The sequence below is a fragment of the Rhodococcus sp. OAS809 genome (assembly GCF_040546695.1).
Lineage (GTDB): Bacteria > Actinomycetota > Actinomycetes > Mycobacteriales > Mycobacteriaceae > Rhodococcus_F > Rhodococcus_F qingshengii.
Window position 1 is genome coordinate 2,413,650 of the sequence record NZ_JBEPOI010000002.1, and the last position, 56,124, is coordinate 2,469,773.

General features: G+C 63.1%; 60 protein-coding genes and 3 riboswitches (1 of these 63 cut by a window edge). Of the genes, 20 read left to right on the forward strand and 40 right to left on the reverse strand.

Going from position 1 to position 56,124, the window contains the following annotated elements; all coding sequences use genetic code 11:
* A protein-coding gene (locus tag ABIE52_RS14220) for a LytR C-terminal domain-containing protein (RefSeq protein ID WP_003945058.1) crosses the window boundary here: on the reverse strand, window positions 1-226 show its 5' end (the start). 371 nt of this gene lie to the left of the window's left edge; 226 of the gene's 597 nt are visible here — the first part of the coding sequence; its start codon is at window positions 224-226; the stop codon falls past the left edge of the window.
* A 53-nt stretch (window positions 227-279) separates the two neighbouring features.
* Entirely contained in the window at window positions 280-630 is a 351-nt protein-coding gene (napA, locus tag ABIE52_RS14225) for a nucleoid-associated protein NapA (RefSeq protein WP_007730120.1), read from the reverse strand.
* Window positions 631-874: 244 nt separating this feature from the next.
* On the opposite strand from napA, the gene ABIE52_RS14230 reads away from it, so the two are divergent.
* Genes ABIE52_RS14230 through ABIE52_RS14240 form a run of 3 tightly spaced genes read left to right on the forward strand, consistent with a single transcriptional unit; the run spans window position 875 to window position 3,243 of the window.
* The gene (locus ABIE52_RS14230; protein ID WP_003945053.1) at window positions 875-1,474 is read left to right on the forward strand and encodes a peptide deformylase; all 600 of its coding nucleotides are present in this window, start codon (window positions 875-877) and stop codon (window positions 1,472-1,474) included.
* Between the two features lie 10 nt (window positions 1,475-1,484).
* Window positions 1,485-2,426, forward strand: coding sequence for an N-acetylglutamate synthase, CG3035 family (locus ABIE52_RS14235; RefSeq protein WP_202426378.1), 942 nt, complete (start codon window positions 1,485-1,487; stop codon window positions 2,424-2,426).
* A gap of 16 nt (window positions 2,427-2,442) precedes the next feature.
* Window positions 2,443-3,243, forward strand: coding sequence for an exodeoxyribonuclease III (locus ABIE52_RS14240; protein WP_042452111.1), 801 nt, complete (start codon window positions 2,443-2,445; stop codon window positions 3,241-3,243).
* Between the two features lie 44 nt (window positions 3,244-3,287).
* Here the strand turns inward: ABIE52_RS14240 and ABIE52_RS14245 are convergent, their stop codons facing one another.
* Window positions 3,288-3,638 carry a GNAT family N-acetyltransferase gene (locus ABIE52_RS14245; protein ID WP_003945052.1) on the reverse strand — a complete coding sequence of 117 codons (351 nt, stop codon included), beginning with the start codon at window positions 3,636-3,638 and terminating at the stop codon, window positions 3,288-3,290.
* Window positions 3,639-3,875: 237 nt separating this feature from the next.
* Between ABIE52_RS14245 and thiD the strand changes: the two genes are divergently transcribed.
* Window positions 3,876-4,718, forward strand: coding sequence for a bifunctional hydroxymethylpyrimidine kinase/phosphomethylpyrimidine kinase (gene thiD / locus ABIE52_RS14250; protein ID WP_003945044.1), 843 nt, complete (start codon window positions 3,876-3,878; stop codon window positions 4,716-4,718).
* An 18-nt stretch (window positions 4,719-4,736) separates the two neighbouring features.
* Here the strand turns inward: thiD and ABIE52_RS14255 are convergent, their stop codons facing one another.
* From ABIE52_RS14255 to thiO, 7 genes are all read right to left on the reverse strand, one after another.
* Window positions 4,737-5,588 (reverse strand): adenylate/guanylate cyclase domain-containing protein, encoded by an 852-nt coding sequence (locus ABIE52_RS14255; protein WP_047268851.1) that lies wholly within the window; start codon window positions 5,586-5,588, stop codon window positions 4,737-4,739.
* 113 nt (window positions 5,589-5,701) lie between these two features.
* Complete coding sequence (locus ABIE52_RS14260) at window positions 5,702-7,153, reverse strand: M20/M25/M40 family metallo-hydrolase (protein ID WP_192712084.1); 1,452 nt, start codon at window positions 7,151-7,153, stop codon at window positions 5,702-5,704.
* Between the two features lie 132 nt (window positions 7,154-7,285).
* Window positions 7,286-8,056 (reverse strand): ABC transporter permease, encoded by a 771-nt coding sequence (locus ABIE52_RS14265; RefSeq protein WP_047268852.1) that lies wholly within the window; start codon window positions 8,054-8,056, stop codon window positions 7,286-7,288.
* A complete protein-coding gene (locus tag ABIE52_RS14270) occupies window positions 8,056-9,045 on the reverse strand; it encodes an ABC transporter ATP-binding protein (RefSeq protein ID WP_058038516.1) in 990 nt (329 codons plus the stop codon). The genes ABIE52_RS14265 and ABIE52_RS14270 overlap by 1 nt, the downstream gene beginning before the upstream one ends.
* Window positions 9,046-9,174: 129 nt before the next feature.
* Window positions 9,175-9,927 (reverse strand): thiazole synthase, encoded by a 753-nt coding sequence (locus tag ABIE52_RS14275; protein WP_007726857.1) that lies wholly within the window; start codon window positions 9,925-9,927, stop codon window positions 9,175-9,177.
* Entirely contained in the window at window positions 9,920-10,135 is a 216-nt protein-coding gene (gene thiS, locus ABIE52_RS14280; RefSeq protein WP_003944402.1) for a sulfur carrier protein ThiS, read from the reverse strand. Before thiS ends, ABIE52_RS14275 begins: the two co-directional genes overlap by 8 nt.
* Window positions 10,132-11,211 (reverse strand): glycine oxidase ThiO, encoded by a 1,080-nt coding sequence (gene thiO, locus ABIE52_RS14285; protein WP_192712083.1) that lies wholly within the window; start codon window positions 11,209-11,211, stop codon window positions 10,132-10,134. The genes thiS and thiO overlap by 4 nt, the downstream gene beginning before the upstream one ends.
* A riboswitch (TPP riboswitch) is annotated at window positions 11,211-11,357 on the reverse strand. Its footprint overlaps the gene before it by 1 nt.
* Before the next feature lie 26 nt (window positions 11,358-11,383).
* Between thiO and thiE the strand changes: the two genes are divergently transcribed.
* Window positions 11,384-12,079, forward strand: coding sequence for a thiamine phosphate synthase (thiE, locus tag ABIE52_RS14290; RefSeq protein ID WP_192712082.1), 696 nt, complete (start codon window positions 11,384-11,386; stop codon window positions 12,077-12,079).
* 248 nt (window positions 12,080-12,327) lie between these two features.
* Window positions 12,328-12,459, forward strand: a complete 132-nt coding sequence (locus tag ABIE52_RS14295) for a hypothetical protein (RefSeq protein WP_003944354.1) — start codon at window positions 12,328-12,330, stop codon at window positions 12,457-12,459.
* 92 nt (window positions 12,460-12,551) lie between these two features.
* On the opposite strand, the gene ABIE52_RS14300 is transcribed toward ABIE52_RS14295, so the two are convergent.
* The gene (locus tag ABIE52_RS14300; RefSeq protein WP_042925897.1) at window positions 12,552-13,151 is read right to left on the reverse strand and encodes an NUDIX hydrolase; all 600 of its coding nucleotides are present in this window, start codon (window positions 13,149-13,151) and stop codon (window positions 12,552-12,554) included.
* A 158-nt stretch (window positions 13,152-13,309) separates the two neighbouring features.
* Here ABIE52_RS14300 and ABIE52_RS14305 point away from each other — a divergent pair, with 158 nt between their 5' ends.
* From ABIE52_RS14305 to ABIE52_RS14315, 3 genes are read left to right on the forward strand one after another with little or no spacing between them, the layout of a single operon-like run.
* Window positions 13,310-14,671 carry a GlnX family signal transduction membrane protein gene (locus ABIE52_RS14305; RefSeq protein ID WP_042452116.1) on the forward strand — a complete coding sequence of 454 codons (1,362 nt, stop codon included), beginning with the start codon at window positions 13,310-13,312 and terminating at the stop codon, window positions 14,669-14,671.
* Between the two features lie 14 nt (window positions 14,672-14,685).
* A complete protein-coding gene (locus tag ABIE52_RS14310; RefSeq protein ID WP_003944406.1) occupies window positions 14,686-15,672 on the forward strand; it encodes a glutamate ABC transporter substrate-binding protein in 987 nt (328 codons plus the stop codon).
* 7 nt (window positions 15,673-15,679) lie between these two features.
* A complete protein-coding gene (locus tag ABIE52_RS14315; RefSeq protein WP_192712081.1) occupies window positions 15,680-18,007 on the forward strand; it encodes a serine/threonine-protein kinase in 2,328 nt (775 codons plus the stop codon).
* A 33-nt stretch (window positions 18,008-18,040) separates the two neighbouring features.
* On the opposite strand, the gene ABIE52_RS14320 is transcribed toward ABIE52_RS14315, so the two are convergent.
* The 6 genes from ABIE52_RS14320 to ABIE52_RS14345 all read right to left on the reverse strand — a co-directional run bounded on the left by ABIE52_RS14320 (window position 18,041) and on the right by ABIE52_RS14345 (window position 24,128).
* A complete protein-coding gene (locus ABIE52_RS14320) occupies window positions 18,041-19,240 on the reverse strand; it encodes an acetate kinase (RefSeq protein ID WP_064114311.1) in 1,200 nt (399 codons plus the stop codon).
* Entirely contained in the window at window positions 19,237-21,321 is a 2,085-nt protein-coding gene (gene pta / locus ABIE52_RS14325) for a phosphate acetyltransferase (protein WP_042452123.1), read from the reverse strand. Before pta ends, ABIE52_RS14320 begins: the two co-directional genes overlap by 4 nt.
* Before the next feature lie 146 nt (window positions 21,322-21,467).
* Window positions 21,468-22,481, reverse strand: a complete 1,014-nt coding sequence (gene fgd / locus ABIE52_RS14330; RefSeq protein ID WP_003944371.1) for a glucose-6-phosphate dehydrogenase (coenzyme-F420) — start codon at window positions 22,479-22,481, stop codon at window positions 21,468-21,470.
* Window positions 22,482-22,576: 95 nt separating this feature from the next.
* Window positions 22,577-22,924 carry a YidH family protein gene (locus tag ABIE52_RS14335; RefSeq protein WP_003944317.1) on the reverse strand — a complete coding sequence of 116 codons (348 nt, stop codon included), beginning with the start codon at window positions 22,922-22,924 and terminating at the stop codon, window positions 22,577-22,579.
* Window positions 22,921-23,394 carry an RDD family protein gene (locus ABIE52_RS14340; RefSeq protein WP_003944375.1) on the reverse strand — a complete coding sequence of 158 codons (474 nt, stop codon included), beginning with the start codon at window positions 23,392-23,394 and terminating at the stop codon, window positions 22,921-22,923. The genes ABIE52_RS14335 and ABIE52_RS14340 overlap by 4 nt, the downstream gene beginning before the upstream one ends.
* Window positions 23,394-24,128 carry a hypothetical protein gene (locus ABIE52_RS14345; protein ID WP_162114462.1) on the reverse strand — a complete coding sequence of 245 codons (735 nt, stop codon included), beginning with the start codon at window positions 24,126-24,128 and terminating at the stop codon, window positions 23,394-23,396. The genes ABIE52_RS14340 and ABIE52_RS14345 overlap by 1 nt, the downstream gene beginning before the upstream one ends.
* Before the next feature lie 115 nt (window positions 24,129-24,243).
* Here ABIE52_RS14345 and ABIE52_RS14350 point away from each other — a divergent pair, with 115 nt between their 5' ends.
* Window positions 24,244-25,185: an alpha/beta hydrolase gene (locus ABIE52_RS14350; RefSeq protein ID WP_003944347.1), complete on the forward strand. Its 942-nt coding sequence runs from the start codon at window positions 24,244-24,246 to the stop codon at window positions 25,183-25,185.
* A gap of 30 nt (window positions 25,186-25,215) precedes the next feature.
* Here the strand turns inward: ABIE52_RS14350 and ABIE52_RS14355 are convergent, their stop codons facing one another.
* The 16 genes from ABIE52_RS14355 to ABIE52_RS14430 form a co-directional block, all read right to left on the reverse strand.
* Window positions 25,216-25,713: a nucleoside deaminase gene (locus tag ABIE52_RS14355; protein WP_192712080.1), complete on the reverse strand. Its 498-nt coding sequence runs from the start codon at window positions 25,711-25,713 to the stop codon at window positions 25,216-25,218.
* Between the two features lie 28 nt (window positions 25,714-25,741).
* Window positions 25,742-26,884 carry an LLM class flavin-dependent oxidoreductase gene (locus ABIE52_RS14360; RefSeq protein ID WP_162114464.1) on the reverse strand — a complete coding sequence of 381 codons (1,143 nt, stop codon included), beginning with the start codon at window positions 26,882-26,884 and terminating at the stop codon, window positions 25,742-25,744.
* A complete protein-coding gene (locus ABIE52_RS14365; protein WP_162114465.1) occupies window positions 26,881-27,705 on the reverse strand; it encodes a DUF1684 domain-containing protein in 825 nt (274 codons plus the stop codon). Before ABIE52_RS14365 ends, ABIE52_RS14360 begins: the two co-directional genes overlap by 4 nt.
* Window positions 27,702-29,072, reverse strand: a complete 1,371-nt coding sequence (locus tag ABIE52_RS14370; RefSeq protein WP_192712079.1) for an NtaA/DmoA family FMN-dependent monooxygenase — start codon at window positions 29,070-29,072, stop codon at window positions 27,702-27,704. The genes ABIE52_RS14365 and ABIE52_RS14370 overlap by 4 nt, the downstream gene beginning before the upstream one ends.
* A gap of 24 nt (window positions 29,073-29,096) precedes the next feature.
* Complete coding sequence (locus tag ABIE52_RS14375) at window positions 29,097-30,215, reverse strand: LLM class flavin-dependent oxidoreductase (RefSeq protein ID WP_192712078.1); 1,119 nt, start codon at window positions 30,213-30,215, stop codon at window positions 29,097-29,099.
* On the reverse strand, window positions 30,202-31,824 hold the full coding sequence (locus ABIE52_RS14380) for a dipeptide ABC transporter ATP-binding protein (RefSeq protein ID WP_007726839.1): 1,623 nt from the start codon (window positions 31,822-31,824) through the stop codon (window positions 30,202-30,204). The genes ABIE52_RS14375 and ABIE52_RS14380 overlap by 14 nt, the downstream gene beginning before the upstream one ends.
* On the reverse strand, window positions 31,821-32,711 hold the full coding sequence (locus ABIE52_RS14385) for an ABC transporter permease (RefSeq protein WP_007726838.1): 891 nt from the start codon (window positions 32,709-32,711) through the stop codon (window positions 31,821-31,823). The genes ABIE52_RS14380 and ABIE52_RS14385 overlap by 4 nt, the downstream gene beginning before the upstream one ends.
* Window positions 32,704-33,702, reverse strand: a complete 999-nt coding sequence (locus ABIE52_RS14390) for an ABC transporter permease (protein WP_003944382.1) — start codon at window positions 33,700-33,702, stop codon at window positions 32,704-32,706. The genes ABIE52_RS14385 and ABIE52_RS14390 overlap by 8 nt, the downstream gene beginning before the upstream one ends.
* Window positions 33,703-33,704: 2 nt before the next feature.
* The gene (locus ABIE52_RS14395) at window positions 33,705-35,342 is read right to left on the reverse strand and encodes an ABC transporter substrate-binding protein (RefSeq protein ID WP_003944291.1); all 1,638 of its coding nucleotides are present in this window, start codon (window positions 35,340-35,342) and stop codon (window positions 33,705-33,707) included.
* A 137-nt stretch (window positions 35,343-35,479) separates the two neighbouring features.
* On the reverse strand, window positions 35,480-35,584 hold the full coding sequence (locus ABIE52_RS14400) for a putative leader peptide (RefSeq protein WP_019749498.1): 105 nt from the start codon (window positions 35,582-35,584) through the stop codon (window positions 35,480-35,482).
* A riboswitch (SAM riboswitch) is annotated at window positions 35,578-35,672 on the reverse strand. Its footprint overlaps the gene before it by 7 nt.
* Window positions 35,673-35,689: 17 nt before the next feature.
* Window positions 35,690-36,280 carry a GNAT family N-acetyltransferase gene (locus tag ABIE52_RS14405; protein ID WP_039972708.1) on the reverse strand — a complete coding sequence of 197 codons (591 nt, stop codon included), beginning with the start codon at window positions 36,278-36,280 and terminating at the stop codon, window positions 35,690-35,692.
* An 8-nt stretch (window positions 36,281-36,288) separates the two neighbouring features.
* Window positions 36,289-37,398, reverse strand: a complete 1,110-nt coding sequence (locus tag ABIE52_RS14410; RefSeq protein WP_125050451.1) for an FAD-dependent oxidoreductase — start codon at window positions 37,396-37,398, stop codon at window positions 36,289-36,291.
* A 10-nt stretch (window positions 37,399-37,408) separates the two neighbouring features.
* On the reverse strand, window positions 37,409-38,380 hold the full coding sequence (locus ABIE52_RS14415) for an ABC transporter substrate-binding protein (protein WP_007726832.1): 972 nt from the start codon (window positions 38,378-38,380) through the stop codon (window positions 37,409-37,411).
* 34 nt (window positions 38,381-38,414) lie between these two features.
* Entirely contained in the window at window positions 38,415-39,200 is a 786-nt protein-coding gene (locus ABIE52_RS14420; protein ID WP_192712077.1) for an amino acid ABC transporter ATP-binding protein, read from the reverse strand.
* Complete coding sequence (locus ABIE52_RS14425; protein ID WP_003944440.1) at window positions 39,197-40,171, reverse strand: amino acid ABC transporter permease; 975 nt, start codon at window positions 40,169-40,171, stop codon at window positions 39,197-39,199. Before ABIE52_RS14425 ends, ABIE52_RS14420 begins: the two co-directional genes overlap by 4 nt.
* A 110-nt stretch (window positions 40,172-40,281) precedes the next feature.
* Window positions 40,282-40,359 (reverse strand): putative leader peptide, encoded by a 78-nt coding sequence (locus tag ABIE52_RS14430; RefSeq protein WP_350318888.1) that lies wholly within the window; start codon window positions 40,357-40,359, stop codon window positions 40,282-40,284.
* Window positions 40,360-40,366: 7 nt separating this feature from the next.
* A riboswitch (SAM riboswitch) is annotated at window positions 40,367-40,461 on the reverse strand.
* A gap of 199 nt (window positions 40,462-40,660) precedes the next feature.
* Between ABIE52_RS14430 and ABIE52_RS14435 the strand changes: the two genes are divergently transcribed.
* The 8 genes from ABIE52_RS14435 (at window position 40,661) to ABIE52_RS14470 (ending at window position 47,154) form a co-directional block, all read left to right on the forward strand.
* Window positions 40,661-41,428, forward strand: a complete 768-nt coding sequence (locus ABIE52_RS14435) for a sulfite exporter TauE/SafE family protein (RefSeq protein ID WP_003944404.1) — start codon at window positions 40,661-40,663, stop codon at window positions 41,426-41,428.
* A gap of 37 nt (window positions 41,429-41,465) precedes the next feature.
* Window positions 41,466-42,281 carry an HAD-IIA family hydrolase gene (locus ABIE52_RS14440; protein WP_003944345.1) on the forward strand — a complete coding sequence of 272 codons (816 nt, stop codon included), beginning with the start codon at window positions 41,466-41,468 and terminating at the stop codon, window positions 42,279-42,281.
* A gap of 290 nt (window positions 42,282-42,571) precedes the next feature.
* On the forward strand, window positions 42,572-43,129 hold the full coding sequence (locus tag ABIE52_RS14445) for an alternate-type signal peptide domain-containing protein (protein ID WP_047269467.1): 558 nt from the start codon (window positions 42,572-42,574) through the stop codon (window positions 43,127-43,129).
* A gap of 4 nt (window positions 43,130-43,133) precedes the next feature.
* Window positions 43,134-43,700 (forward strand): hypothetical protein, encoded by a 567-nt coding sequence (locus ABIE52_RS14450; protein ID WP_192712076.1) that lies wholly within the window; start codon window positions 43,134-43,136, stop codon window positions 43,698-43,700.
* Entirely contained in the window at window positions 43,697-44,341 is a 645-nt protein-coding gene (locus tag ABIE52_RS14455; protein WP_063314823.1) for a signal peptidase I, read from the forward strand. The genes ABIE52_RS14450 and ABIE52_RS14455 overlap by 4 nt, the downstream gene beginning before the upstream one ends.
* Window positions 44,325-44,927 carry a SipW-dependent-type signal peptide-containing protein gene (locus ABIE52_RS14460; protein WP_052959797.1) on the forward strand — a complete coding sequence of 201 codons (603 nt, stop codon included), beginning with the start codon at window positions 44,325-44,327 and terminating at the stop codon, window positions 44,925-44,927. The genes ABIE52_RS14455 and ABIE52_RS14460 overlap by 17 nt, the downstream gene beginning before the upstream one ends.
* Window positions 44,928-44,932: 5 nt before the next feature.
* On the forward strand, window positions 44,933-46,558 hold the full coding sequence (locus ABIE52_RS14465) for a signal peptidase I (protein WP_192712075.1): 1,626 nt from the start codon (window positions 44,933-44,935) through the stop codon (window positions 46,556-46,558).
* Entirely contained in the window at window positions 46,558-47,154 is a 597-nt protein-coding gene (locus ABIE52_RS14470; protein ID WP_047269470.1) for an alternate-type signal peptide domain-containing protein, read from the forward strand. Before ABIE52_RS14465 ends, ABIE52_RS14470 begins: the two co-directional genes overlap by 1 nt.
* A 43-nt stretch (window positions 47,155-47,197) precedes the next feature.
* On the opposite strand, the gene ABIE52_RS14475 is transcribed toward ABIE52_RS14470, so the two are convergent.
* Genes ABIE52_RS14475 through ABIE52_RS14485 form a run of 3 tightly spaced genes read right to left on the reverse strand, consistent with a single transcriptional unit; the run spans window position 47,198 to window position 49,318 of the window.
* The gene (locus tag ABIE52_RS14475; protein ID WP_172403504.1) at window positions 47,198-48,421 is read right to left on the reverse strand and encodes an O-succinylhomoserine sulfhydrylase; all 1,224 of its coding nucleotides are present in this window, start codon (window positions 48,419-48,421) and stop codon (window positions 47,198-47,200) included.
* Window positions 48,418-48,846 carry a rhodanese-like domain-containing protein gene (locus ABIE52_RS14480; RefSeq protein ID WP_007726822.1) on the reverse strand — a complete coding sequence of 143 codons (429 nt, stop codon included), beginning with the start codon at window positions 48,844-48,846 and terminating at the stop codon, window positions 48,418-48,420. Before ABIE52_RS14480 ends, ABIE52_RS14475 begins: the two co-directional genes overlap by 4 nt.
* A gap of 46 nt (window positions 48,847-48,892) precedes the next feature.
* Window positions 48,893-49,318, reverse strand: coding sequence for an Rv0361 family membrane protein (locus ABIE52_RS14485; RefSeq protein ID WP_007726820.1), 426 nt, complete (start codon window positions 49,316-49,318; stop codon window positions 48,893-48,895).
* 230 nt (window positions 49,319-49,548) lie between these two features.
* On the opposite strand from ABIE52_RS14485, the gene ABIE52_RS14490 reads away from it, so the two are divergent.
* Together ABIE52_RS14490 and ABIE52_RS14495 are read left to right on the forward strand one after the other, a co-directional pair.
* Window positions 49,549-50,946 (forward strand): FAD-dependent oxidoreductase, encoded by a 1,398-nt coding sequence (locus ABIE52_RS14490; protein WP_003944405.1) that lies wholly within the window; start codon window positions 49,549-49,551, stop codon window positions 50,944-50,946.
* Window positions 50,947-51,055: 109 nt separating this feature from the next.
* A complete protein-coding gene (locus ABIE52_RS14495; RefSeq protein WP_223304639.1) occupies window positions 51,056-51,895 on the forward strand; it encodes an amidohydrolase family protein in 840 nt (279 codons plus the stop codon).
* On the opposite strand, the gene ABIE52_RS14500 is transcribed toward ABIE52_RS14495, so the two are convergent.
* The 4 genes from ABIE52_RS14500 to ABIE52_RS14515 form a co-directional block, all read right to left on the reverse strand.
* Complete coding sequence (locus ABIE52_RS14500; protein WP_042924222.1) at window positions 51,799-52,281, reverse strand: DUF456 domain-containing protein; 483 nt, start codon at window positions 52,279-52,281, stop codon at window positions 51,799-51,801. The two genes, ABIE52_RS14495 and ABIE52_RS14500, sit on opposite strands and share 97 nt — an antisense overlap.
* A complete protein-coding gene (purT, locus tag ABIE52_RS14505) occupies window positions 52,278-53,513 on the reverse strand; it encodes a formate-dependent phosphoribosylglycinamide formyltransferase (RefSeq protein ID WP_003944342.1) in 1,236 nt (411 codons plus the stop codon). Before purT ends, ABIE52_RS14500 begins: the two co-directional genes overlap by 4 nt.
* 40 nt (window positions 53,514-53,553) lie before the next feature.
* Window positions 53,554-55,059, reverse strand: a complete 1,506-nt coding sequence (locus tag ABIE52_RS14510; RefSeq protein ID WP_231783042.1) for a GGDEF domain-containing protein — start codon at window positions 55,057-55,059, stop codon at window positions 53,554-53,556.
* Between the two features lie 240 nt (window positions 55,060-55,299).
* Window positions 55,300-55,446, reverse strand: a complete 147-nt coding sequence (locus ABIE52_RS14515) for a hypothetical protein (RefSeq protein ID WP_007726811.1) — start codon at window positions 55,444-55,446, stop codon at window positions 55,300-55,302.
* Window positions 55,447-56,124: the final 678 nt, after the last annotated feature.

The following is a 56,124-nucleotide window of genomic DNA, read 5'->3' on the forward strand; positions in this document are numbered from 1 at the left end:
TCGCTGCCGGCTTGGAAGTGGCAGGTGCCGGCGCGGGGGCGCTCGTCGTGGCAGGCGCCGAGGATTCGGTCTGCTCTGCTGCGGTGTTCTCGTCGCCCGATCCACCGTCGCTCGATCCACCCAGTGAGGCTGCTCCGAGACCGATGAACACGATCGCCAACGCGATCAACACCATGGCGATTGCGCGAAGCGGAGGTCCGGACGGCTGCTCTTTCGGGGTACTCACGATGTCGACCTTATCGCCAGTGCGTGGACAGCCCGATCATATGTACGCGTGATTCAGGTGACCTCGAAGCCGAGGCGGCGGGCGGCCCTGGCCTTCTGACGGCTGGCACGCAGACGACGCAGGCGCTTGACCAGCATGGGATCAGCCGCCAAGGATTCGGGGCGATCGACCAAGGCGTTGAGAACCTGGTAGTAGCGGGTTGCCGACATGTCGAACAACTCCTTGATGGCTTCTTCCTTCGCACCGGCGTACTTCCACCACTGACGCTCGAAGGAGAGGATGTCGTGCTCCCGGCGGGTGAGGCCGTCTTCGCCCACCTCGTGCATGCCTGCTGTATCTACTACCGAATCGTCGGCGCCAGTGCCTTCGGACTGGTTCCGACTACGCGCGGTTGCGCCGTCCATGTCACTCCTCGACTGCTGTGCTCGGCGTCAGCGAGACTCGTATGCCCGGTGTTCTTTTTCCGACCGAATTCTCGCGGCCGTGAGTTTCCCGGTCCCCTGGCCCGAAGGTAACTCACAATTTCCCCCGCGGCCCACGTTCCGACCGAGCAACGAATTACATCGCTGTTCTTCAGCAACCATTGAACCATGATCGAGTGTGCGGGCCGTGATAACTACGCGGGCGCGCCGCACTATCCTTGTCCGCATGGCTATCCTCCCCATCCGAATCGTCGGCGACCCGGTACTGCACAAGGCGACAGAGCCGGTCACTCAGTCCCCGGCCGAGATCGCCGAACTGATCGCAGACATGTACGAGACGATGGACGCTGCCAACGGCGTCGGTCTGGCGGCCAATCAGGTCGGTGTTCCACTGCGAGTCTTCGTCTACGACTGCCCCGGCGACGACCGCAGCAGCGAGCGTCGACGCGGCGTCGTCGTGAACCCGGTACTCGAGACGTCCGAAATCCCCCAGACGATGCCCGACCCGGACGAAGACTTCGAGGGTTGCCTGTCCGTTCCCGGCGAGCAGTTCCCGACGGGTCGCGCCGATTGGGCGAAGGTCACCGGCACCGACGCCGACGGCAACCCGATCGAGGTCGAGGGCACCGGATTCTTCGCACGGATGCTCCAGCACGAGACCGGGCATCTCGACGGTTTCCTCTACACGGACGTACTCATCGGCCGCAACGCGCGCGCTGCCAAGAAGATCATCAAGCGTTCCGGTTGGGGCAAGCCCGGTCTGACCTGGACGCCGGGGACCGTCGACGATCCGTTCGGTCACGACGACGACGATTACGAAGACTGAGAATTCTGCTCTGAACGGCAACATTTCGATCGGTAGCCGGGTGGTTTTGCGATACAAGCTCCCACCCGGCTATTCGCATCCCATGACCGACGTCATCGGCATCCTCGAGGGCGCCGATCCCATCGCCGTTCGCGCCGGCGACGGTCGGCTGGTCCAGGTCTCCGCCGATCAGGTGATCGCGCTCAAGAGTCTCTCGGCCCGCCCGATTCGCATCGGCGAGATTCGAAACCTCGAAACGGCTGCTGCGGCGGCGTGGCCGGGGGTCGAGCAGGCGTGGATCGACGGTTGGTTGCTGCGCGCCGGTCACGGTGTCACCGGTCGCGCCAATTCCGCTTTGCCGCTCGGCGGTGCGGGGGCGGTTGCCGGCTTCGACGCGAGCACCATCGAGCGGATACGCCAGTGGTTCGGTGACCGCGGACTGCCGACCCTGCTGCTCCTCCCCGATCGACTCGGCACCGCTCCGGACGGGTGGAGCAGCGAGAAGGAAACCATCGTGATGGCCGCCGATCTGGGCAATGTCACGCTGCCGCTCGGTCCTCCGGTCACCTCGTTCGCCGACCGCCCCGACCACAACTGGCTGTCGATGTACGACGCCCACGGCGATCCGGCGTACGTCGAGGCGGTGCTCACGGCTGTCGTGGGCACTGCAACTTTCGGCGCGATCGGAAACACCGACACGACGCTTGCCATCGGGCGCGCTGCGCTCACCGAGGCACCCGACCACAAACGCTGGGTAGGACTGACCGGCATTCACGTCGCCCCTGAACACCGTCGTCACGGAATCGGGTCGCTGATCTGCGGAGATCTACTCTCCTGGGGTCGTGAGAACGGTGCGACGCACGCGTACCTCCAGGTTTCGGCGGACAACTTCGCGGCGATCGCGCTCTACGAGCAACTCGGATTCGTCGAACACCACCGCTACCGATACGCCACCGATCCTGTCGGCGGCTGACGCTAGGCTTGCCCTCGTGCGCATCGCTACCTGGAACGTCAACTCCGTCCGTGCCCGTACCGACAGGATCATCGACTGGCTCGGTCGATCCGACGTCGACGTCCTGGCAATGCAGGAAACCAAGTGCAAGGACGAGCAGTTTCCGTACGAACGCTTCAAGGAAATCGGCTACGAGGTCGCCCACGTCGGGTTGAGCCAGTGGAACGGTGTCGCCATCGCTTCCCGCATCGGCTTGGACGACGTGCAGATCGGATTCGAGGATCAGCCCGGGTTCGACAAGGATCCCGAGGCAGACCCGGTCCGCGAGGCACGTGCGATCGGTGCCACCTGTGGCGGTGTGCGGGTGTGGAGCCTGTACGTCCCCAACGGCCGTGAGCTGGAAGACCCGCATTACGCCTACAAGCTGGATTGGCTGGCCAAGCTGCGCGACGACGCGGAGGGCTGGCTCAAGCAGGATCCCGACGCGCAGATCGCCCTGGTCGGCGACTGGAACGTCGCTCCCACGGACGACGACGTGTGGGATCCCGCTTTCTTCGAGGGCAAGACCCACACGTCGGAGCCGGAACGAGCTGCGTTCACCGCCTTCACCGAGTCCGGGTTCGCGGACGTAGTTCGCCCGTACACACCCGGTCCCGGCGTGTACACGTACTGGGATTACACGCAGCTTCGCTTCCCGAAGAAGCAGGGTATGCGAATCGACTTCATCCTCGGCTCACCGGCATTCGCAGCACGCGTCGAGGCGGCCGAGATCGATCGAAACGAGCGAAAAGGCAAGGGCGCCAGCGATCACGCTCCGGTGATCGTGAATCTCGGGTGATCGTGAATCTCGGAGCCTGATCGTCTGTTTGCACCCTCGGGCTTCTAGTCCTCGACGAGCAGTTCCAGATACTCGGGGTGCTCGCCGAGGTACCGCTGAACATAGGTACACACGGGCCGTACCGACCATTCACGTTCACGGGCGCAGTCCATTGCGAACTGCACGAGTACGGCTGCCAGTCCCTGCCCGCCGTACTCCTCTTTGACGACGGTATGCATGTACGCAACCACGTCGCCCGCTTCGGCTCCGCTCCCCGAAATCTCGTCTTCGTCGCGGTATCCGAGGATGCCGACCAACTCGTCGTCGGAGAGCAGTTCGAATCGTTCGTGCGACGGATTGTCCACGAGCGTGACTTCCGGTGAGGTTCCGGTTTTCGAATTTTCGATGTCGTTCATTGCGGCGACCTCCACGGCACGATGTGCACCTGCGCGATCGGCGACAGCTGCGTTCGCACGCTCTCCATAACTGTGATCCATGCCACTCATAGAATCAGCTACCGACGACGCTGTCCCGGGTTCGACCAATTTTTGCACCGGGAACGACCGGATCGCAATCGCAGTTTGCGCCGTCGTTCCCGCGAGAGGTGGGACCGAACTGCCGTTTCCCCAGGTCCGATCGGTAGGCTCGTCGTCGTGAAGCTGCTGCCCCTGACCCCCGCCGGACAGACCCCGATTCGGGCATTGACCATCGCCGGAACCGACTCCGGTGGCGGAGCCGGCATTCAAGCCGATTCCCGCACGATGGCGATGTGCGGAGTGCACGCCTGCGTGGCCGTCGCCGCGGTGACGGTCCAGAATTCGGTGGGAGTCAGCGGATTCCACGAGATTCCGCCGGAGATCGTCGCCGACCAGGTGCGGGTCGTGGTCTCGGACATCGGCGTCGGTGCGGCGAAGACGGGAATGCTCGCGTCGACGACGATCATCGAAGCGGTGGCCGCGGTTGCCGCCGAGGTTGGGATCGGCCGCGACCGTCCGATTCCGCTCGTGGTCGACCCGGTGTGCGCGTCGATGCACGGCGATCCGCTGTTGCACGAAGAAGCTCTCGACGCGGTCCGCAACACCTTGATTCCGGCAGCCACGGTGGTCACTCCGAACCTCGACGAGGTTCGGTTGATCACCGGTATCGAGGTCGTCGACGACAAGAGCGCCCGCCAAGCGGCAGAAGCGCTGCATGCGCTCGGCGCTCAATGGTCCATCGTCAAGGGTGGCCACCTTCGTACTTCGGAGTTGTCCACCGACCTGTTGTTCGACGGCGACCGTTTCCTCGAATTCAGCAGTGCCCGGATCGACACCGGCAACGATCACGGCGGCGGAGACACGCTGGCTGCTGCGATCACTTGCGCTCTCGCACACGGCTATTCCGTTCCGGACGCGGTGGCGTTCGGCAAGGAGTGGGTGACCAAGTGCCTCGAGGCGTCGTACGACCTCGGCGCGGGACACGGTCCGGTGTCCCCGCTCTGGCGGCTCCAGGTCTAGCGCTCGAGGTCCAGGGCGCTAGTTCCGGCGTACGCGCCAGATTCCCAGGTCGACGGGAACCCCGTTGGGCGTCGTGGCGAAAAACCCTCGTCGCCATGGCCGGATCGTGAGATCGAGATCCTCCAGGGTGCCGGCTTCGAGTTCCTCGAGAGTGGTCGCCGACATCATGACGTTTCCGTCGCCGCCCAAGCCCATCATCCGGGCGGCGATGGTCACGTCGACGCCGAGCCAGTCGTCACCGATCTGACGCGGGGTACCCGTGTGTAGGCCGACGCGCATGCGCGGGGTGTATCCGTCGAGATCGACTTCCGCGAGCGCGTCCTGCGCGGTGAACACCGCCTTCAAAGCCGCATCCGGGCGAATGAACACTGCCATCAGACCGTCGCCCATCCGTTTGACGACGTGTCCGCCGTTGTCGGTGATCGGAGTTTCCACGGCCTGCGCCACCGCACGCAGAAGGGTCAGCGTCGCGCCGTCACCGGCTGCGAGCGACCAGGTGGAGAAGCCCACCAGATCGGTGAAGACGATGGTCAGTTCTTGATCCCCGCGGCCGCGGCCCATCTTTTCCAGCGCTGCCTGCCAGACCTGCAGTGCTCCGAGGCTCACTTCGCGAGTGGCTGCCGGTTTCTGATCGAGCAATCTGTCAGCGACGCGGGCCACGGCGCGGGCACCGCCGGGGCCGGCGAGCGAGAGCGGGTCCCCGAACCCGGGATCGCCGGGTAATGCCCGCCTGAGCCGCCGTAGCGCATCGATGAGCTGCTGTCGACGGTTCAGTTCTGCCGCAGAATTCAAGACGACGTCGACGACGCCTCGAACCGAGGAGGAAGAAGCACCTGTCGTGTCGGTGTTCTCCGGGGACAGATCAGCCATAACTCAAGCGTAACTCAGAGTTACAGACAGTGTGCTGCCGCGGTTCTCGCACAGTGGCCTCCTGGTCGCTCGCGCAGTCGATCATTCGGTCAGTCGATCATTCGGTCAGTCGATCATTCGGTTCTGGCCTGTGTCCGGGCATCGCCGACGGGAACTCCGTTCGGCCCGCTCAAATCCTGGGCATACGTCGCAACTCCGAAGGCTACTGCAGAAGCGTTGGCAGCGAGCGCTTCGCGATCGATGTTCGCGAGGTTGTCCTGGGCACTGTGGTAGTTCGGGTCGAAGGTCTCCTCCGCTTCTCCGCCCCACTTCTCGGCCTGTGCCGGCGTCTTGCGCTCGTCCGCGCCGCTGAACACTCCGCCCGCCGGGATTCCGATCTCGATGAACGGGCCGTAGTCGGAACGCCCGTCGAAGTCCGTTCCGTCCGCCGCAATCCCCCGATCGGCAAGGAAGTCGACGAAGGTGCGCTCGATGCCCGCCGACCCCTCGGGCCCGGGCCCCTCCCCCACGGCGTCCGAGTTGTCGCCGTCGTAAGCCAGGTATCCGGCGTTGGGCGAACCGAGCATGTCGAAATTCAGGTACAGGGCGATGTCGGCCCGTTCCTGATCGCTCAGACCCTCGACGTAGCGGGTGGAGCCGACCAATCCCACTTCTTCCGCTCCCCAGAAAGCGAAACGCACGGCATTTTCGATGCTCGGTGAGCTTCCCATCTGCAGCGCGGTTTCCAGTACGGCTGCGGTACCGCTTCCGTTGTCGTTGATTCCGGGACCTTCCGGCACGCTGTCGAGGTGGGCGCCCACGACAACCACGTTGTCGGTCGCGCCGGTCTTGGTCTGTGCAATCACGTTGCGCGACTTCGTCGTTTCCGTCGACGTGTCGAGAATCAGCGTGAGGTCTCCGGGCGCTGCGGCAAGAGCCTCGCCCGACGCCTTGCTCACCCCGCCGGTCGGGATGCGGGCGTCTTCGGGTTCACCCAAGGTTGCCCCGCCCAGCATCGCGTCCTCGTTGTTGGCAACCAACAACGCTGCCGCGCCGCGGTCAGCGGCGATCTTCTGCTTGTCGCCGAACGGGCACACTCCGCGGGTGACCAGCACGATTGCACCGTTCACGTCGCGGCCGTCGTAGTCGGTGGCCTCGCAACCGGGGGTCTCGTCGGCGGGAATCGCCACCAGACGCGCCGTGATTCCGGTCGGTCCCGTGGAGGTGGAATATGTCAGCGCCCGCACCGGAACATCGGAGCCGTCAGCGGCTTTCAGGGATTCGGTGCCGGGATCGAAGGAGCTGAAGTCGAATTCCGGGGTGCTGACCTCGAAACCCTTGTCTTCGAGCAGGTTTGCCACGTAGTCGACACTGGCGTCATAGCCGGGGGTACCGGCCGATCGATTGCCCTCGTTGTTGGCGGCGATCTTCTCGAGTTGCTCCAGATGCCCGGTCACGGCGTCGACCGTGACGGTCTCGGAGAATGCAACCGGGTCTGTCGGGACGGCCGCTTCACTTCCCGACGAGCATCCACTCACCACGAGTGCTCCAGCCATTGCGACCACAACCACACCGAAGAGTCTCATCTTCGGAGGATATCGGCCGAAGCACAGGAAAGGGACCCAGTACGAATGGTTTTTCGTACTGGGTCCCTACTCTGCTGTCACTCCTGGTTCTCGGTAGGTCTCCCGACAACACCTACCGAGGGAGCGACAAGATCAGGCGTCGCGACGATTCACGATGACGATACTTGCTCCGAAAATCACCAGAACGAAGGCCGCGAAGTAGATCAGGCTGCCCCAGGGTCCCCAGTGGAAGTCGACGCCACCGCTGCTCGCACTGAGGAAGTGGTTTGCATTCGCGAACGGCAGGAACGGGGTGATCTTCTCGCCGAAGCTGCCGAACAGTCCGAACAGGCTCTCGATGAGCAGCGGCCAGAGCAGGAGCAACGCAATTGCGCCGGCCGACTGGCGAATGATCGATCCGACGCCGACAGCGAGAATCACGCACAGGAAGGCGTAGATCGGGATGCCGTAGATCGCGCGCCAGTCACTGCCGCTCGACAGGGTCAATCCGGCACTCGCCTCGGTACCGGCGATGGCCTTGGCCATGGCGTACGCGCCGAAGGCGAGAACAAATGTCAGTACAGCACCGAAAGCACCGATGAGGCCGGCTTTGGCGATCAGAACCGAGGCACGGTTCGGAACGGCCTGGAAGGTGGTGCGGATGGTCCCGAAGCGGTACTCACTGGTGACCGCGAGGGCCGCCATGATCATGAGAACCATGATTCCGAAACCCGAGATGCCGGCCGTGGCAACGGCGGTGTCGAGGTCCGGTGCTCCCTGGACGTCGGAGGACGTCAGAGCCGACTTGGCAACCGCGCCCATGATGGCCGCGAAGCCGAGCGCGAGCACGACGATGATGACCGAGCACCACAGCGGCGACTTGGTCGTGGTGATCTTGATACGTTCAGCACTGAGAACAGCCATTACAGTGCACCTCCCATAGCCTGCTGCGTGTTTGCCTGCTGTGTATTTGCGTGGTGTGCACCGACACCCGGATCGATACCGGATGCGTGGTACTGGACATCGTCCCCGGTCAACTTCATGAACGCATCCTCGAGCGACCCCTGCTGAGAAGCCAACTCGTACAACACGATCCCCTGCGAACCAGCCAAACCACCGATCACATCGGTGGTCGAATCCACGACCACCAATGCCGGGGCAACACCGGAACCGTCTTCACGCACCGTCAGCCCCTGCGAGAGCAACACACTGCGCAACGCATCGAGCTGAGGGCTGCGCACCCGCACCGTCGACTCCGACGAACGATCCACGAACTCCGCGACCGTCGAATCCGAAATCAACCGACCCCGACCGATCACCACCAACTGCTCCGCCGTGAGCGCCATCTCCGACAGGAGGTGACTCGACACCAACACCGTGCGGCCCTCGGCCGCCAACCGCTGCATGAACTTACGAATCCAGACGATGCCCTCCGGATCGAGACCGTTGACCGGCTCGTCGAACAACAACACCTTCGGATCCCCCAACAACGCACCCGCCAACCCCAGACGCTGCGACATACCGAGCGAGAACCCGCCTGCCTTCTTGCCCGCCACCTCGGACAATCCGACCAACCCGAGCACCTCGTCGACGCGGGACTTCGGGATCCCGTTCGAAGCAGCCATCCACTGCAGATGCGCCCGCGCACTGCGATTGGGGTGCACCCACTTCGCATCCAACAACGCACCGACAGTCCGCAATGGCGTCTTGAGCTCGCGGTACGGCTTGCCCTCGATCAACGCCGCACCCGACGTCGGCTGATCCAAACCCAGGATCATCCGCATCGTCGTCGACTTACCGGCACCGTTCGGGCCCAGGAAGCCCGTCACGATGCCCGGCTTGACCGTGAACGACAAATCGTCCACCGCTTTCGTCGGTCCGTAAACCTTGGTCAATCCCCTCAGTTCAATCATGAGGAGAACTGTGCCCTACCGGCAATGACCAGCACATCGGCCACAGGTCTAGTTCCGAGTGGTACTCAGGTAGGACACGAAGCCGGACAATCCGGGCATAACCCTGAGAAAACACCCGGAAATGGTCCGTCAGGACGATGCTTGGGCCCAGAACCGCTTGGGAATCCGGCCGGCGTGACGCGCTTCGAAACCTGCTACCACTGCGTGCCGCATCGCCGACGCCATCAACGCGGGATTCTTGGCCCGCGTCACCGCTGTCGCAAGTAGGACGGCGTCGCAGCCCAACTCCATGGCAAGGGTGGCGTCGCTGGCCGTTCCGATTCCGGCGTCGAGGATGACGGGCACGCCGGCGCGCTCGACGATCATCTCGATATTGTGCGGATTCGCGATACCCAGCCCTGTCCCGATGGGTGAACCGAGCGGCATGACTGCCGCGCAGCCGACCTCTTCGAGGCGAAGCGCCAGCACCGGATCGTCCGTCGTGTACGGCAGGACGGTGAATCCGTCGTCCACCAATTGTTCTGCGGCGGAGACGAGTTCGATTGCGTCGGGCAGCAGAGTCCGCTCGTCGGCGATGACTTCGAGTTTGACCCAGTTCGTCTCGAGCGCTTCGCGTGCCAACTGCGCCGTCAGGACCGCTTCGGCGGCGCCCCGACACCCGGCGGTGTTCGGCAACGGTTCGATTCCGAGGCGACGAAGCAGGTCCAGAACGCCGGTGCCGCCTGCCGCGTCGACTCGCCGCATCGCGACGGTGGTCAGTTCGGTACCGGAGGCGACAAGCGCTTCCTCGAGGACCGCAAGGTTGGCGGCGCCGCCTGTCCCCGTGATGAGCCGGGAACCGAAACTGCGGCCCGCGATAGTGAGAAGGTCCTGCTCAGCCACCCTGCACCGCCGTGAGGATCTCGATTTCCCAACCACGTCCGACGGATTCGTCCCAACGCCCGCGAGGAAAGAGCGCACCGTCGACGGCGACGGCGATGCCTTTGCTCGGCAACTCGAGGTGCGTCAGAAGTTCGGTCACCGTGACTGCTCGATCGAACTCGAGATCTTCGCCGTTGACGGTGATCCCGATCGGGACCTGCTCACTCATGAATTTTCCTTAGCTACTGCGAACCGCTCGGGTTCGGTTCCTTTTACCTCGACCAAAGATGTGCCGTTCAGCAACGCGACCGTCGCATCGGCGGTGACGGGCGTCAGCAGGACCCCGTTGCGGCCGTGCCCGGTGGAGACGACAACACGATCGGACACGCGCCCGATCAACGGCAGGTTGTCCGGCGTCATCGGACGCAGACCTGCCGCGCACTCGTACAGTTCGTATTCGCCGATCGCCGGCATCAGGGCCTCGGCGTCGTTGATCAGGTCCCGTACGCCGGCCATCGTGACCTGTGTATCCTCGCCGGACTCGTATTGTGTTGCGCCGACGACGATTCCGTCACCGCGCGGGACGAGGTAGGCGGGCCTGCCGTGGACGCTGCCACGGATGGTACGGCTGGGCGCCGGGGTGACTCCAGGCCTACTGCGCAAGCGAAGGATTTCGCCCTTGACCGGGCGTACCGGTAGCCCGGGCCACAGCTTGGGTGACGCGATACCGGCGGTGAGCACTATCTGATCGGTATCGAGTTCGGCGAGGTTGTCGACGGCCCGCGCAATCAATTCGACGCCGGATTCCGCACAGGCCTTCTGCAACGCCGCCAGCAGAAGTCTGTTGTCGACGGCGGACTCACCGACAGCCATCAACCCCGACCGGATGCCCCGGCCCAGCATCGGTTCGAGTTCACGGATGCGCGCGCGACCGAGAACTTCGAGTTCGTGCCCCTGCGAGCTCACCCACTCGGCGATGGTCTGCAGGTCCTGCGCGTCGGCAGCATCGAGTGCAACCGTCAGCGAGCTGTCCGCGGTGAAGACCGATTGCCCGAATTTTCCGAGCTCCTCACCGAACGTCGGCCACCGTTCCAGGGACGCTGCACCGATTGTCAACGCGGTTTCTTCACCCGGCCAGCCTTCGGAAAGCGGGGCAAGCATTCCGCCCGCCACCCACGAAGCACCTGATCCAATGGACGGGTCGTACAACCGAACGGCCCACCCGTCGCGGGCTGCTCGCCACGCGATAGCGAGACCGATGACACCGCCGCCGACAACCGACACCGTACGAGCGTGTGTACTCACGAAACTCCACCTCCACTTCCTGCGCCGGCATGATCCGGGTCAGGTCTGACGGTCGGGATCTGGTCGCGATCCCCTCTCAGCCCTACGAACCTCGCAGTCACGACAAAAAGTGACGACGACGTTTCAGGACTCCCGTGTCGAACCTTGCTCCCTAGAGGCTACCGTTTGCTCCGTGCACCCCACACATCCCAGTAACGACATCGACCGGCGCGAGCGCCTGGCAGCAGCACGGCTGTACCTGTGCACCGACGCGCGCCGCGAGAAAGGCGACCTCGCGCAGTTCGCCGAGGCAGCATTGTCCGGCGGAGTCGACATCATCCAATTGCGTGACAAAGGCTCTTCCGGTGAGCGCGAGTTCGGCCCGCTCGAGGCCAAGGACGAACTGGTGGCGCTGGGCATTCTCGCGGCCGCAGCGCGACGCCACGGCGCATTGTTGGCCGTCAACGATCGCGCGGATCTCGCGATGGCTTCCGGCGCCGACATCCTCCACCTCGGCCAGAACGACATTCCCGTCCCCTACGCGCGAACCGTTGTCGGTGAAGACGTAGTCATCGGCCGTTCGACGAGCAGTCGCGCGCAGGCGAGTCTGGCCGCCATCGAAGAGGGCGTCGACTACTTCTGTACCGGGCCGGTCTGGGCGACACCGACCAAACCGAATCGAAGTGCGTCCGGTTTGGAACTGGTTCGATCGACCGCCGACGCCGCACCGCCGCGGCCCTGGTTCGCGATCGGCGGCATCGACGAAGAACGTCTGCCAGAGCTGCTCGATGCCGGCGCCACGCGCATCGTCGTCGTGCGTGCAATCACGCAAGCATCGGATCCCCAGGCGGCCGCGCAACGCCTCGCCGCAGCCGTCGCTGGGCGCTGAAAGCCGGTAACTGGCGTTCGTCAAGTGTTTGCCGGGCGATTTCCGCACAGTTACGGGTCAGCACGCCTGACTCGAATTGTGAACGGAAGTTGTCCGATCAGACAACAAACTCCCAGTTCCTAGGTGCGATTGGATGTCCGAAAAGTCGGATTAAGTGATCTTGCTCACAGTTGCTTCGATTGCGTGTCACATCCCATTCGGTTTGTTGTAGTTTACCTCCAGTTACTAACTGAACCTAGGAGCACTAAATGGGATCCCTCGACACCGGCTCGCTCAGCACCGAATCGCTCGAAGACCTGAACCTCGGCAAGATCAGCGAGCTGCTCAAGCTCGGTATCACCGCGGTCAGCTTCATCACGGCGCTGAACTCGCTCAGCTGAGCCTCGTTTCGGTCGACGACCGAAACACCGAAGGGCCGGACTCCCGCGGAGTCCGGCCCTTCTGCTGTGTATGAACTGTGAAGACTCGAGTGCTACGACTGCGTACTCGACGCCTCGGACAGGTTCTGGTCACTGCCTGACTGCTCACTGCCTTGGTGGGAACTACCCGACAACCATCCGAATCCGCCGTCCTCGAGCACGACTGTGTGCGGATCGCCGTCCACGGCCACAACAGGCTCGGTCCGGAGGTCGGGCCATGAGGAACCGAAGCCCGGATGCAGCGGCAGTGAGTCGACGTCGGCTTCGCGTACCCACCGCAACTCGGTGCTCTCACCATTGGCAACCGTCGACAGTGGATGCGCCGCGTCAGCCACGACGGTGGTGTAAGTCCACCCGCTCTCGGCGCGCATCGTCACTACTTCCCCGCGGACACGGACGGCGTCCTCGGCGATACCTGCTTCTTCGTGTGCTTCCCGGACGGCAGCGTGCGTCGTGCTCTCGTGTGAGTCCCGCGCACCGCCGGGCAGTGCCCACGTTCCGCCCTGATGGCTCCACGCCGCACGATGCTGCAGCAAGACCATGGGTGATCCGTCCGAATCGGGGGCACGCAGAAGCAGTCCTGCGGCTCCGTGTTTACCCCAATGCCGAGTACCGTCCGATCCGATGGACCAACCGTCACCGTCACCACGCATCGACTACCTCGCTCCGCCTGCTCTCGCCGTTGTCCCACACTAACCGTTTCAAACTGCTCCAGGTGTAGGTGATGCTTATATGCTCGCGAAGATGCCCTGAATCATTTCTCGGCGGCATCATTTCTCGGTAGCCCGCCTACAGCGAAGTGAGGTGCTCGATGGTCGACCGTGTCGTCCCGTCCATCGAACCCCGGTCGCTGCCGCCCTCCGAGGCCACATCAGTGTCGGCGGAGGACGAGCAGGCACTTCTGCGGCGCGAACTGCAGGCCTTCATGTCCTCGACGCCTGGCCGGTTGACCGTCGTCGGACTGATCCTGATCGCGATCACTTTGATCGCCGGACTCCTCGCCACCGCAGCGATCGAGAACCGCCAGGCGAACCTCGACCTCCTCCTCGTCGAAACCGAGCCTCTCGCCAACTCGGCCCAGAATCTCTACAGTGCGTTGTCCTTGGCAGACGCCGCCGCGGCCACCGCCTTCATCTCCGGCGGCCTCGAACCCGCCGAAGTCCGCGACCGATACACGCAGTCGATCGGTGAGGCCTCTGCGGAGATCGTCCAGGCGTCGGCCGGTCTCGACTCGACCGATCTTGCCGGTCACAGCGCGTTGACCACCATCTCGACCGACCTCTCGGTCTACACCGGGCTGGTCGAAACTGCACGGGCGAACAATCGCGTCGGAAACCCGGTCGGGGCAGCATATTTGAGCGAGGCCTCGCAGTTGATGCAGACCTCGCTGCTGCCGATGGCCCAGCAACTGCACGCCTCGCAGGAGACGCTGGTCTCCCAAGTACAGCGCGATTTCGAGACTCCACCGTGGTGGCCGATCGTGGCGTTCGTCTTCGTGCTGTGCGCGCTGGTGGCGACACAGATGTACTTCTCCCGCAAGAGTCGCCGACGCTTCAATCTCGGGTTGATCCTTGCCTCGCTCGCGGTCGCTGCAGCTCTGCTGTGGCTGCTCACGGTCGGACTGGTCTCCGCGCTGGCCACCGGGCGCGCGCTCGACGCCGGGGCCGAGCCACTGCACGAACTGACCGAGGCACGAATCATGGCGCAGCAAGCACGCACCGTGGAAACCCTCACGCTGGCGAGGCGGGATTCGACCGCCGAGGACAACGTGACGTTCACCCGCAAGGTCGATGCTCTGCGGGACATCCTCGAGGGCCTGCAAAGCGACGAACGCGCCCGAGTGAACAGCGAAGTGCTGACCGCCGCACTCGACTCGCGCCAGCAGTGGGTGGCTGCGCACACGCGCATGTACGACCGTCTCGGAAACGGCGACTTCACGTCCGCCGCAGCCATCACCATCGGCGCCGGAGAACAGGATTCGGCCGCGGAGTACGGAAAGCTCGATCACGAACTCTGGCAGGGAATCGTGGATTCGCGCACGAATCTTCGGTCCGACGTCTCGTACGCCTCCCGGGTGTTGGCTGCCTCTGCACCGGGCATGTCTGTATTGGCAGTTCTCGGAGTTGCCGGAATCTTCATCGGATTCTGGCCTCGACTGCGGGAGTATCAGTGACGGGAGTACCGGTGATGCGGAGGAAGAGCCCGGCCGTATGTGTCGCGGTTCTGGCAGCGGCCATGCTGGTGCTCGCCGGTTGCGGTGCGGATCGAGCCGAAGACTTGGACAACGCAGGCGCCACGTCGTACACGGAACCGCCGCTGCCGGCCGAGGCCACCATCGCTCCCAGCCCGACACCGACGACTACCGCGTCGTGCACCAACCTCACCGCGAGCCTGCGGCCCACCCCCGCAGACGCATCTCCGCAGCCACCCACGCCGAGCCTCGACGCCATCCGCGCCCGCGGGCGGCTGATCGTGGGCCTGGACACCGGTTCCAACCTCATGAGCTTTCGCGATCCGGCCACCGGGCGCCTCGAGGGTTTCGACGTGGACATCGCCCGCGAAATCGCCCGAGATCTGCTCGGTGACCCGGAGAAGATCGAGTACCGAATCCTGACGTCGGACGATCGGATCGCCGCACTCCAGGAATCGATGGTCGACGTGGTCGTCAAGACCATGACCATCACGTGCGAGCGGCGCGAGAAGGTCGACTTCTCGACGCAGTACTTCTCCGCTGAACAACGAATTCAGGTCTTGCAGGGGTCATCCGTCCGCGGCATCGACGACCTCGCAGGCAAGCGGGTCTGCGCTGCCCGGGGAACGACCTCGGCCACTCGAATCCAGCAACTCCAACCCGAAGCCACCGTCGTCACCGTCCCGATGTGGTCCGACTGCCTCGTCGTCCTCCAGCAGGGGCAGGTGGACGCGATCAGCACCGACGACACGATCCTCGCGGGCCTCGCCTCGCAAGACCCGTATCTGATGATGGTCGGTGGCTCACTGGGCGTCGAACCGTACGGAATCGGAGTGAACAAGGACAACCCCGACTTGGTCCGATTCGTCAACGGAACACTGGATCGGATCCGGAGCGACGGGACCTGGAACCGTATCTACGACCGCTGGCTCAGCGTCCTCGGTCCTTCGCCCGGTCCCCCGCCGGCCGTCTACCGGGATTGAGGCTGACATGACCGAAGAAACCGGCCCCGAGCCCGACGCCACGCAGGCTTCCATGCGTCCCGAACCCGAAGCCACCGGCGCCTACGAGCGGCCCGAGCCCGAAGCCACGGGCGCCTACGAGCGTCTCGAACCGACCTCGGCCCAGATACGAGCAACCACGCCGTCCGCGTCCTCCTCCCCGACCGGCCGCTCCACTCGATCCCGCCGCAGCCGGTCGGGGCGAAAGCTGCGCCTCGGCGGCGGCCTGGTCGAGGTTCCCCCCGTCCCGCAGATCGACCCCGCATCTGCGGTGATGAGTGACCCGACCGTCCCCGAGCGGAAACGCTTCTGTTGGAAATGCAACGAACCAGTCGGTCGTAAGAGCGCAAGCACCAAGGCAACTCAGCACGGCACCTGCCCCAAGTGCGGTTCCACTTTCGACTTCCGCCCACTTCTCGAAGAGGGCGAATTGGTGTCCGGTCAGTACGAGGTTCAAGGGCCCATCGCGCACGGCGGCCTGGGATGGATCTACCTCGCGATCGATCGCAATGTCAGCGACAGGTGGGTAGTTCTCAAGGGGCTCTTGCATTTCGGTGATTCCGAAGCGCAAGCAGTTGCGGTGGCCGAGCGTCAGTTCCTCGCCGAGGTCGCCAACCCCAGCATCGTCAAGATCTTCAACTTCGTCGAGCATCCGCGCCCGGACGGCACACCCATGGGGTACATCGTCATGGAGTACGTGGGTGGGCGATCATTGCGCGAGGTGCTGGCCGAATTCCCGGACGGCAAGCACATGCCGATCGAGCAGGCAATCGGCTATGTACTGGAAATCCTTCCGGCGCTGAGCTATCTGCATTCCACCGGCCTGGCCTACAACGACCTCAAACCCGAGAACGTGATGGTCACCGAGGATCAGTTGAAGCTGATCGATCTCGGCGCCGTGTCCGGAATCGAAGACTACGGGTACCTGTACGGTACCGCCGGCTATCAAGCACCCGAGATCATCGAGACCGGTCCGACCATCGCCTCCGACATCTTCACCGTCGGAAGAACACTCGCGGTTCTCACCCTCGACATGCCTTCGAAGCACGGACGGTACCTCGACGGCCTTCCCGAACCCGAGGACGAGCCACTACTGCGCGACCACGAGTTCTTTCACCGTCTCCTGCTACGCGCTACCGACCCGGATCCGAAGAAGCGATTCCAGTCCGCCGAGGAAATCGCGGGACAACTCACCGGCGTTCTGCGAGAAATCCTCGCCGAGCAGACCGGGCAGGAGAATCCCGGACTCTCGCTCGTGTTCAGCAGGCAGCGAACGTCTTTCGGCACCGATGAATTGGTCGGGCAAACCGATGTGTACGTCGACGGTATCAGCCACGACGCCGCTCTCGATCCGCGCGAAGTTGCGCACGCACTTCCCATTCCGTTGGTCGACCCCACCGATCCCAGCGCGCCGTTGCTGGCAGCGGCGGTGCACAGCGAACCGTCTCAGACTCTCGATGCTCTCAAGCATGCCCGCGAGAACGGAATCGACCGAACGTCGGGCACACCCGCGGCCGCCGTCTCGGGCGAAGTTCGACTGGCCGAGGCCAAGGCTCATCTCGATCTCGGTGATCCGGAAACCGCACTGACAGTTCTGGGCGAACTCCAGCAGAACATCGGGGACCACTGGAAGATCGAGTGGTATCGAGGACTTGCGGCGTTACAACTGGACCGATTCGAGCCCGCTTTCAGTCACTTCGAGGCAGTTCTCACCGCACTGCCCGGCGAGGCTGCCCCCAAGCTGGCGTTGGCAGCGACGGCAGAACTGATTCTCCAGCACTGGGAGAGCGACGACCCGGACCAATGGTGCCGCTTCTCCGAGAAGTACTACCGCACCGTCTGGCGGACCGAACGGAACTACGTGAGCGCAGCATTCGGGCTCGCCCGACAACTCGCCGATCACGGCAACAAGAAGGCAGCCATCGCCGCCCTCGACGAAGTACCCACGTCTTCCCGGCACTACAACGTCGCACGGATGTCCAGCGCTCTGACGATGCTGTCCGGCGTTCCGATCGCCGAACTCGACGAATCGACTCTGCGGGAAGCCGCCCGTCGTGTTCGGGCGCTACCTGCTGAAGAGAGCCGAAGCCTGCAGATGCGAACCCTGGTGTTGGGCACGGCACTCGATTGGATTCGCTACGGCAATCGCTCGCACACCGAACTCGAACCCATCCTCGACCTGCCCTTCACCGAGCAAGGTCTGCGCACCGGAGCCGAAGCCTGCCTTCGCGCCCTCGCTCGCGCCACGACCTCCCGCACGCACCGCTACGCCCTCGTGGACCGGGCGAATGCGGTGCGTCCGCGCAGCAATTTCTGACGGACTCCCCGAGGCTTACAGTGCTGCAGAAACCTACAGTGCGGCCACCAAAGCCTTCGCCGCGCGGGCGATCGCCAACTCCTCGTTGGTGGGGACCACCAGCACCTCGACGGCCGACGAGGATGCGGAGATACGACGCTCGTCGCGACTCTTCGCCTCGTTGAGAGCCGGGTCGACCTCAATACCGAGACGGGAAAGCCCGGCCAGGCTGTCGCGTCGCACGTCGATGTTGTTCTCCCCGACGCCACCGGTGAAGGTGATGACGTCGACGCCACCGAGTTGAACGATGAAGGCACCGATGTACTTACGGAGCATGTGTACGTAAACGTCGTACGCAAGTTGTGCGTCTTGGTCGCCGCCCTCGATCAGTGCGAGCAAGGCACGGAAATCGTTGACTCCTGACAGTCCCTTCAAACCGGAGCGCCGGTTGAGGAGGTCGTCGATCTCGTCGACCTTCATTCCCGAGTTGCGGTTGAGGTGCAAGATGATGCCTGGGTCGATGTCGCCGCTGCGGGTGCCCATGACAAGACCCTCGAGCGGGGTGAGGCCCATCGTGGTGTCGATGGCCTTGCCGCCCTTGATTGCCGAGGCCGAAGCGCCGTTTCCGAGGTGCAGGACTATCTGATTCAGCTCGGCGGGATCCTTGCCGAGGAACTCCGCGACCCGTCCAGACACGTATTCGTGTGAGGTCCCGTGGAAGCCGTACCGGCGAATCTGGTTGGCCTTGGCCACATCCCGATCGATCGCATAGGTGGACGCCGCCGCGGGCAGTGTGTGAAAGAAGGCGGTGTCGAACACTGCGACGTGCGGAACGTCTGGCAGTTCTTCGCGCGCCACCTCGATACCGATCACGTTGGCGGGATTGTGCAGCGGCGCAAGGTTCGACAGATCTTCGATGGCTTTCACGACGCCGTCGTCGATGAGAGTCGGCGAATAGAAGATGTCACCACCGTGCACGACTCGGTGACCGACTGCGATGATTCCGGCCTCACTCAGCGGCCGCCCGACCTCGGCGACGATGTCGAGCACCATCTTCAGACCTGCGCGGTGATCGGCGATCGGAAGGCTCCGGTCTTCGACTCCGGTGCGGTGGTTGTAGACGATGTGGCCGTCGGGCTCACCGATGCGCTCGATGAGACCGTGTGCCACCGATTCCGCCGTATCCGGATGCACGAGTTGAAATTTGATGGATGACGAGCCGGAATTGATGACCAGTACGGTGCCGTCGCTCACGCTTGCGCTCCCTGTGCCTGTATTGCCGTGATAGCCACGGTGTTGACGATGTCCTGGACCAACGCTCCACGCGAGAGGTCGTTGACCGGCTTGTTCAGTCCCTGCAGAACCGGCCCGACGGCGATAGCACCGGCGCTACGCTGCACTGCCTTGTACGTGTTGTTGCCGGTGTTCAGGTCCGGGAACACGAACACCGTTGCTTTGCCCGCCACCAGCGAATCCGGCATCTTCTTGTCGGCGACACTCTGCTCGACGGCGGCGTCGTACTGAATGGGTCCTTCCACCAACAGATCCGGCCGACGCTCGCGCACCAAAGCGGTCGCGGTGCGAACCTTGTCGACGTCGGCTCCGCTGCCCGAATCCCCGGTGGAGTACGAGAGCATCGCGATGCGCGGATCGATCCCGAACTGCGACGCCGTCTGTGCGGACGAGATCGCGATGTCCGCCAACTGCTCCGACGTCGGGTCCGGAACCACGGCGCAGTCACCGTAGGAGAGAACGCGGTCGGCCAGGCACATCAGGAAGATGCTCGAGACCGTCGAGACACCGGGGGCGGTCTTGATGATCTCGAACGAGGGTCGAATCGTGTGAGCGGTGGTGTGTGCAGCGCCGGACACCATGCCGTCGGCAATTCCCAAGTGCACCATCATCGTTCCGAAGTACGAGATGTCGGCGATCACCTCGCGGGCCCGCTCGATGGTCATGCCCTTGTGAGCACGCAGCGCGGTGTATTCCTGTGCGAAGCGCTCGGTGTACTCGGACTGCGCGGGCGCGAGGACCTGCGCGCCGCTGATGTCCACGCCGAGTTCCGCTGCGCGTCGACGCACACTGGGTTCGTCGCCGAGGATCGTCAGGTCGGCAACCTGGCGCTGCAGCAGCCGGCCGGCCGCGCGCAGGATCCGGTCGTCGTCACCCTCCGGGAGGACGATGTGCTTTCGATCGCGTCGAGCGCGGTCGATGAGCTTGTACTCGAACATCTGTGGGGTCACGACCGACGGAATCGGCAGTGCCAGTCGGTCCATCAGGACGTCGGCGTCGACGCGCTGTTCCATCAAGCTCAACGCGGTGTCGACCTTGCGCTGCGAACCGACTGCCACGCGTCCGCGGGTTTGGGCTGCAGCGCTTGCGGTGTCGAAGGTACCGAGGGTTGTCGTCAGGATCGGAAGACGCTGTTTGAGGCCGGCCATCAACGCTGCGATGGCTGGGTGCGGTGTGATTCCGCCGTTCATGATGATGCCCGCGAGCGACGGAAATCCTTCCGCCTCATGTGCATTGAGCAACGCGAGCAGTACGTCCGAGCGATCGCCCGGTGCGATGACGACCATTCCCTCGACCAGACGCTCGAGGATGTGCTCGGCGGTCATGCCGCCCACCATCACCTTGAGCGCTTCGCGGTGCAGCAGTTCCGGGTCACCCGAGTACAACTCGCCGCCGGTGGCTTCCATCAACTCGGCCATCGTGGGCGAGACGAGCAACGGAATCTCCGGCAGGCTCCACGTCGGAACACCGATGTCGGACAGCGCTGCGGTGACCTCGTCGAGCTTGTCGGGATCGCAACGATTGGCGACGACCGCGAGCAGATGAGCGTGGTTGGCGGCCAACTCGGCGGCGCATAGATGCGCGAGCTGGGCGACCTCCTCGACACTGCGCCGAGCGCCTCGAACCGCCAGCAGAACCGGCGCGCCGAGGTTCACGGCGATGCGGGCGTTGAAGCTCAGCTCGCTCGGGCTTGCTACGTCGGTGTAGTCACTTCCGATGATGACGACGGCGTCGCACTGCTCGGCCACGGTGTGGTACTTCGCGACGATGTCGGCCAGCGCGGCTTCAGGATCGGCGTGAACCTGCTCGTAGGTGACGCCGAGTGCGTCGGCGTAGGAGAGATCGGCGGTGGTGTGCTCGAGCAGCAGTTCGAGGATGTAGTCGGTTTCCTCGGTAGAGCGGGCGATCGGGCGGAAGACACCGACCCGGGCGACGGTCGCGCACAGCATCTGCAGCACGCCAAGCGCGATGGTGGATTTTCCGGTGTCACCTTCAGGAGAGGCAACGTAGACACTCGACACGGCAGCGGGCGCTTCTGGCATGCCCAACAGCCTAGTGTGGGCCGCCGCCCACCTTGCCACTGATCGTGGTCACGCTCACGCTCGTGCCGACAACCGGCGGCTACGAGAAAGACGAACGGTGCCTGCCACACGTCGAGTGGCAGACACCGTTCAGTTGATCTCGAGGATCAGCCCAGAGCACGCAAGCGAGGCGCGAGGTCACGCTCGAACAGTTCGAGGAACCGGCGCTGATCATGGCCCGGTGCGTGGAACACCAGGTGATTGAGACCGGCATCGACGTAGGCCTTGACCTGCTCGACGGCGTCGTCCGGATCGGAAGCGACGATCCAACGCTTGGCCACCTGCTCGATGGGCAGAGCGTCGGCAGCGGCTTCCATTTCGATCGGATCCTCGATGCTGTGCTTCTGCTCCGGCGTCAGGGACAGCGGAGCCCAGAAGCGGGTGTTCTCGAGTGCAGCCTCCGGATCGGTGTCGTAGCTGATCTTGATCTCGATCATCTTGTCGATGTCGGCGACGTCGCGCTCGGCCTTGGCTGCGCCCTCGGCAACGGCTGGAAGCAGCTTCTCGGTGTAGAGCTCCATGCCTTTTCCGGAGGTGCAGATGAAGCCGTCACCGGCACGTCCCGCGTATCGGGCGACAACGGGTCCGCCGGCCGCGATGTACACGGGAATGCCGCCCTCGGGAACGTCGTAGATCGACGCGCCCCGAGTGGTGAAGTACTCGCCTTCGAAGTCGACACGATCGCCCAGCCACAGCTCACGCATCAACCGCACGGACTCACGCAGCCGCGCGAAGCGTTCCTTGAACTCGGGCCACTCGCCCTGGAAGCCGGTGGCGATCTCGTTGAGAGCCTCACCACTGCCGACGCCGAGCATGATGCGTCCCGGGTAGAGACATCCCATCGTCGCGAACGCCTGAGCGATGACTGCCGGGTTGTAGCGGAACGTCGGCGTCATCACGGACGTGCCGATCTGCACGCGCTCGGTGCGCTCACCGACGGCGGTCATCCAGGCGAGCGAGAACGGTGCGTGGCCACCGTTGTGGCGCCACGGCTGGAAATGATCGCTCACCGCAACGGAATCCATGCCGTGCTGCTCTGCCAGAACTGCCAGCTCTACCAGTTCGCGAGGGCCGAATTGCTCAGCCGATGCCTTGTATCCGAGCTTGAGTTCCTGCGCCACCGTGCACTCCCTTGTCGTCTGTTTCGTTTACTTCTCTGACATGCTTCACGTTCTGTGCAGACTATCCAGACACCGCTCGGACTTCTCTGCGTATCTCAGCGAGCGAGGCTGGTGACCACCGTTGCCACGCCGGCTGCGACGGCAACCCCGGCCAGTGCCAGTGCAAACAGCCACAAAGCGTGCGGTTCCGGCATCGCCGCTCCGTCCTCGAGCGCCTTCTTCACCTGTAGCCAGCGTCGCATACCTACCAGTGCGGCCGCCGCCGCGAGTGCGATCAGGGTCAGACCGAGAGTCGTGCGAACCCACCCTGTACTCCATTCCGGTACCAATTGGACGACGGCGATGCCTCCGGCCAGCAGGGCGAGTGAGCTACGCATCCAGGCGAGGAAGGTGCGCTCGCTGGCAAGGGTGAAGCGCTCGTCCGGGCGGTTCGGTTCACTCATGCGTGCTCACCTCCGTGCGGTGCCACCAGATCCGGGTCCTGACGCCAGTCGTAGACGACCTCGGTGCGCAGAACGATGTCCTGCAACGAACGTCGTCGTCGATCGACCGCCGACCACAGCAATCCGAAGGCGAAGAGCACGCAGAGCACCGCACGGATGAAGGCCAACGGCCAGCGCACGAGGCGATGCCCGGACGTGATCACCCGCAGCCCCATCACGAGGGACCCGACGGTCCGACCGGTGGTCGCCCAGCAGGCGGTCAGATACGCCACCGAGACACCGAGAAATGCCGTCGTGGACAGGAAGATTCCCGGTTCCGAGAAAGTGAAACTCTGTGGCGAGAAGAGCAGTCGGACGAAGGCGAAGCCCACGTACACGGAACCCATCAGGAGCAGGACGACGCCCAGGTCGATCAGTCCGGCGAGTCCACGGGTGACGATGCCGGCTGGGCCGGAACTCTCCTGGGCCACTAGCGTTCGCCTGCGTTCGTCTTCGGATCGGTCTCTGTCGACGGTTTTTCTGGTGACGGTTTATCTGATGACGGTGCGTTGTCGCGGCCGAAGAGTCGCCCGACGAAGCCGGCGACAGCGTCGTCCGCCTGCATGCCCTGCACTCGAGCTCCGTGCACGGCTTCCGTGGAGAGTGAACCGGTCGATTCACGAATCATCTGGGGCAGGTCGACGCCCTCGATGACCTGGTCGGCGATCTTGACGAGGTCGATGCGGTTGACCTGGCGTTCGAGGTCGACCGTGTCGACTATCCCGTCGAGATCGAGGCGATCGATCACCGCTTTGACGTCGAGGCGGCTTGCGATCTCGTCCACGTCGACCCGGTCGATGATCGGTTCGAGCGAGACCCGTTCGGCAATCTTGTCCACGTCGATGTTCTCGGCGATCTTGTCGATGTCCACGTGGTCGACGACGATCTTGGTGATGTCGACTTCGGACAGAGCAGCGTCGACGACAGCTTTGATCACCGTCCGCAAGGTCGAGTCGGCGAACTCCACGGTCGAGTGCATCGCTTCCCTGCCGCGAGTGGTGACCTGAGTGATCGCGCCGTCGAGTGCGTCACCGACGACAGGGATCCGCTGCACGGAATCAAGTGCGAGACCAGCGGTTCTGCGCGCCGCACCAGCCGTGATCGCGGCCAGCCCGAAGGCCAGCCGAATCACGTCGGATTCGGGGTGGTGCGACTGCGATCCCACGCAATTGTCTCCATCTTCTTATACGACTGTTACCCGGACATTCGTCACTCCTCTTCGCATTGTGCCACTGTTGGAAGGCACAAATACGCTGTCCGGCTTGCGCCTGGGGGGAAATATGAAGACACGTCGTTTCACGGTTCGGCTGACGATGGCGGTGGCCATGGCCGCCGGCTTTCTCGGCCTCAGCGCGCCGACCGCGAGCGCGGATTCCGTGGTCAGTCGCATCGACGTCTACTCCCCCTCGATGGACCGCTGGATCGCCAACGACGTGATTTCGCCGGCCGGAGGAGGCCCGGCCCCGACCTTCTATCTGTTGACCGGTGTCGGCGGCGGCGAGGACGGGATCTCGTGGTTCAACAACACCGGAGTTCGTGACTTCTTCGACGACAAACACGTCAACGTGGTCATGCCGGTCGGCGGCAAGTTCAGCATGTACACCGACTGGAACGCCGACGATCCGGTGCTGGGCCGTAACAAGTGGCAGACGTACCTCACCAAGGAACTACCGGCGGCGGTCAACGCTCGGTACAACACGACCGGTGTCAACGCACTCGGCGGTGTGTCGATGGCCGGCGGACCGGTTCTGGACCTCGCGATCCAGTCGCCGGGCACCTACCGCGCAGTCGGCTCGTACAGCGGCTGTCCGCGCGCCGGCGACCCGCTCGGCCAGGCAGCGGTGCGCTCGATGGTCGAGATACTCGGCGGCGGCAACGCGGCCAACATGTGGGGGCCGTGGGGTAGCCCGCAGTGGGCGGCGCACGACCCGTTGATCAACGCCGAGAAACTGCGTGGCACAGCGCTGTTCATCTCGACCGGCAACGGCCTCCCCGGCCCGGTGGACGGAATCAACTCGCTGGCTATGGCCGCCGGCGTCGTTCCCGGCGCGGTCCTCGAAGGCATCACCAACATGTGCACCGCTGCCCTGCAGGGGCGATTCGGTCAGCTCGGCATTCCCGCGACGTTCAGCTTCCGACCCGAAGGCACCCACACCTGGGGGCTCTTCGAAGCCGACATGCGCGCGTCGTGGCCGATGATCGCGGGCGCTATCGGGGCGTGAGCCTCACGGCCCTCTTTACAAGCCATGGCGTCAGGTGAGACTGCGCGCCCAGTCCCGCATCCCGGCGGGGCCAGTGCCGGTGGCGTATTCAGCGAACAGATTTCGCGCTTCGTCACGGCGGATGCCGCCGAGGACTTCACGCGGCTTACAGAAAAACGGAAGTTCCACAGGCGGCGCCCACAGCTGCACGAGTTCCGCCGCACCGTCGTTCGGGGATTCGAGAGCGAACCACACCCGGGTCACACCGAGCGTGATCGCGGCACCCATACACATGAGACATGGTTCGAGATTGACCGCCAATGTCAATTCACCGGACGCTCGAGTGAATCCGAGAGTCTCGTCGGCCTGCAAGAGCGCTTGAAGGTCCGCATGGACTACCCGTCGGCCGAGTGCCCGTTCTTGCGTATACGCCCGCCCGAGCACACGGTCGTCGTCGAACACGACTGCGCCGATCGGCATCTCCCCGAGCTCCATGCCCTCACGCGCTACGTCAAGAGCAACCGCAAGGGCATCTCGAGGTGAAAACATCACTCGACACTAATGGACCAAGGCAAACTCACGCTGCCAGTAGTGCGGGTAGTCCCCATTCCTTGGCAAGCAGCTCGTACGAGCGCAGACGATCCTCGTGCCGATGGGTCACCCCGGTGATTACCAATTCGTCCGCTCCGGTGAGCTTCTGCAAACTGTCGAGCCTGTCGGCGACGGTAGACGGTGAACCGACGAACTGCGTGATCAGCCGATCCTCCACCACTGCTGTGTCGGCGTCGGAAAGTGGGAGCGCTGTGGCCGGATCGGGGTACGGGATGGCGCCGTGTCCGCTGCGAATGCTGTGCGTCCAGTGCGCGAAGGTCGACGCCAACTCTCTCGCCGTCGCATCGTCTTCCGCAGCAACAACATCCGCGGACACGACGACATACGGCTCCGACAGGACGTCCGACGGACGGAATGCTGTGCGGTATGCCTCGACGGCATCGAGCGTACTCGACGGCGCCACATGGTAATTCGCACCGAACGGCAATCCGAGTCGTCCGGCGAGCTCGGCACTGGGGCCCGCGCTGCTTCCGAACACCCACAGTTCGACGTCGGCATTCTCGCCGGGACTGGCGTGCAATTCGATGCCGTCGCGGGTTCTGTAGGTACCGTTCAGGAGCGAGCGTATGTCGTCGACCTGCTGCTCGAAATCGGGCGCCTGCGCGCCCGGAAACGCCAATGCCTCGAACGACGCCTGCAATCTCGGTGACGTGAGAAGACCGGTTGGATCGAAGGGCGCCGGGATCACGACGCCGTCGCGTACGACGTTCTCTCGCTTCGATTCTGCCGGCGCAGGCGTTCCGGCAGCGACGGCGCGAAGTGCCTCCACCCGACGCTGTCCGCTGCGCCCGATGCCGAGATCGATACGACCCGGATACAACGCTTCGACGGTACCGAAGGCCTCGACCACCTGAGCCGCCGTGTTGTTGCCCAGCAGCACGGCGGCCGAGCCGACGCGAATGGTGTTGGTGGCGGCCGCGATCAGCCCGACAAGCACTGCTGGCGACGAAGAGGCAACACCGACGAAGTGGTGTTCGGCGACCCAGTAACGCTTGTATCCCCACACTTCGGCAGAACGAGCGAGGTCCAGCGAGTTCCGCAAAGCCTGGCGGGCCGTTCCGCCCTCACTGATCGGCGAGAGGTCGAGTACGGACAGCGGCGCGCTCACCTCGGTCCGCTTTCGGAGCGGGTGTCCGGTGTCTTCTCGCCGGCTTCCACCGCGAACGCCAGGCGGTTCTCGGCGGGGGCCACCGGGCACGTCGCGTAATCGGTGAACGCGCAGGGAAGATTCGACGCCCGATTGAAATCGAGGACTACCGCGCCACCGGGTTCAGGTGCGCTCACGTGCAGCGAGCGTGCGGCCGGGTAGGTGGACACACCACTGGTCGCGTCGGTGAACAGGATGTGAAAGCCGTTGTCCTTGCCCGCGAACGCAATCAGCGTATACGTTGCACCGTCGTGTTCGAAGCTGATGGTTCCTCGGGCGTCGTGATGATGCTCGAGGCGCTCGACGACCGCGCCCGTCGTCACCGTGCGAGCCTCCTCGAAAGCTGTGAAGACACCCTCGATGCGCCACTGCGGGTTCGGCTCGAAGGTCGGGATACCACTGAACTGCGCCAAAGCCGGGGCCGACGAATCGTGGATCCGCAGAGCCACCTCGCCGGTGCGGCGGATGACCTCGACCAACCGCGCGCCCTGCTTGACGATCAGTCCCGGCGCCCCCTCGATCGGATTCAGAGTGGCCGAACCGTCCACTGCGACGCCGTCGATCGACAAGTCGTCTGCGGGCGTCGCGGTGACGACAACGGCATTCGCGTCGGCGCGCCATGCACCAGGTAGGTCTGCGAAGGTGGAATCGGTGTCCACCAGCCAATGCAACGCAGTCAGGCTCAGCCAGCCGAGGGGTTCGCCGAAGGTGGCGTCGCGCGAGGCGTGCCAGGCATTCCAATCGCCGGTGAAGGTGCTGGTGGAAGTGTCGGTAACGGTCATGATGCGCGGACTCCTTCAGCCTGCTCGTGCGGGTGGCGCAGCCCGAGATGGCTGCGCAGGGTGGTTCCTGAGTACTCGGTCCGGAAACTGCCGCGGTCCTGAAGTTCCGGTACGACGGTGTCGATGAACTCGTCGAGGCCCGCGGGGGTGATGTGGGGAACGAGGATGAATCCGTCGCTCGCGTCGCCCTGGACGTAGCTGTCGATCTCGGCAGCGACTTCGGCGGCGCTACCCACGAACTGTTGGCGGGCAGTCACTTCGATGATGAGTTCACGGATGCTGAGGTTTTCGGCCTCGGCCTTGGCACGCCACTGATCTGCGACCGCTCGTGGATCCTTGACGTGGCGGACGCGTCCACGGGTGATGTTGACGTCGTCCGACGGATCTTCCTTCGGCAACGGGCCGTCGGCATCGTACTGCGAAAGGTCTCTGCCCCAGACCTGTTCGAGAAAAGCGATGGCAGTCTGGGGTCCGACCTGCTGCCGCCGGATGTGATATGCCTTCTCCTGTGCGTCCGCGGCGTTGTCACCGAGGACGAAGGTGGCGGCGGGGAGAATCTTGAGGTCTGCGTGCGTGCGTCCGTACTTGGCCAGGCGTCCCTTCACGTCGGCGTAGAAGGCCTTGCCTGCTTCGAGGGTTCCGTGTCCGGTGAAGATGGCGTCCGCCTTGGCGGCGCCGAACTCGCGTCCTTCGTCGGAATCACCTGCCTGCAACAGAACTGGGTGCCCTTGGGGACTCCGAGGAACTTCGAAGCGTCCGGTGATGTCGAACTGCTTACCGGCGTGGAGGAACTGACCGACCTGCTGGTCGGTGGCAAAAACGCCGCGCTCACGGTCAACGATCGGACGATCGATGCTCCAACTGTCCCACAGCGTCCGTACTGTGTCGACCAACTCGTTTGCGCGTGCGTACCGCTCGGAATGCTCCAGATACCCACCGCGGCGGAAGTTCTCACCGGTAAAGGCATCCGAAGAGGTGACCAGGTTCCACGCGGCGCGGCCGTCGGAGAGATGATCGAGCGTCGAGAACTGCTTGGCCAACTCGTACGGTTCGTTGAACGTGGTGTTGATCGTCCCGGCCAGGCCGAGATGCGTTGTCACACCGGCAACCGCGTTGAGAATACTGAACGTATCCGGGCGACCGACCACGTCGAGGTCGTGAATCTTGCCCTGATGCTCGCGCAGGCGCAAACCCTCTGCGAGGAAGAAGAAGTCGAACAATCCGCGTTCGGCACTGCGTGCGAGATGCTCGAACGAGCTGAACTCGATCTGACTCTTGGACGCCGGATCGGTCCACACCGTGGTGTTGTTCACGCCGGGGAAGTGAGCGCCCAGGTGAACTTGCTTGCGAATCCTGTTCTGTGTCATCGGTGTTCCTGTTCTCTGTTCGCGCTACGCGAACTGATTGACGGGCAACTCGAAACCCAACCGCTCGCGCAGAGTCGGGCCGGTAGTCGGTCGCGGATTGAGAGTTGGCACCACGTCCGCCGCGATCTTCTCCACTGCGGCAGCCAAAGCCAAGGGACGCAGGACAACACCGTTGACCCCGGCCAGCCCACCGATCTCGCGAAGGAGGACAGTCAGGCCGGCGCTGTCACCGCGATAGAACAGCGAGTGCGGGGCGTACGGCGCTCCCGCCCATTCCTCGAGTTCCGCCAGAGCGTCGTCGGCGGCTCCGCGATCAGCGCCGAGAAGCACGTCGACGTCGAGGAGAACCCTGACGCTGCGCCCGAGGGCAGCGGCGTTCGCGTGGACCAACTTGGCCGTGGCGTTGGCCTCGCCGAGGTCGGTTGCCGAGATCCGAATCAGATCTCCGCGCGCAACAGCGAGTTCGCGTGCCTCCGGCCTGCTCGCGTCGACGGCGATCAGCGGCTGCCCCTGCGGGGAGCGCGGCGTGATGGACGGCCCCTTGACGGAAAAGTTCTTTCCCTCGAAGTCGATGTAGTGCAGCTTGTCTCGATCGATGAATCGTCCGCTCGCAGCGTCCCGTATCTCGGCGTCGTCCTCCCAGCTGTCCCACAGCCGACTGACCACCTCGACAGCCTCGGACGCTTCCTCCCACGCAGACTCAGGACCCTGCACTGTCTTTCGGCCGAACAACGCCGCCTGCTCGGCGGTGTCGGACACCGCGACCTGCCAACCGGCCCGCCCAGCAGACGAGTAGTCGATACTCGCGACGGCCTTGGAAATGTGGAACGGCTCGGTGTGCGTGACTGTCGCGGTGGGGAACAGGCCGATACGCGAGGTCACAGCACTCAGCCGCGCCGCAGTTGCAACCGCCTCCAATCTGCCCCGCACTGCGTGCTGGCCCTCGGATTGCAGTCCGAACGAGTCGGGGAGGAACGCCAGATCCACCCCACCCCGATCCGCGGCGGTCACCAGGTCCACCCAGTACGAGGGCGTGAACAGATCTTCGGCGCGCGAATCCTCGCGTCGCCAGGAGTACGGATGAGCTCCGGTTCCCTCGAATTCGAGGCCGACCAGGAATGCTCCGGAACTACGCTCGGACATGTTCGGCCTTTCGTGTCGAATGATCCCGCCCGGGGATCGCGTCGAGAAGTGTGCGTGTGTACTCGTTTCGGGGATTGTCGAAAATCTCGGTGGTAGTGCCGATTTCGAGCAATCGCCCGGCCTGCATGACGCCGACGACGTCGCTGATCTGGCGAACAACCGCAAGATCGTGGGAGATGAAGAGATAGGTCAGGCCCAGTTCGCGCTGCAACTCGTCGAGTAGCGCCAGAATCTGCGCTTGCACCGAGACGTCGAGAGCGGACACAGGTTCGTCGAGAACGAGCAGGTCCGGCTTCAACGCGAGCGCACGAGCGATCGCCACCCGTTGACGCTGGCCGCCCGAGAGTTCGGCCGGTTTGCGGCTCAGAAACTGCTCGGGAAGTGCAACCTGATCGAGCAACTCTGCCGCACGAGTCTGCTGCTGGCTGCGTCCACCAACCTTGAAGGCCCGCAGCGGCTCCGCAACGATGTCCTGGACGGACAATTTCGGGTCTAGTGATGCATAGGGGTTCTGGTACACGAGCTGGATCTTTCGGCGCAGCTCGCGCAGATCGCTGCCCTTGACCTTCGTGATGTCGTGTCCGTCGAAGGAGATGGTGCCGGCATCCGCCTGCTCCAACCGCACGGCGATGCGCGCCGTGGTCGACTTGCCGGAGCCCGACTCCCCCACCAGCGACACCGTCTGACCCCTCGGAACAGTCAGCGACACTTCGTTCACCGCGGTGATCGAACTCCCGCGTCCGACGTTGAAGTGCTTGGTGATTCCCGTCAGGGTCAGCAGCGGGCTGGTGTCCTGGCGGACCGGGCGAACGACTGGTCCCGAGGACAGGCTCGGCGCAGAGCTCAGAAGTTTCTTCGTGTACTCGTCTCGCGGGTTGTCCAGAATATCTGCGGTGCGGCCGGATTCGACGATCCTGCCGCCCTGCATCACCAGGATCCGGTCCGCGCGGTCTGCGGCCACACCCAGGTCGTGCGTGATCAGGAGCACGGCGGCACCGGATTCGGCAATCCGCTCGTCGAGATGGTCGAGAATGCGCCGTTGAACCGTGACGTCCAGAGCACTGGTCGGCTCGTCGGCGATGACGAGGGCCGGGTTCGCGACAAGCGCGATACCGATCAGAACGCGTTGCCGCATACCGCCGGAGAGCTCGTGCGGGTACTGGCGTGCTCGGATTTCCGGCCGGTCGATACCCGCGCGCTCGAGCACCTCGACGGCGTCCAACCGGGCTTTGCGACGGTCTGCGAGGCCGTGGATCCGGAGGACTTCTGCAACCTGGTCGCCGATCCTCGTCACCGGGTTGAGCGAGGTCGTCGGATCCTGCGGCACCAAACCGATACGCGCGCCGCGGATTCGCTGCCACGCACGGTCGGAATACGAGTCGATCTGTTCACCCTCGAACTCGACGGTCCCGCCGGTGACGTGGCCACTGCCGGCGAGCAGACCCAATATCGCGTGGGCCGTGGTCGACTTACCGGAACCCGATTCCCCGACCACCGCAACTACTTCGCCCCGACCGACGGTGAAGCTCACGCCGGATACCGCGGGCTCGGCGCCGTAGGCGATCTGTAAGTCGGTGACGGAAAGCAACTGTTCCTCGGTCGTGCTCATCGCCGGTTGTTCCTTTCGATCTCGTGGCCGATACGGTGTGCCGAGATGACCACGGCGACAATCGCGAGACCGGGAAGTGTGGTCATCCACCAGGCATTGGCGAGGAAATTACGTCCCTCGGATACCAGCGATCCCCATTCCGGGGTAGGCGGAACGGCGCCGAATCCCAAGAAGCTCAGAGCCGACACCGCCAGTACTGCCTGCCCGAACTCGACAGCGGACAGCGCGACCACCGGCGCGTAGGAGTTGGGAAGCACGTGCCGACGCAGGACACCGAGCCACTGCACACCCGAACTGAACGCGGCCTCGACGTACTGAGCTCCGCGCACCCGCATCACTTCGGCACGCATCACTCGCGCGAAATTGGCGACCATACTGACGCCGACAGCAATGGCGACGTTGATGGTGCCGAAGCCGAGTGCGGTCACCAGTGCCAACGAGAGCAGCAGCGCCGGAATGGACAGCAGCACGTCGACGATGCGCATCAGCACGGCGTCGACGACGCCACCGACAAAGCCCGCGAGCAAACCGATTATCGATCCCGCCACCAATGCGATTCCGACCGCCACCAAGGTTGCGGTCAGGGACAGCGCGGCGCCGTGCACGAACCGTGTGTACAGGTCACGACCGAGATTGTCGGTTCCGAACCAGTGAGCCAGGCTCGGGCCCTGCAGTTTGTCCGCCGGGACACCGGACAACGGATCGCCGCTGGCAAAGAATCCGGGTGCGACGGCAAAGCCGATGGCAAGCAACACGATCAACACCGGAATCACCAAGCCTGGCTTTCGGATCCAGCCGATGGCCGTGGACTTTCGGCGCGAAACAACAGGTGCCTTCGCCTCGACGCTCGGATCGAGGAGTAGGGGTTCGATCAATGTGTCAGACATGAGCCGGCTCCAGATCGGTCGAGCTTTCGGTATTCGACTTTTCGGTGTGACTCTTCTTCGTCTGGATGATCCGTGGATCTATCAAGGGGTAGAAGAGGTCGACCGCGAGGTTGACGAGCACGAACACGAGAGAGGCGAACACAACGACTCCCTGCACCACCGGGATGTCCTGCGCCATCACCGACGTCTGTGTCAGACGGCCGACGCCCGCGCGGGAGAACACCGTTTCCACAACCACCGAGCCCGCCAGCAGCGTGCCGACCAGCACACCGGCAATGGTGAATGCCGGAATGCTCGCCAGTCGCAACGCGTGACGGGTCTGCACGCGCCAACGGCTTGCGCCCTTGGCGTACGCAGTCTCCACGTGCGGCGAACGTAGCGTCGACTGCAGGCTGGTCGTGAGCACCTGCGCGATCACCGCGCCGGTCGGGATCGCCAAGGTGATCGCCGGAAGAATCACCGTTGCGAATCCCTTGTCTCCGAATGCCGGGAAGATGTGCAGACGGAACGAGAAGAGTTGCAGAAGAATCAGGCCCACCCAGAAAGTGGGCACTGCCACACCCAGCGGCGGCAGCGAGAACAACAGATTCGCGAGCCACCGCTTGCGGGTGTAGGTAGCGAAGAACGCGATCGCCACTCCGAACAACACGGCCAGAACCAAAGCGGTGGTTGCCAAGACCAGAGTGCTCGGCAGCGCCGAGAAGATGGCATCCGTCACCGACTGACCGGTGGAGATGGACGTACCGAAATCGCCGCGAAGAGCATTCGTCAGCGACGTCCAGTACTGCACCCACACCGACTGGTCCAAGCCGTACCGTGCCCGAAGCTGATCGAGCGCAGCCTGATCCACTGCAACACCCTGACCGGACGAGTCGGCAGCCATGCTGACGGGATCACTCGGCAGGAGGAACAGAATCACGAACGAGATGGTGAAGGCGGCCCACAGGACCACTGCGGCCTGACCCAGTCGGGTGAGTACGTATCGAGTCATGATTACTTACCCGACAACCATGCGTCGTAGAACTGCAGGCGTGAGGAGGCTTCGAAGTTCAGGTCCTGCACACTCGACCCGGCGCCGATGGCCTGCGAGAGCTCGATGGTCGGGATGGAGAGTCCACGGTCGAGGATCAATTCCTGTGCAGTGGATACCAGTTCGCCGCGTTGGCCGTTGTCCGTGGCTGCAAGCTGGTCTGTGAGTACCTTGTCGAGCTCCGGATCTGCGCCGCGACGGTTCAGGTTGCGGCCTTCGGTGCTGAACGATGCCCGCAAGATGTCGGCGTCCGCGCGAGTGCTGTTGTAATACAGCGAATCGTAATCACCCGATACTCCCTTCTCGGTCCATTCACCGTTCGAGACCAAGTTGAGCTGCAGGTCGACGCCGACCTTCTTGAGCTGCTGCTGCACGAGCTCGAGGATGGCCTGGTTACCCGAGAACACCGGACTGAAGGTGACGCTGAAAGTGAGCTTCTGCCCGTCCTTCTCGCGGATACCGTCGCTGCCGGTCTTCCAACCAGCCGCGTCGAGGAGTTTCGCCGACTTGTCGGCGTCGTACGTCACGACACTGGATTCGTCGCTGTAGAGCGGAGTGGTGTGAGCCAGCGGGCTCGTGGCCGGGAAGAACGACGGATCCAGAACGGTGTCGACGAGTTCTTGGCGGTTGATCGCGGGAATGATGGCCTGACGAACAGCCTGATCAGCGAGAACGCCGCGACTGACGTTGGGCTGGAAGAAGAAGCTCACACCCGGGTTCGGCCTTGTGAGGATTCGTCCACCCGCGCCCTCGATTTGCGGCGCATCCTGCGGAAGCGCATCGCTGACCGCATCGAGCTGGCCGGAGGCCACGCTGCCCGCCCGCACACCGGATTCGGGAACCACCGTGAAGTCGACGCCATCGAGGTACGCCTCGCCCTGATGCGCGACCGCATCCGAGGCCCAGTTGTATCCCGCACGCTTGGCGATCTTGACGCTCTTGTCCTGCTGCCAGTCGGTGTACACGAACGGTCCGGAGGCGATCACCGCTGCACCGGGGCAGCGCTGCTCGGATGCCAGCGCGGTGGTGGAATCGGCGAGGATTCCGAGCTGTGGCGTCGAAGTTGCTTGCAGGAACTGAACATTGGGTCCGGAGAAATTGATCTTCGCCGTGTGAGCATCTACGACGTCGGTACCGGTGTACGAGGACAGGTAACTCTTCGCCAACGACGCGTTCGGTCCCAGGTTCTTGACCGAGTCGAAGGTCTTCTTCACCGAATCCGCCGTCACCGGTGTGCCGTCACTGAAGGTGGCGTCGTCGCGAAGGACGAACGTGAAGCTAGCGGCGTCGGGGCTGATCTCCCAGCTCTTGGCGAGCCACGGGGTGATCTCTCCGGTGTCGGGATTTTGATCGGTAAGCGAATCCACCACTGTCCGAGTGACATACACGGTCTGGTTACTGCCGGCCTGGGCCGGATCGGCGCACGTCGGCGCCTGTGACAGACCGTAGCGAAGGGTTCCGCCGGACTGGGCGGGGCCTGCGTCGGCAGCACTGTCACTCCCGCTGCTGCAGCCGGCGAGGACGGTGCCGAGAACCGAGACAGCACCGATACCGGCGATTACGGTCGCGCGTTTGCGGGCACCGAATGAGGGCGAAGACACCAAGAACTCCTAAAGAGGCATGCCGAAGAGCGCACCCGTCGCCTGAGACGAGAAAGGCGATCGAGCACGAATCACTTGTGAGAGAAGAGAAAACAGACTTGTCGACGACTCGCCTGAGTGTGAATGACTGACCGAGGTCAGTTGGTACAGAAAGATCCCGCGGTGCGGCACAGGTCTACGTGACGACGCGACCAGGCGGTATCGAAACCGCCTTCGACTGCCTTCATTTCGTGTTCCTCCATCGGTCCTGGCGGTAGCACCCGCACCCGATCACTCGGGGGGTTGCTGCGACTTCAATGAGCCAGGTCTCTCGGTCGCTCTGGATGGTCGTTCGCAAGTGTACGAGGTCAAACCCGGGTGTTGTCAACCCGGTCGGTAGGAATTGCTGCTCGAGTCACATTTTCGAGGACCCGAAGCTGCTTTTCGAACGGGTGGATGCCCACCTCTTCGGGCGAGAGTGAAGCGTCGTAAAGCGGTGTGTATCCACTGGACAGATACAGCGCGACGGCCTCGGGTTGCCGAGGGCCCGTCGTGAGAAACACCCGGTTGTATCCACGAAGTTCGATCTCTCGTTCCAACTCGCGAACGACGGCCTTGCCGAGGCCGCGCTTCCGATGGTCGACCGATGTCCAGATTCTCTTCAGTTCGGCAGTGGTGGAATCGAATTGACGAAACGCACCGCCGGCGATCGGCAGACCGTCGTGGGTGAGCACCAGAAGCGCACCCTGCGGGTAGGCAAATTCTTCTGCCGGATACGTCGTGAGATCCTCGAGCATCGCTTCGTGAGTACCGCCGTAACGCGAACTGTATTCGAGTGCCAACTCCGCGATCAGTGGAGCTGCCAAGGGATCGTCCTGCGATACCGAATAGACCTCTACCGCTCCGACACCCTCGAGCTGTCGAGTTCCGAGCTCCAGTGCCACAACACTTTCCTCCATGAATCTGGTCAACGCTCCCCCAGCCTGAAAACTTCCGGAGCGAGGGTGGTTCCGTCGACGAGGTCCGCCACAAGTTCTCCCAAGGCCGGACCGAACTTGAACCCATGCCCCGAGAACCCCGCCGCCACTGTGACGGCGCCGACTCGGTCGATGACGAAGTTACTGTCCGGCGTGCTCGTGTACAGGCACGTGATCGACTCGACACGGGTGGAATCGACGCCGGGCAACCACGACTCGGCGTACTGGGCCAATCGCTGCTCTCCGTCGACATCAGGGGTGTAGTCACGGGTCTGCGGAGTCACCACCGGCCCGGTCGCGTGTTCGCCGATCTTGATCCCGTCCTCGGAACCGAGCCCGTAGATCCCCGCGGTCTCCAATTCTGCGCCGGTGTGGTGGACGAAACTCGGCCACTCGACTCCGGGATCGAGCGGTGCGAAGTGTGCCGGTTGTTCCTGTGTCGTGCGCAGCGTCGGCAGTACGATCTCGGAGCCGAGACCGCTGTCTGCGATCAGATCTGCAGTCCACGCACCGGCCGCGATCACGACCTGACGAGCTGCGAGCGTTCCACTGTCCGTCACCACGTCCACGCCGTAGGACGCTCGCGCGAGTGCCAACACCCGAACATCGTGACGGACCTCGGCACCGGCAAATACCGCTCCTGCCTTCAGAGCGGTCACGGCGCGGTCCGCGTGCAACCGGCCTGCGTCGGGGTGATGGAGCACCGTGGTGTCGAATCGCAGCCCCGGCCAACGGGCGGACGCCTCGGCAGGGGTGAGGATCTCACCCTTGATGCCCGCCTCGAGAAGTATCTTCGCCTTGGACTGCACGGCCTGCGGCAGGCCGTGATCAACGGCACCGGTGAGTTCCAGGAACCCGATGTCCGTCGTGGTCTCCAACTCCCGCCACAGCGGCAGCGCGTCGGCCGCCAAACCTGTGTACAGGTGATTGTCGTACGCCTGCCGATAGATACGCGAAGTACCGTGCGACGCACCGTGCTTGTGCCCCGGCCCGAACTGTTCCAGCTGAACGACGCTACGTCCGCGTGCCGCGAGCCGCCAGGCGGCGGAGGACCCGACGAGTCCTCCGCCGATGACGATCACATCGAAAATCTCACTCATGGACGAGAGCTCACTTGGTCTTCGGAAGGCCGGGCGGGTTGATCAGGGACGTGTCGACGGCTTCGCTGGTGATGTTCCAGCGCTCGAGGATCTGCTGGTACGTGCCGTTCTCGATCGTGTGGTTGATCGCGTCGTTGATCGCCTTGATCAGGCCGTTGTCCTTCTTCACCAGCACCGCGATCTGCCCCTGCAGGGTGTCGCCGGCCCCGGAGAACTCACCGACAACCTCGGTCTCCCCCGACTGCTTGGCGTGGAACTGCGACGACGGGTTCGGGCCGAAGTAGGCGTCGATCCGGCCGGACTGCAGCGGGAGGTAGTAGTCGGTGGTGTTCTGGTAGTAAGAGATGTCGGTAGGCGCCAGGCCGGCCGCGACGTTCTGCTCACTCCACTTGACCAGCAGCGCTTCCTGATTGGTGCCCGAGGAGACGGCGATCTTCTTGCCCGCGACGTCCTTGGGTTCCTTGATGGAGATTCCGGCACCCTTCTTGGCTTCGAAGGCGAGGGTGTCGAGACGGTAGGTCGCGAAGTCGTACTTCTCCTTACGCTCCTCTGTGACAGTCACATTGGAGAGGAAGGCGTCGGCCTCACCGGAGTCGATCCGGACGAAGTTCTGTGCCCAATCTGCTGTCTGCAGGTCGACCTTCAAGCCGAGAACGTCACCGATCAGATAGGCGAAGTCGGTCTCGGAACCGATGAGGGTGGTGTCGTCGTCGGCGTAGAAACGGAGCGGCGGAGCGGAACCGGCACTACCGGTGACGCGCAGCGTGCCACGATCGCGGATGTCCTGAGGTAGCTCGGCGGCGATGGAATCCACCTTGTCGGTGGTGATGCGGTTCTGATCGGCCGTGAGGTTGTAACCCGCAGCAGCGGTGACCTGGGCGCCGTCGGACTCGGCGTCCGCGCTGCTGCATGCAGCGCTGAGCAATCCGACGGTGGCAAGCGCCGAGATCAGAAAAGTCGCGCGACGGGATGTGGAGAACATCAATTTTTCCTTCCGGGAATGAGTCTGGGTCGCGTCAGAGGACGCGGGAGAGAAAGGCTTTGGTCCGTTCGTGGACCGGATTGTCGATCACCTGCGAAGGCGGGCCCTGTTCGACGATGACGCCGCCGTCCATGAAGACCGCAGTGTCCGCCACTTCCCGAGCGAATCCGACCTCGTGTGTGACGATCACCAAGGTGGCGCCGTCACGGGCCAACTGAGCCAGGACTTCGAGAACCTCGCCCACCAGTTCCGGGTCGAGCGCCGACGTCGGCTCGTCGAAGAGAATGACCGCCGGCCGCAGTGCCAGCGCTCGCGCTATCGCGACGCGCTGTTGCTGGCCACCGGAGAGTTGGCGGGGATACTCGTCCGCCTTGTCCCCCACTCCCACTCGCTCGAGCAGTGCGCGGGCCTCGCGGTACACCTCGTCACGATCACGCTTCTGGGCCGAGAGCGGCGCTTCCACCACGTTTTCCAACGCGGTCAGGTGCGGAAACAGGTTGAAGTTCTGGAACACGAAACCGATGTGCGAACGCTGTTTCAGGATCTCGCGGTCACGCAGTTCGTGGAGTCGATTTCCCTTGCGCCGGTATCCGATCAGCTCTCCGTCGATCCGTACGGTCCCGCGGTCGACCTTCTCGAGGTGATTGAGGGTGCGCAGCAAGGTGGACTTACCGGAACCCGACGGACCGAGAATGACGGTCACTTCGCCCTTGCGGACCAGGAGATCAACGCCGGCAAGTACTTCCAGCGTGCCGAAGGACTTGTGAATTCCGCGTGCTTCGACGGCGTACACCGTATCTTCGGCCAGTTCTGCGGTCATCGGGTCGCACCTCTCGGAATATCGAGACGCGCATCGCGAATCTCTTCGAACTTCTTGCGCGCCTTCTGTACCGGAGTCAACGGAAGAGCACGGGCGGATCCTCGTGCATAGTGGCGCTCCACGTAGTACTGACCGATCGAGAGCAATGTCGTGAGGATGATGTACCAGATCGTGGCGACCATCAGCAGGGGCACGACTCGTCCGTTGCGGCCGAAGATGACCTGCACCTGGTAGAACAGTTCGGCGATTGCCATGGTGGAGACGATCGACGTTCCCTTGAAGAGTCCGATGACCTCGTTGGCGGCGTTGGGGAGGATCGCCCGCATTGCCTGCGGGAGAACGATCTTGAAGAACTGGCGACTGCGCGGAATGCCGAGCGAGTGAGCAGCTTCGATCTGACCGTGATCCACCGAGATGATTCCGGAGCGAATGATCTCGGCCGAGTATGCAGCCTGGTGCAGCGCCAAACCGATGACTGCTGCGGTGAATCCGCCGATCACACCGCTGACCTGGAAGGTGAAGAACTCAGGCCCGAAAGGTATTCCGAGAGAAAGTGTCTGGTACAGGTAAGTGATGTTGAACCAGAAGAGCAGCTGCACGATGAGTGGAATCGAGCGGAAGGCCCAGATGTAGGTCCAGGCGATCACCTGCAGGACCGGATTCTTCGACAACCGACCGAGCGCCAGGAAGACACCGAGACCGAAACCGAGGATCGTCCCCCACAAGGTCAGTTTGATCGTCATCCACAACGCGGCGAGCACTGATTTCGCGGTGAAGTACTGCGCGAACGTCGGCCAGTCCCAGCCGGGGTTGACGACGAGTCCGTGGATGAACTGAGCAAGCAGGACCAGCACGACCGCACTGATCACCCAGCGCAGCGGGTGCCAGGTGCGAGCGACGACAAGCTCCGAGTCGGGTAGTTGCGACTCGGACACCGACTTTTCGGGGCGGACATCGGTGGGCGCGCTCACGGCGCGCTACCTGACGGAGTGGACATCACGAATAGACCTTTCGGGGAAATGGGAACGCAGCTGTGTCCTCGAGTTGGTGCGCTCGAGTTGCGAAGACGACGAGAGTTCGGTCAGCGACAGTGACACGAAGCGGTGCGGCACAGATCGATGTGACGTCGCTTGTGCGCAGCGTGCGAAGTGGTACCCATGTGATGCCTTCCATCGGTCCTGGCGGTAGCACCCGCTCCCGATCACTCGGGGGGTTGCTGCGACGTCGACGAGCCAGGTCTCTCGGTCGCTCTGGATGGTGAGCAAAGACTAGACGCGAAATGTCGAGTCGTCAAATGTTGTATTTCCCTGCACTGCAAGGGAAATGAAGGGTCCACGATGTTGAAATCGCATTGATTCCAACGGTGTCCGCAGCCGCGTTCGGCGTGTTCAATGGAGCGTTCGAATGAAGACCGGGACCGCCGTCCGGACTGACTTTTCCTCTGCCGTACCGTCTGCGGAGTGAGTGGACTCGACGCTTTCTTCATCTTGTTGGCCGGTATCGGCGCGGGCGCGATCAACGCCGTGGTCGGCAGTGGAACGCTGATCACGTTCCCGACGCTGGTCGCCTTCGGCATGCCGCCCGTGACCGCAACCATGTCCAACGCGGTCGGGCTCGTCGCCGGCGGAGTTTCGGGTACCTGGGGCTACCGACGTGAGCTGTCCGGACAGTGGGATCGACTGAAGTGGCAGATTCCGGCGTCACTCGCCGGGGCACTACTCGGTTCGTGGTTGCTCATGCATCTACCCGAGAAACTGTTCGAGACCATCGTTCCGGTGCTGCTGGTCCTCGCTCTCGCGCTCGTCCTCCTCCAACCACGCATCCAGGCGTGGGCCAAGAAGCGTTCCACCGAAGAAACGACGCTGTCCACCAAGAGGCTGATGCTCCTGACCGCCGGCACTTTTGCAGTCGGCATCTACGGCGGGTACTTCACTGCCGCGCAGGGCATCCTTCTCATCGGTGTGATGGGTGCCATCCTCCCGGAAACCCTCCAGCGCATGAACGGCGCGAAGAACCTGCTGTCGCTGCTCGTCAACATCGTTGCAGCAGGGATGTACATCACTCTGGCATTCGATCAGATCAATTGGGCAGCAGCCGGTTTGATCGCCGTCGGCTCACTCGGTGGTGGCGTTCTCGGTGCCCGCTACGGACGGCGCCTGTCCCCCACTGCACTGCGCTACACGATTGTCGTCGTCGGCCTGATCGGACTGTGGCGCCTTCTCGCTTGACCGCCCACATCGGGCGCCACCCGCACATACTGGAGTAATGACCAGTACAGAAGATCAGACCGGTTGGACCTACCTCATGGACATGGACGGGGTTCTCGTCCACGAGGAGCACTTGATACCTGGAGCGGACACGTTCCTGGCAGAGCTGGCGTCGAACGACATCCCGTACATGGTGCTCACCAACAACTCCATCCGCACCCCGCGTGACCTGCGAGCACGCCTGCTCAATTCGGGACTCGACATCCCGGAGAAGTCGATCTGGACGTCAGCGCTCGCAACCGCGACGTTCCTGGCCAACCAGCGGCCAGGCGGCAGCGCCTACGTGGTCGGCGAATCGGGCCTGACCACTGCCCTGCACGACATCGGTTACGTGCTGACGGACAGCGACCCCGACTACGTCGTCCTCGGCGAGACGCGAACGTACTCCTTCGAGGCAATCACCACCGCCATTCGCCTGGTCGAGCGTGGATCGCGGTTCATCGCCACCAACCCGGACGCCACTGGACCGTCGCGAGACGGCTCGCTGCCGGCCACCGGCTCGGTCGCGGCACTCATCACCAAAGCGACCGGACGCGATCCCTACTACGTCGGCAAGCCCAACGCCTTGATGATGCGCTCAGCCCTGCGGTCCATCGGCGCTCATTCCGCCAATACGTTGATGATCGGCGATCGCATGGATACCGACATCGTCTGTGGCCTCGAAGCCGGACTGCAGACGATTCTGGTGATGACCGGGATCTCGACCCGCGCGTCGGTAGAGCTCTATCCCTACCGCCCGACCATCGTCCTCGAGTCGGTCGCCGATCTTGTGGGAACAACTACCGATCCATTCCGTAGCAACACAAACAATTGATTCAAATTGCAAAACAAAACCGAAACTCGGTAATTAACTGGTAAAAAACAGCAGATTTGCCAGGTTCCGACTCGTCCGCTTTGTCCAACTGAACAAACCAACGGTTTTATTCGCACCAAACTTACAAACGAGTAGTTAGACGCAGGTCAAAGATCATTTCGACACCGAGTGACAGTTGGACTCCAGTCGTAAAATTGATTTTTCGAAAAGTGGTAACGAATCGTTTGCCGTGTCTGATACTCATGTCTGAATGGCCCCATTTCGGGCCCCAGACATGAAATGAGATTTTCATGAAGAAGCAGACCAAGGGTGCGATCGCTGCTGCGGCGGCCGGTGCCCTCCTCCTCGGCGGTGCCGGCTCGCTCGCAGTCTGGAGCGATTCGGCCGACGTCAGTGGCGGCGGGCCCGTCACGTCCGGCGCCCTCGACCTGAGCTCTTGCGCACCGGTCGGTGGCGGGTGGAACTCCCTCAACCCGACGAAGACCGCGATCACCAACATCTCGGCTTACCGAATAGTCACCACCGAGAGCATCGAATACACCTGCGACGTCACTGTGACCGCAGTGGGCGATCGTCTCGCGGCTGTTCTGACAGCTGATACGGCCGGAATCGTTCCGGGTGCGAACAGCGCCGAACTTGCCGCTGCTGTCGTGCCCGTGACGACAATCAAGGACACTGGTGGCAACCCGATTTCGCAGATCACCAAAGCCCAGAACGGAACGATCGTCCACGTCGGAGTCCGGCTGAACTTCAACGAAGTGGCCAACCAGGTCGCGCAGAACCAGTCGCTGAACTTGTCGGCGATGAAGTTGGTCGTCACTCAGACAGCACTGACACCGGCCCCGTAATTTCATGAGGAAAAAGGTCTGGGGAGCGATCGCAGTCGCGGTGGCTGCTGTAGCGGTGTTCGCATCGTCGCAGCAGTCGCTCGCGCTGTGGTCCGATTCGGCGAGCGCGAATGGCGGTACGGCGACAGCCGCCAGCGTCAACCTCACGGTTGGTACATCTGCCGGAACCAGTGCGGCGTACACCCTGGCGAACTTGACGACGGCCGCGACGCCCGTTGTCCCGGGAAACACGGTGCAAGCACCGCTCACCGTCAAGAATTCGGGGACTGATCCTCTGCAATGGCGAATGCAGTCGACGACCGCATTTACGGGATTCACGTTGACCACTTACGGAGTCGCCAACGAAGGCGCCTGCCCTGCCGGCGTCAACACCGCGGCTCCGGCAGTGACCCCACTGACGTCCGGATCGATGGATGCATCGCTGCAGTACCCGGTTTCACCGGCGTACATGCCGAGTCCACTGGTCTCAGGCGGTAAGTACATTCTGTGCGTGCGACTCACGGTAGGCGTCGGGGCGGTCTCAGGTGCAACAAGCACCACGACCTTGACCTTCCAGGCAGGTCCGGTATGACAAAACACTCCACGAAGCGCACCGATCGCACCGGCCCACTCTGGTGGATCACCTCTATCGTCAGTTGGACACTGCTGCTGGCAATTTCGGCAGTCATCGTCGCAACCATTGTCGTTCCCTTCTTTGCCGGAGCGCAGCGCTTCACGATTCTGACCGGTTCGATGCGCCCGACGTACAACCCTGGATCACTGGTAGTCGTCAAACCTGTCGATCCGTCCGAACTGGGGATCGGTACACCTATTACGTACCAGCTGGAATCGGGTCAGCCGACCGTCGTCACGCACCGGATCATCGCCACAAGTGAAAACCAGAAGGGTGAAAGAACTTTCATCACCCAGGGTGACGCAAACGGTGAGCCTGACGAGAAAGAAGTACGGCCAGTACAGATCCGGGGAAAGGTCTGGTACAGCCTGCCTTATCTCGGTTACGTGAACACCTGGCTGACGGGAGAGCAGCGCACCGTGATCGTGGTGATAGTCGTGACCGCTCTACTGCTGTACGCGTCGTACATGATGATCAGCGGCATCCGTGACGGCCGGAAGGAGCGAGCTCGAGCCCGATTGGCTCCTGACCCTGCAACTTTCGCGCCCGCAGACTCCGCCCAGATCGAGAAAGGCCAGCACGATGCCCTCGCGCCCTGACCGTCCGGCCCACCGGATTCGTCACCTGTTGACCAGCACGCGTTTTCGCGCGCTGCTCGCACTGGGGATGGTGCTTGGCGTCGGCGGTGTGACCACGCTCGCGGCCTGGACGTCTTCCGCCACGGCAACCTCGGGCAACATCACGACGGGTTCCATCAATCTGCAGTTGAACAGCATTGCCCAGCCCATTCTGACCAGGTCTCTGAATTTCAGTGAGCTTGGCAAGTCCGGAATGATTCCCGGCGATTCGAATACCGCTCTGATCAAGGTCAACAACCTGGGCACAGGGACAACTGTCCCGCTGAAGTACACGATCACGTCTACGAGTAGTGGTGCGTTGACGACCTCTCTACGAATGACGGTTTCCTCCAACGGAACTGTTGCCAACAAGTGCACTGACGGCGCCAACGTTGTGTCCTCGCTCGCGCTGACACTCACCGCGAATCAAGCCATCGGTAGCCCCGACCGCCCACTGGCGGTCGGGGCTACCGAGAATTTATGTGTCTCGGTGCAGCTTCCGACAACACCGACACCGCCGACGAACAGCACGTCGAACATCGTCCTGACCTTCGCGGCAAAGGTGTGATGGCAATGGCCCGACACACGAAAAAACATGCAAAGGCCTCGATGCCGAACCGGGTACGGGAAGTCCTACTCAGTCTGGGAGCCCTCGCAGGCTTGGTATCCATCATCATTTTCATCGCCGGTCTGGCTTTCGGTATCACCCCGCTGATCTTTCGGAGTGGATCGATGTCACCCACGATCGATACCGGTGCTCTCGCATTCGCGCGCACCGTGCCTGCTTCGGAAGTGCTGGTCGGTGACATCGTCAGCGTCTCCGACAGCCAAGGCACGCGCATCACCCATCGTGTGGAATCAATAGATCAGCAGGGCAACAACCTTGCCGTCGCACAACTGCGTGGTGATGCAAATCCGATCGCCGATCCCGATCCCTACGTCATCACCGAAGCCGATCGCGTCTTCTTCAGCATCAACCGCCTCGGCTACGTGGCAGTCTGGCTGTCCGGACCGAGTGGGCTTGTGCTTGGTGCGATTGCCGTCGGAGGACTGCTGTACATCGCATTTCGCCCACGAAAAAGACCGGATGAAGGGGAACCCAGCCTGGATCGTCAGGACGCGCACGGCGATTCCCACGCCTTCAAGGCAATCGTCGCATTGGCAACGGTCGGCCTCACTGTTGTCGGTGCGTCCCAGATCGGTGGCACCAAGGCGGGGTACACCGACGAAGCCACGGCAACAAGCATTCAGTTCGGCACTGCTGCAACCTTTCCCACGTCTCCAAGCACAGCCAGTTGCGCAGTGAATTTTGCGGTCGTTGTTCCGGTCGCAGTAACGATCACCTGGCCCGCGACTGTCGGAAGCTCATACCGTCTCATTGCCCGCGATAGCAACGGATCCTTGTTGGGATCGAATGACTACACCGCAACGTCTACTACAGGCTCCATGAGATACGGCTCGGGCGGTACAACAGTCGCGTTCCCGCTCATCGTCGGCACCTACAACATCGAAATCCATGGACTGAGCGGCACGTCGGTCACGCCGTCGTACTCCGGCTACCAATTCAGCATTCTCGTCGGCCTGCTCTACTCGTGTGGCGGTCCGATCAGCGGGACATCTGCTCTCAGTCGATCGGCAGCGCCGGCACTGGCGGCAGACGCTCCGAGCACTCCTACCACGGCCGTCACTTCCACGGCCGTCACTTCCACGGCCGTCACTTCCACGACCGCCTCATCCACCACGCCCACCACGACATTGGCGCCGGCTGTGACAACCACCAGCACAACTGCACCGTCGACAACCACCAGCACAACTGCACCGTCGACAACCACCTCGTCACCGGCTACAACTACGGCGCCCCAGACGACGACCGCTACAACGACAACGACAACGGTGCCACCAGCCACGACCACTCCGAGCGAGGCCCCCGTCGGCACCCCGGTGACCACTACCGGTCACAGTGCACAGAAGCTCTCGACTTCCACTGGAACCGTTGTGTCCGTGTCGAATTCATCAGGTACTGAAGTCTATCGAGGTACCGTCGACAGCGACGCTGTCCTGCATTGGCTCACCGGTACCGATCAGCTATACGTAATCACCCCTTCCGGAGTCGCCGTCATCGACACGTCAACGGGAGTCTGGGCCGAATCTCCTACCCCGAGCGAACTGCCGGACGAGATCAAGGCGCTGGTGCCGTGATGAGAAAGACAACGAAAGCTGCCATGGCAGTTGCCGCGGCCGGAGCCGTATTGCTCGGCGGTTCGGGCACATTGGCGAAGTGGACCGACAGTGCGACCCTGACAAGCGCCGCTGTCCAGTCCGGGACCCTGGATCTGGGAGCGTGCGTGACCACGAGCGGCGGGGGCTGGTATTCGCAGGTCTACGTCAACGCGCCCACCAATCCGAATCCACTCGTATATATCCCGGACATCACTACCTACCGGCTCAAGCCCGGATTCAACTACACGTATTTCTGCGATTCGAAGGTGATGGCCACCGGCCCACGTCTGAAAGCGAACGTGACAGTCGACAAGACCAAGTTGAGCGGCGGGCTCGCAGCCGCCAACATCGACCTTCGCACGTACGTCACGGATCAGAGCAACAATCTGCTGTACGACAGCACAGCACCGACGCCGAACCTCATCGCGGTCACGTCGGCGCTGAACAACACCAATCTGACGGCGCAGGTGTTGTTCACGATCTACCCCACCGACACGACAAGCTCAGGTCTCACACTGAATACGACGGCGTTGACGATCGACGTCAAACAACTGGGTCTCACGCCCGCACCGTAGAACGCCTTGCCGTCGGAAGTTCGAGGCAAGGCGCTCCAGCGATTCAGCCGAGTGCTCGCTTCAGATCAGCCAACAGATCAGCCGTGTCTTCGAGCCCGACGGACAGACGGACAACGCCGTCTGTAAGACCCACTGCTGCACGGCCTTCCGGACCCATGGCCCGGTGCGTTGTCGTGGCGGGGTGAGTGATCAACGACTTGGAATCTCCCAAGTTGTTGGAGATGTCGATGACGCGCAGGCCGTTGAGAACCTCGAACGCCCGCTTCTTGCCCTCTCCGTCAGGCGCATCGAGCTCGAACGTGACAACCGTTCCGCCACCGCTCATCTGAGACTTCGCGAGCTCGTGCTGCGGATGCGACGTCAGGTACGGATACTTGACCCACTTGACGCCGGAGTGTCCTTCGAGGAATTCGGCGATCTCGAGTGCCGAAGCCACGGAGTGCCGAATACGGACCGGCATCGTCTCCAGGCCCTTGAGCAGAGTCCACGCATTGAATGGACTGAGCGCAGGACCGGTGTGCCGCATCAGTTCTCGAACGGGACCGCTGATGTATTCTTCGGTACCGAGGATCGCGCCACCGAGCACGCGGCCCTGACCGTCGATGTGCTTGGTGCCGGAGTACACCACGACGTCGGCACCCAGATCGAGGCTGCGCTGCAGAAGCGGCGTCGCGAAGACGTTGTCCAGCACTACCTTTGCGCCGGCAGCATGAGCAAGCTCCGACACCCTCCGAACGTCGACGAGGGACTGCATCGGGTTGGACGGCGTCTCGAAGAACACGGCGGTGGTTGGCACCGAGAGCGCCTCTTCCCACTGCGCATTGTCTTCACCGTCGACGAAGACGACCTCGACTCCCCAGCGCGGAAGAATCTCGTTGCACACGACGAAGCAGGATCCGAAGAGGCTGCGCGCGGCAACCAATCGGTCGCCGTTGGCCAACAGTGCGCCCAACGCCGTGAAGACTGCCGACATTCCGCTGGCCGTCGCAAAGCACGCTTCTGCACCTTCGATGAGACGCAGACGCTCTTCGAACATCTTGACGGTCGGGTTGCCGTAGCGGGAGTAGACAAAATGATCCACCTCGCCGGTGAAGGCTTGTTCGGCGGCTTCTGCACTCTCGTAGACGAATCCGGAGTTGAGGAACAGCGCTTCGGAAGTCTCCTCGAACCCGGTACGCATCAGTCCGCCGCGAACACCGAGAGTGCCGAGACCGACGTCGTCCGGCAGCGCCCGTTGAAATGCGCCACCCTGGGGAATTCCGCTCACTGCTGCCTCCACGGCAAGCCGATGGCCCGCCAACCTACAAGTCCGCGATGTCCGTCGGCACCCAATGCGCCTTCGAACCCGTCGAGCACGTTGTACGACGGGCCGATGCCCGCCGCAGTCGCAGCTTCCGCCGCACCGATGGAACGCTGTCCGGATCGACACAGGAAAATCACCGGACGCTCCGACCCGGAGGAATCAGCAGTGATGCCGGCTTCCTTCAACTGGTCGACGAAGTTGTCATTGCGCGCGCCGGTCGGGTGGCTCACCCATTCGATCAGTGCGGCCTGCTTGCCGAGGGAGGACACATCGGGGACGCCGACGTACTTCCACTCCGCATCGGTCCGCACGTCGACCAGCACGGCGTCGGGGTTTTCGCGGAGCAGCTCCCAGGCTTGCTCCGGCGTCAGATCGCCTGCGTAACTCACGTAGTCCATGTTTTCACAAGACTGCCGTGAGCGCCTGAGCGGGCCGTCAGTTGCAGACGACCCAACGGTTGCCGTCACGGGTCAGGGCCCAGGTCGAGACTCGCTCGCCCGCTCCGCCACCGGTGATCGTCACGTCGGCCCGAGCGCGATCGCCGTTGACCGCGACCCCGTCCACACCCTTCAGCTCGACCGTCCCGTCGACGCCGGCCATCGGACCGTTGCTCGAATTGAAGCTCGCGCAGGTCAGGGTCTTGATCGTCTCCGCGTCATTCCGATTCTCGGCATCGACGTAGTCGGTGACGGAGCGGCTCACGCGGTCCGACTCGGTGACGTTCTCCTCGGCCGGCGAGATCCACGATGCGACGAAGATTCCACCCAGGATCAAGGCGACGATGGCGACAGCCAAGAGGAACGGCCCCGCAGACGCCTTCTTGCCATCGATGTTGTCGGATTCGCGCAGCTCGTCACTCATAACGCCAATAGTCCCCCACAACTAGAAATTGTGGCCCGTCAAGGATCAGGCCCCTACCCCGGATACCCGAGACAACAGGAGAATGGGAGGAAAGAATAGGTTTACCCACAACCGATCGAGTGAGAGTGTGGATCCGTTCGGCCGCAACCGAGGCACTGTGCTTAGGTTCGGCTAAATTGGATACTTGTCGATATGTTGTCCGAACTTCGAAGAAGGTAGCTGTCCTCACGATGACTGACTCCAACCGCCCACTCCGGGTCGCGATCGTCGGCGCCGGCCCCGCCGGCATCTACGCCGCCGACGCCCTCATGAAATCCGACACCGCAGTTTCCGGCCGCGGCGTCAGCATCGACCTCTTCGAGCGCATGCCCGCGCCCTTCGGCCTGATTCGTTACGGCGTCGCGCCCGATCATCCGCGCATCAAGGGCATCATCACCGCCCTGCACAAGGTGCTCGACAAGCCTCAGGTACGCCTGCTCGGCAACATCGACTACGGCACCGACATCACCCTCGACGACCTGCAGTCGTTCTACGACGCGGTCATCTTCTCCACCGGCGCCAACGCCGACCGTGCGCTCGGCATCCCGGGCATCGAACTCGACGGCAGCTACGGCGCGGCCGACTTCGTCTCCTGGTACGACGGCCACCCCGACGTACCGCGTACGTGGCCGCTCGAAGCCGAGAAGGTCGCCGTCCTCGGCGTCGGCAACGTTGCCCTCGACATCGCCCGCGTTCTCGCCAAGACCGGCGACGAACTGCTGCCGACCGAGATCCCCGCCAACGTCTACGAGGGCCTCAAGAACAACAAGGCCGTCGAGGTTCACGTCTTCGGACGCCGCGGCCCGGCCCAGGCCAAGTTCACCCCTCTCGAACTGCGCGAACTCGACCACTCGCCGACCATCGAGGTCATCGTCGACCCCGAGGACATCGACTACGACGAGGGTTCCGAGCAGGCTCGCCGCAACTCCAAGCAGGTCGACATGGTTGCGAATACGCTGCAGGACTGGGCAATTCGCGACGTCGGAGCCCGTCCTCACAAGCTGTTCCTGCACTTCTTCGAATCTCCCACGGAGATCCTCGGTGAAGACGGCAAAGTCGTCGGCCTGCGCACCGAGCGCACTCAGCTCGACGGCACCGGCAACGTCAAGGGCACCGGCACGTACAAGGACTGGGATGTCCAGGCCGTGTACCGCGCCGTCGGTTACCTCTCGCAGAACATCACGCAGTTGCCGTTCGACGACCAGGCCGGCACCGTCCCCAACGACGCCGGACGCGTCGTCGCCGACGACAACGCCGAGGGCGCAGCCCGGTTCATGCCGGCCACCTACGTCACCGGCTGGATCAAGCGCGGCCCCGTCGGCCTCATCGGCCACACCAAGGGTGACGCCAACGAAACCGTCGCGAATCTTCTCGAGGACTCCGTCGACTTCGCGGGCGCCGCGAACCCCGACGAGAACGCCGTCATCGAGTTCCTCGAAGGCAAGCAGGTTCCGTACACGACCTGGCAGGGCTGGTACCGCCTCGACGCGCACGAGCGCAGCCTGGGCGAGCCCGAGGGCCGTGAGCGCATCAAGGTCGTCGAGCGTCACGACATGCTGAAGGCATCCGAGCCCGACCGCGCGAACTGAGTGCGCGGAAGTAACTGAACAGAAGCCCTCCACCGGCCCGACGCGACCCAGGTCACATCGGGCCGGTGGTGTGTGCAGGGACCCAGGGCAACAGGGCAAAATAGACCCCGTGTTTGACGCCCATGTGCATATCATCGACCCGCGCTTCCCGCTGGTCGAGAATCACGGGTACCTGCCTGAGCCCTTCACCGTGGCCGATTACCGGGCCCGGATTGCCTCGCTGAAGGGCCTCAGCGTTGACGGCGGCGCGGTGGTGACCGCGTCGTACCAGGGCAATGACCAGGAATACCTGAAAGCTGCCTTGTCCGAACTCGGTGAAGGCTGGGTGGGCGTCACTGCTTTGCCGCTCGATGCGACGGATGAAGACATCGTTGCTCTGGACGCACTGGGAGTACGTGCCGTCCGGTTCAACCTGCGCCGCGGCGCCACCGACCTGCGTCTGCTCGCCGATCTCGCCAACCGCGCTTTCGATCTGGTCGGCTGGCACGCCGAGTTCTACGTCGATGCCACGCTGTTGCTGTCGTTGGAACCGGTCTTCGCCAAATTGCCCGCGGTGAGCATCGACCATTTGGGAATGTCCACCCGCGGACTGCCGTATCTCCTCAACCTCGTCGACCGCGGAGTGCGCGTCAAAGCCACCGGGTTCGGCCGCACCACCATCTCCGACGTCAGCGATGTGCTGCGCCAGATCCACGCGGTCAATCCCGCTGCGCTGATGTTCGGCACCGATCTACCCGGCACACGGGCACGTCGAGCGTTCGAGGTCCACGACCTGGACGTGATCGCCGACGCTGTCGGCGACGACCTGCCCGCGGTCATGTGCGACAACGCCCGCTCCTGGTACCGCTGCGCTCAGGTGAACGCAACGGCTCCCAGCCACAGCCCCGCCGCGATCAGCGCTCCGAACAGTTCCACCAGCATGGACAATCCGACTGCCTTCACCGCGTGAAGCGTCGACGACCAAGCGATGTCGTAACGGCGCAGCCGCGCTAGTTCCGCGAAATACGTTCCGACGATGAATCCCAGGAACAAGCCCACGACCGGAATCACGAAGAACCCGATGATGCCGACGACGCCGCCGACCACCACCGACAGGTTGGGCACTCCCCCGGACTTCATCCGCTTGCCCGGCCACGTGTACTTCACGATCCCGGTGACCACCAGTGCCAGCGCGGACAGCGCGAACACCGTCCACGCCGTGGCACCACCGGTCATGATCGCCCACACCAGAATTGCACCGAAAACGAGAAGCGTCCCCGGGAGAATCGGAACGACGACACCGATCAGACCGACCAGGATGACCAGCCCGACGAGGACCTCGGCCGCTGGACTCATCCGACGGGACGCACCTTCGACGCAGCCTCGCGAGCACGGTCGCGTGCAGTAGGCACATCGGCGGCCGTCGACACTGCAACACCCATGCGACGACGCGTGAAGCTCTCCGGCTTGCCGAAGAGCCGCAGGTCCGTCTCGGGAACCGCGAGCGCCTCGGCGACGCCGTCGAATCCGATCCCCTTTGCCTCCACTCCGCCGTAGATCACTGCCGATGCTCCCGGAGACGTGAGCGTCGTGTCGACCGGCAAGCCCAGGATCGCGCGGGCATGCAGTTCGAACTCCGAAAGTCGCTGCGTCCGCAGAGTCACCAATCCGGTGTCGTGCGGCCGTGGGCTCACTTCGGAGAAGAAGACGTCGTCGCCCTTCACGAATAGCTCGACGCCGAAGATGCCTCGCCCGCCCAGAGCCGTGGTCACCTTCTCGGCGACGTCTCGGGCCGAGGCGAGGGCAACGGCGGACATCTGCTGCGGCTGCCACGATTCGATGTAGTCTCCGGCCTCCTGCAGGTGCCCGATCGGTTCGCAGAACGACGTCTCGACCTGACCGCTCTCACCGACGGCTCGAACTGTCAATTGCGTTATCTCGTAATCGAAATCGACAAAGCCTTCGACGATCACCCGGCCGTGATTCACACGACCTCCGGCCATCGCGTAATCCCATGCGGCGTCGAGATCTTCGGCGGATCGAACCGTCGACTGTCCCTTCCCCGACGAGGACATGACTGGCTTGATGACGCACGGGAAACCGATTCGGTCTGTCGCTGCCTGCACTTCGGCAAGCGAGTCCGCGAAAGCGTACGGCGAAGTGGGCAGGCCCAACTCCTCGGCCGCGAGCCGACGGATTCCCTCACGGTTCATCGTGAGCTGGGTGGCTCGGGCGGTCGGAATGACCACCGCACCCCCGCGTTCTTCGACGAGTGCAAGCGCATCCGTCGCGATGGCCTCGATCTCGGGAACCACGAAGTGAGGCTTTTCCAACTCGATGACGGCAAGCAGTGCTTCCGGATCGGTCATGTCGACGGTATGAGCACGATGAGCCACCTGGTGCCCAGGGGCATCGGGATACCGATCCACCGCAATCACTTCGACGCCCAGACGCTGCAGCGCGATGACAACTTCCTTGCCCAACTCGCCTGATCCCAACATCATCACGCGGATGGAGTTCTCGGTCAGTGGGGTTCCGAATCGGAGCGGAAGCGTCGGCAGGGGCGAAGGCGTCGAATCAAGCTGCATGGGTGCGACTATATGCCAATCCCGATGCAGGTCAGCGCGGTTATCGGCCGTCCACCACACCTTCGCGGCCAAATCCTCGCCGGATCGTTCGGGGTAGCGCAGGTTTGCGATAGGTGCGGGTGGCAGTGTCCGGCTCGGAATTCCGTTGCGGCACGGTGTCGTTGCCGACGCGGTGCACTTTCACGAGGTTGCGCCCAGCACGCTTGGCGTCGTACAGAGCCTCGTCTGCGACGCTCATGAGGGTCGACAGCGCCGGCGTCGCATGATCGACCCACGCGACGCCGACGCTGACGGTGCTCGTCACATCTGATTCGGCCGAGTACTCGACTTGCGCGCCGCGGACCGCCTCGGCGACATCGATTGCTCGCGCGTAGCTGCAGTCCGGAAGCAGAACGGCGAACTCCTCGCCGCCGAGCCTTCCGATCAGATCGCCGTCCGACAATCGGTCAGCGGCCCGCTCGGCGAAGTTCGCGAGAACGCTGTCACCGGTCATATGTCCATGCGTGTCGTTGATGCTCTTGAAGTGGTCCAGGTCGAGCATCAGCAGGCCGACCGGAGATTGTGTGCGAGCCGCGTCGGCAAGTTCCGCTTCCGCGTGGCCGAGGAACGCACCACGCGAGAGGACCCCGGTCAGATGGTCGAATTCGACGGCAAGGAAGAGCTCACGCTCGGCAGCACGGCGTTCCTCGGTCGCACAGGCAACCGCTATCGGCCCCAACGCGATCAGCGTGACCGCTATGGATGTGATGACGTCCTCGTTCCACGTCGAGGCGGCTTGATCTCCGATGTCGAGTCGACCGCTACCCGCCATCATGAGTGACCACACCGACCAGACCACTGAAACGAAGGCAGTGCTCGGAACCGAGATGCGAGTGGCACACCAGAGGAGAGCTGGAATCGGCAAGACCAGCGCAATCGGCCCTTCGATACTGAGGGCGATGGGCACGCAGGCTGCAGTGGCGAGTAGCGGAACGCTCAGAGCGGCGACAGTTCTGGCGGTCAGTTTCCTGCGGAACTCGGCAAGGCTCGACGGGATGGTGAGAGTGAGAATGAGAGGAAGGACCAGCAGGTACGCCATGACCTCGGTGGCACCCCAGTGGAAAAACGTGTCGGCAAAGGACTGACCGCGTAAGAGCCGGTCCAAGGCGCCGGCCGTGGCCGCGGTACCAGTCGCCGCGACGAACGAAACGAAGACCATCCATACCAGCGACTGCGAATCGACCAATCGGAACGGTGTGCGCTTCAAGTAGTACAGAACGAGAACACCGAGCGTCACTCCGGCGAGGTTGGCCCCGTTCAGCTGCAGGGCAAGCGACAGCGAGTTGCCCGTAATCAGGTCAGCGCAGACGTATCCGACGGCCGCGGCGATCCACGTCCGCCATTCGATCAGGACCGGCCATCTGACCATCATTCCCAGCAGAATGGCGTTGGCGCACCAGAAAGTCGCGAGCAAACCTGGTGGGCGCGTGAGGATGCCGATCAACGATGCCGCAAGTACGACGGCCAGCACTAGGAGAAGGCGCAGAAAGCGACTCGTCCCTACCATGCGTCACCTCGCGGTCGGCTACCTCTGAATTCGGGAGCACCGGACGTCGCGGTGACCGTATGCCGATGTCGTCGAACCATCGTACGCAGGTGCTGCCACTCGCAGTTCTGTGTTCACATGCCAAAACGGCAGCTGCGACCATCTCCGCAAACGCGAGTGCCCTCCGGCCACCACAGTGGACAGAGGGCACCTGCATGCAATCCGATCGGCAGAGCCGAATGGACCTGCCGGAAGGGATGACTACTCGGCGGATCCGCTGGACAGACCCGAGAGTGAACCGGTGGACGAGCCCTCGCCCTTGCCGGACAGCGATTCGGTGGGAACGGACTTGAGGAAAGCTCCGAGCGCGGTGAGCAGGGGTCCGAGGGTGCTGAGTGATCCGAACATAGGAGGTTCTCCTGTATGTGAGGTGATGTGATGTTCCAGCGCCATTCCGGCCGCAGGCGGTGGCCGAGATGGTTCGGGAACTTCTGCCGCACGGATGGCTGAACCGCCCCCCGAACAACATCCCGAGCTGTGATGTAGCGCACTTACTTGGCGCTGCCTGCATTTATAGACCGGCTTTCCACACTTGTCTAGCTACCTAATAGCTATCAATGTGGACTTTCGGTCGCACCTTTACGGATAATTGCAGTTCAAAGGGCAAATTCACCCTCTAGAATGTCCCATAATGTGATTTAGCTCACAGTGAAAAGCCGAAAAGTGTGACCCGCAGACAACTGCGAGCCACACTTTCGGACAAACTGGACTTACTTATCGGCCGCCGATCCCGTCCCAGGGGTGAGAGAGCCACCACCGAGTGCCGTGAACAGGTCCTTGAGCACCGGAAGAACGTCTTGACGACGCCGCTGAAGTCTTCGAATGAACCCATGTCGGGCCTCCTTTTGTCGGAATGCAGTTGAGATGAAGTGAGGACCGAGAACTACTCGGCGGCCGAACCGGCCGAACCCGAGCCGTCTGCCGATCCCGCGTTCAACTTGGTCACGAATGCAAGAACGCTCTTGAGGAAGGCGTCGAGATTCTGAATCGAGGTCATGCGACTACTCCTGTGTTGTTTCGGAAGAT

Coding starts and splice junctions, on each gene's coding strand:
- napA (WP_007730120.1), bottom strand. CDS start 630: ATGGACGGCGCAACCGCGCGTAGTCGGAACCAGTCCGAAGGCACTGGC.
- ABIE52_RS14230 (WP_003945053.1), top strand. CDS start 875: ATGGCTATCCTCCCCATCCGAATCGTCGGCGACCCGGTACTGCACAAG.
- ABIE52_RS14245 (WP_003945052.1), bottom strand. CDS start 3,638: ATGAACGACATCGAAAATTCGAAAACCGGAACCTCACCGGAAGTCACG.
- ABIE52_RS14255 (WP_047268851.1), bottom strand. CDS start 5,588: ATGGCTGATCTGTCCCCGGAGAACACCGACACGACAGGTGCTTCTTCC.
- ABIE52_RS14260 (WP_192712084.1), bottom strand. CDS start 7,153: ATGAGACTCTTCGGTGTGGTTGTGGTCGCAATGGCTGGAGCACTCGTG.
- ABIE52_RS14265 (WP_047268852.1), bottom strand. CDS start 8,056: ATGGCTGTTCTCAGTGCTGAACGTATCAAGATCACCACGACCAAGTCG.
- ABIE52_RS14270 (WP_058038516.1), bottom strand. CDS start 9,045: ATGATTGAACTGAGGGGATTGACCAAGGTTTACGGACCGACGAAAGCG.
- thiS (WP_003944402.1), bottom strand. CDS start 10,135: ATGAGTGAGCAGGTCCCGATCGGGATCACCGTCAACGGCGAAGATCTC.
- ABIE52_RS14295 (WP_003944354.1), top strand. CDS start 12,328: ATGGGATCCCTCGACACCGGCTCGCTCAGCACCGAATCGCTCGAAGAC.
- ABIE52_RS14300 (WP_042925897.1), bottom strand. CDS start 13,151: ATGCGTGGTGACGGTGACGGTTGGTCCATCGGATCGGACGGTACTCGG.
- ABIE52_RS14305 (WP_042452116.1), top strand. CDS start 13,310: ATGGTCGACCGTGTCGTCCCGTCCATCGAACCCCGGTCGCTGCCGCCC.
- ABIE52_RS14310 (WP_003944406.1), top strand. CDS start 14,686: ATGCGGAGGAAGAGCCCGGCCGTATGTGTCGCGGTTCTGGCAGCGGCC.
- ABIE52_RS14315 (WP_192712081.1), top strand. CDS start 15,680: ATGACCGAAGAAACCGGCCCCGAGCCCGACGCCACGCAGGCTTCCATG.
- pta (WP_042452123.1), bottom strand. CDS start 21,321: ATGCCAGAAGCGCCCGCTGCCGTGTCGAGTGTCTACGTTGCCTCTCCT.
- ABIE52_RS14335 (WP_003944317.1), bottom strand. CDS start 22,924: ATGAGTGAACCGAACCGCCCGGACGAGCGCTTCACCCTTGCCAGCGAG.
- ABIE52_RS14350 (WP_003944347.1), top strand. CDS start 24,244: ATGAAGACACGTCGTTTCACGGTTCGGCTGACGATGGCGGTGGCCATG.
- ABIE52_RS14355 (WP_192712080.1), bottom strand. CDS start 25,713: ATGTTTTCACCTCGAGATGCCCTTGCGGTTGCTCTTGACGTAGCGCGT.
- ABIE52_RS14365 (WP_162114465.1), bottom strand. CDS start 27,705: ATGACCGTTACCGACACTTCCACCAGCACCTTCACCGGCGATTGGAAT.
- ABIE52_RS14370 (WP_192712079.1), bottom strand. CDS start 29,072: ATGACACAGAACAGGATTCGCAAGCAAGTTCACCTGGGCGCTCACTTC.
- ABIE52_RS14375 (WP_192712078.1), bottom strand. CDS start 30,215: ATGTCCGAGCGTAGTTCCGGAGCATTCCTGGTCGGCCTCGAATTCGAG.
- ABIE52_RS14380 (WP_007726839.1), bottom strand. CDS start 31,824: ATGAGCACGACCGAGGAACAGTTGCTTTCCGTCACCGACTTACAGATC.
- ABIE52_RS14385 (WP_007726838.1), bottom strand. CDS start 32,711: ATGTCTGACACATTGATCGAACCCCTACTCCTCGATCCGAGCGTCGAG.
- ABIE52_RS14390 (WP_003944382.1), bottom strand. CDS start 33,702: ATGACTCGATACGTACTCACCCGACTGGGTCAGGCCGCAGTGGTCCTG.
- ABIE52_RS14400 (WP_019749498.1), bottom strand. CDS start 35,584: ATGGAGGAACACGAAATGAAGGCAGTCGAAGGCGGTTTCGATACCGCC.
- ABIE52_RS14405 (WP_039972708.1), bottom strand. CDS start 36,280: ATGGAGGAAAGTGTTGTGGCACTGGAGCTCGGAACTCGACAGCTCGAG.
- ABIE52_RS14410 (WP_125050451.1), bottom strand. CDS start 37,398: ATGAGTGAGATTTTCGATGTGATCGTCATCGGCGGAGGACTCGTCGGG.
- ABIE52_RS14415 (WP_007726832.1), bottom strand. CDS start 38,380: ATGTTCTCCACATCCCGTCGCGCGACTTTTCTGATCTCGGCGCTTGCC.
- ABIE52_RS14420 (WP_192712077.1), bottom strand. CDS start 39,200: ATGACCGCAGAACTGGCCGAAGATACGGTGTACGCCGTCGAAGCACGC.
- ABIE52_RS14430 (WP_350318888.1), bottom strand. CDS start 40,359: ATGGGTACCACTTCGCACGCTGCGCACAAGCGACGTCACATCGATCTG.
- ABIE52_RS14440 (WP_003944345.1), top strand. CDS start 41,466: ATGACCAGTACAGAAGATCAGACCGGTTGGACCTACCTCATGGACATG.
- ABIE52_RS14445 (WP_047269467.1), top strand. CDS start 42,572: ATGAAGAAGCAGACCAAGGGTGCGATCGCTGCTGCGGCGGCCGGTGCC.
- ABIE52_RS14450 (WP_192712076.1), top strand. CDS start 43,134: ATGAGGAAAAAGGTCTGGGGAGCGATCGCAGTCGCGGTGGCTGCTGTA.
- ABIE52_RS14455 (WP_063314823.1), top strand. CDS start 43,697: ATGACAAAACACTCCACGAAGCGCACCGATCGCACCGGCCCACTCTGG.
- ABIE52_RS14460 (WP_052959797.1), top strand. CDS start 44,325: ATGCCCTCGCGCCCTGACCGTCCGGCCCACCGGATTCGTCACCTGTTG.
- ABIE52_RS14465 (WP_192712075.1), top strand. CDS start 44,933: ATGGCCCGACACACGAAAAAACATGCAAAGGCCTCGATGCCGAACCGG.
- ABIE52_RS14470 (WP_047269470.1), top strand. CDS start 46,558: ATGAGAAAGACAACGAAAGCTGCCATGGCAGTTGCCGCGGCCGGAGCC.
- ABIE52_RS14485 (WP_007726820.1), bottom strand. CDS start 49,318: ATGAGTGACGAGCTGCGCGAATCCGACAACATCGATGGCAAGAAGGCG.
- ABIE52_RS14490 (WP_003944405.1), top strand. CDS start 49,549: ATGACTGACTCCAACCGCCCACTCCGGGTCGCGATCGTCGGCGCCGGC.
- ABIE52_RS14500 (WP_042924222.1), bottom strand. CDS start 52,281: ATGAGTCCAGCGGCCGAGGTCCTCGTCGGGCTGGTCATCCTGGTCGGT.
- purT (WP_003944342.1), bottom strand. CDS start 53,513: ATGCAGCTTGATTCGACGCCTTCGCCCCTGCCGACGCTTCCGCTCCGA.
- ABIE52_RS14510 (WP_231783042.1), bottom strand. CDS start 55,059: ATGGTAGGGACGAGTCGCTTTCTGCGCCTTCTCCTAGTGCTGGCCGTC.
- ABIE52_RS14515 (WP_007726811.1), bottom strand. CDS start 55,446: ATGTTCGGATCACTCAGCACCCTCGGACCCCTGCTCACCGCGCTCGGA.